This is a genomic window from Nonomuraea longicatena (assembly GCF_039525605.1).
Taxonomy (GTDB): domain Bacteria; phylum Actinomycetota; class Actinomycetes; order Streptosporangiales; family Streptosporangiaceae; genus Nonomuraea; species Nonomuraea longicatena.
Window position 1 is genome coordinate 1 of record NZ_BAAAHQ010000040.1, and the last position, 57265, is coordinate 57265.

Annotated in this window: 50 protein-coding genes and 1 riboswitch (1 of these 51 cut by a window edge); of the genes, 26 read left to right on the plus strand and 24 right to left on the minus strand. The window is 69.5% G+C overall.

What is annotated here, in order from left to right:
• The first annotated feature begins 1375 nt into the window (after positions 1 to 1375).
• Positions 1376 to 1756: a cell division protein SepF gene (locus ABD120_RS30685; RefSeq protein ID WP_343953670.1), complete on the plus strand. Its 381-nt coding sequence runs from the start codon at positions 1376 to 1378 to the stop codon at positions 1754 to 1756.
• An 8-nt stretch (positions 1757 to 1764) separates the two neighbouring features.
• Here the strand turns inward: ABD120_RS30685 and ABD120_RS30690 are convergent, their stop codons facing one another.
• From ABD120_RS30690 to ABD120_RS30700, 3 genes are all read right to left on the minus strand, one after another.
• Positions 1765 to 3033 carry a hypothetical protein gene (locus ABD120_RS30690; protein WP_343953671.1) on the minus strand — a complete coding sequence of 423 codons (1269 nt, stop codon included), beginning with the start codon at positions 3031 to 3033 and terminating at the stop codon, positions 1765 to 1767.
• 163 nt (positions 3034 to 3196) lie between these two features.
• The gene (gene argS / locus ABD120_RS30695; RefSeq protein WP_343953672.1) at positions 3197 to 4924 is read right to left on the minus strand and encodes an arginine--tRNA ligase; all 1728 of its coding nucleotides are present in this window, start codon (positions 4922 to 4924) and stop codon (positions 3197 to 3199) included.
• On the minus strand, positions 4921 to 7200 hold the full coding sequence (locus tag ABD120_RS30700; RefSeq protein ID WP_343953673.1) for an HAD-IC family P-type ATPase: 2280 nt from the start codon (positions 7198 to 7200) through the stop codon (positions 4921 to 4923). Before ABD120_RS30700 ends, argS begins: the two co-directional genes overlap by 4 nt.
• Before the next feature lie 108 nt (positions 7201 to 7308).
• Between ABD120_RS30700 and ABD120_RS30705 the strand changes: the two genes are divergently transcribed.
• Positions 7309 to 7434 (plus strand): hypothetical protein, encoded by a 126-nt coding sequence (locus ABD120_RS30705; RefSeq protein WP_343953675.1) that lies wholly within the window; start codon positions 7309 to 7311, stop codon positions 7432 to 7434.
• Positions 7435 to 7736: 302 nt separating this feature from the next.
• On the opposite strand, the gene plsX is transcribed toward ABD120_RS30705, so the two are convergent.
• Complete coding sequence (gene plsX / locus ABD120_RS30710; RefSeq protein WP_343953676.1) at positions 7737 to 8753, minus strand: phosphate acyltransferase PlsX; 1017 nt, start codon at positions 8751 to 8753, stop codon at positions 7737 to 7739.
• Between the two features lie 725 nt (positions 8754 to 9478).
• On the minus strand, positions 9479 to 10024 hold the full coding sequence (locus ABD120_RS30715; RefSeq protein ID WP_343953677.1) for a DUF1707 SHOCT-like domain-containing protein: 546 nt from the start codon (positions 10022 to 10024) through the stop codon (positions 9479 to 9481).
• A 176-nt stretch (positions 10025 to 10200) separates the two neighbouring features.
• On the opposite strand from ABD120_RS30715, the gene ABD120_RS30720 reads away from it, so the two are divergent.
• On the plus strand, positions 10201 to 11523 hold the full coding sequence (locus ABD120_RS30720) for a KamA family radical SAM protein (RefSeq protein WP_343953679.1): 1323 nt from the start codon (positions 10201 to 10203) through the stop codon (positions 11521 to 11523).
• Between the two features lie 52 nt (positions 11524 to 11575).
• On the opposite strand, the gene ABD120_RS30725 is transcribed toward ABD120_RS30720, so the two are convergent.
• From ABD120_RS30725 to ABD120_RS30740, 4 genes are all read right to left on the minus strand, one after another.
• A complete protein-coding gene (locus ABD120_RS30725; RefSeq protein WP_343953680.1) occupies positions 11576 to 11731 on the minus strand; it encodes a hypothetical protein in 156 nt (51 codons plus the stop codon).
• 109 nt (positions 11732 to 11840) lie between these two features.
• Positions 11841 to 12362 (minus strand): YbhB/YbcL family Raf kinase inhibitor-like protein, encoded by a 522-nt coding sequence (locus ABD120_RS30730; RefSeq protein ID WP_343953681.1) that lies wholly within the window; start codon positions 12360 to 12362, stop codon positions 11841 to 11843.
• Between the two features lie 50 nt (positions 12363 to 12412).
• Positions 12413 to 13273: an ABC transporter ATP-binding protein gene (locus ABD120_RS30735; RefSeq protein WP_343953682.1), complete on the minus strand. Its 861-nt coding sequence runs from the start codon at positions 13271 to 13273 to the stop codon at positions 12413 to 12415.
• The gene (locus ABD120_RS30740) at positions 13266 to 14180 is read right to left on the minus strand and encodes an ABC transporter permease (RefSeq protein WP_343953683.1); all 915 of its coding nucleotides are present in this window, start codon (positions 14178 to 14180) and stop codon (positions 13266 to 13268) included. Before ABD120_RS30740 ends, ABD120_RS30735 begins: the two co-directional genes overlap by 8 nt.
• 474 nt (positions 14181 to 14654) lie before the next feature.
• Here ABD120_RS30740 and ABD120_RS30745 point away from each other — a divergent pair, with 474 nt between their 5' ends.
• From ABD120_RS30745 to ABD120_RS30765, 5 genes are all read left to right on the plus strand, one after another.
• Positions 14655 to 16295: a peptide ABC transporter substrate-binding protein gene (locus tag ABD120_RS30745; protein WP_343953684.1), complete on the plus strand. Its 1641-nt coding sequence runs from the start codon at positions 14655 to 14657 to the stop codon at positions 16293 to 16295.
• A 124-nt stretch (positions 16296 to 16419) separates the two neighbouring features.
• Positions 16420 to 17364: an ABC transporter permease gene (locus tag ABD120_RS30750; protein WP_343953685.1), complete on the plus strand. Its 945-nt coding sequence runs from the start codon at positions 16420 to 16422 to the stop codon at positions 17362 to 17364.
• Positions 17357 to 18301 carry an ABC transporter permease gene (locus ABD120_RS30755; protein WP_343953687.1) on the plus strand — a complete coding sequence of 315 codons (945 nt, stop codon included), beginning with the start codon at positions 17357 to 17359 and terminating at the stop codon, positions 18299 to 18301. The genes ABD120_RS30750 and ABD120_RS30755 overlap by 8 nt, the downstream gene beginning before the upstream one ends.
• 9 nt (positions 18302 to 18310) lie before the next feature.
• A complete protein-coding gene (locus ABD120_RS30760; protein WP_343953688.1) occupies positions 18311 to 19348 on the plus strand; it encodes an ABC transporter ATP-binding protein in 1038 nt (345 codons plus the stop codon).
• Positions 19332 to 20345, plus strand: coding sequence for an ABC transporter ATP-binding protein (locus ABD120_RS30765; RefSeq protein ID WP_343953689.1), 1014 nt, complete (start codon positions 19332 to 19334; stop codon positions 20343 to 20345). The genes ABD120_RS30760 and ABD120_RS30765 overlap by 17 nt, the downstream gene beginning before the upstream one ends.
• Positions 20346 to 20407: 62 nt before the next feature.
• Here ABD120_RS30765 and ABD120_RS30770 read toward each other — a convergent pair whose 3' ends face one another.
• The 4 genes from ABD120_RS30770 to ABD120_RS30785 form a co-directional block, all read right to left on the minus strand.
• Entirely contained in the window at positions 20408 to 21592 is a 1185-nt protein-coding gene (locus ABD120_RS30770; RefSeq protein ID WP_343953690.1) for a lipid-transfer protein, read from the minus strand.
• Complete coding sequence (locus ABD120_RS30775) at positions 21589 to 21993, minus strand: Zn-ribbon domain-containing OB-fold protein (protein ID WP_343953691.1); 405 nt, start codon at positions 21991 to 21993, stop codon at positions 21589 to 21591. Before ABD120_RS30775 ends, ABD120_RS30770 begins: the two co-directional genes overlap by 4 nt.
• A gap of 10 nt (positions 21994 to 22003) precedes the next feature.
• Positions 22004 to 23098 (minus strand): S8 family serine peptidase, encoded by a 1095-nt coding sequence (locus ABD120_RS30780; protein ID WP_343953692.1) that lies wholly within the window; start codon positions 23096 to 23098, stop codon positions 22004 to 22006.
• A gap of 200 nt (positions 23099 to 23298) precedes the next feature.
• Positions 23299 to 24105, minus strand: a complete 807-nt coding sequence (locus tag ABD120_RS30785; RefSeq protein WP_343953693.1) for an SAM hydrolase/SAM-dependent halogenase family protein — start codon at positions 24103 to 24105, stop codon at positions 23299 to 23301.
• A gap of 90 nt (positions 24106 to 24195) precedes the next feature.
• Between ABD120_RS30785 and ABD120_RS30790 the strand changes: the two genes are divergently transcribed.
• Together ABD120_RS30790 and otsB are read left to right on the plus strand one after the other, a co-directional pair.
• On the plus strand, positions 24196 to 24507 hold the full coding sequence (locus ABD120_RS30790) for a DUF3263 domain-containing protein (RefSeq protein ID WP_343953694.1): 312 nt from the start codon (positions 24196 to 24198) through the stop codon (positions 24505 to 24507).
• An 18-nt stretch (positions 24508 to 24525) separates the two neighbouring features.
• Entirely contained in the window at positions 24526 to 25311 is a 786-nt protein-coding gene (gene otsB, locus ABD120_RS30795) for a trehalose-phosphatase (protein WP_343953695.1), read from the plus strand.
• A gap of 68 nt (positions 25312 to 25379) precedes the next feature.
• On the opposite strand, the gene ABD120_RS30800 is transcribed toward otsB, so the two are convergent.
• Together ABD120_RS30800 and ABD120_RS30805 are read right to left on the minus strand one after the other, a co-directional pair.
• Positions 25380 to 26576 (minus strand): MFS transporter, encoded by a 1197-nt coding sequence (locus tag ABD120_RS30800; protein ID WP_343953696.1) that lies wholly within the window; start codon positions 26574 to 26576, stop codon positions 25380 to 25382.
• A gap of 8 nt (positions 26577 to 26584) precedes the next feature.
• Complete coding sequence (locus ABD120_RS30805) at positions 26585 to 27994, minus strand: alpha,alpha-trehalose-phosphate synthase (UDP-forming) (RefSeq protein ID WP_343953697.1); 1410 nt, start codon at positions 27992 to 27994, stop codon at positions 26585 to 26587.
• A 30-nt stretch (positions 27995 to 28024) separates the two neighbouring features.
• Here ABD120_RS30805 and ABD120_RS30810 point away from each other — a divergent pair, with 30 nt between their 5' ends.
• The 5 genes from ABD120_RS30810 (at position 28025) to groL (ending at position 32711) form a co-directional block, all read left to right on the plus strand.
• Positions 28025 to 28579 carry an RNA polymerase sigma factor gene (locus tag ABD120_RS30810; RefSeq protein WP_343953698.1) on the plus strand — a complete coding sequence of 185 codons (555 nt, stop codon included), beginning with the start codon at positions 28025 to 28027 and terminating at the stop codon, positions 28577 to 28579.
• Positions 28580 to 28658: 79 nt separating this feature from the next.
• A riboswitch (SAM riboswitch) is annotated at positions 28659 to 28800 on the plus strand.
• Between the two features lie 13 nt (positions 28801 to 28813).
• Positions 28814 to 30043: a threonine synthase gene (gene thrC / locus ABD120_RS30815; RefSeq protein WP_343953699.1), complete on the plus strand. Its 1230-nt coding sequence runs from the start codon at positions 28814 to 28816 to the stop codon at positions 30041 to 30043.
• 22 nt (positions 30044 to 30065) lie between these two features.
• Positions 30066 to 30341, plus strand: coding sequence for a MoaD/ThiS family protein (locus ABD120_RS30820; RefSeq protein ID WP_343953700.1), 276 nt, complete (start codon positions 30066 to 30068; stop codon positions 30339 to 30341).
• Positions 30342 to 30575: 234 nt separating this feature from the next.
• Positions 30576 to 30776 (plus strand): cold-shock protein, encoded by a 201-nt coding sequence (locus ABD120_RS30825; protein ID WP_043633553.1) that lies wholly within the window; start codon positions 30576 to 30578, stop codon positions 30774 to 30776.
• A gap of 306 nt (positions 30777 to 31082) precedes the next feature.
• Entirely contained in the window at positions 31083 to 32711 is a 1629-nt protein-coding gene (groL, locus tag ABD120_RS30830; protein WP_343953701.1) for a chaperonin GroEL, read from the plus strand.
• A gap of 60 nt (positions 32712 to 32771) precedes the next feature.
• Here groL and ABD120_RS30835 read toward each other — a convergent pair whose 3' ends face one another.
• Positions 32772 to 34778: a HelD family protein gene (locus tag ABD120_RS30835; RefSeq protein ID WP_343953702.1), complete on the minus strand. Its 2007-nt coding sequence runs from the start codon at positions 34776 to 34778 to the stop codon at positions 32772 to 32774.
• A 112-nt stretch (positions 34779 to 34890) separates the two neighbouring features.
• Here ABD120_RS30835 and ABD120_RS30840 point away from each other — a divergent pair, with 112 nt between their 5' ends.
• Positions 34891 to 35220: a hypothetical protein gene (locus ABD120_RS30840; RefSeq protein WP_343953703.1), complete on the plus strand. Its 330-nt coding sequence runs from the start codon at positions 34891 to 34893 to the stop codon at positions 35218 to 35220.
• A 183-nt stretch (positions 35221 to 35403) separates the two neighbouring features.
• Here ABD120_RS30840 and ABD120_RS30845 read toward each other — a convergent pair whose 3' ends face one another.
• Positions 35404 to 37041 (minus strand): DNA repair helicase XPB, encoded by a 1638-nt coding sequence (locus tag ABD120_RS30845; RefSeq protein ID WP_343953704.1) that lies wholly within the window; start codon positions 37039 to 37041, stop codon positions 35404 to 35406.
• 28 nt (positions 37042 to 37069) lie between these two features.
• On the opposite strand from ABD120_RS30845, the gene ABD120_RS30850 reads away from it, so the two are divergent.
• The 5 genes from ABD120_RS30850 (at position 37070) to ABD120_RS30870 (ending at position 42631) form a co-directional block, all read left to right on the plus strand.
• Positions 37070 to 38749, plus strand: a complete 1680-nt coding sequence (locus tag ABD120_RS30850; RefSeq protein ID WP_343953705.1) for a recombinase family protein — start codon at positions 37070 to 37072, stop codon at positions 38747 to 38749.
• Positions 38750 to 39566: 817 nt separating this feature from the next.
• The gene (locus ABD120_RS30855) at positions 39567 to 40418 is read left to right on the plus strand and encodes a major capsid protein (protein WP_343953706.1); all 852 of its coding nucleotides are present in this window, start codon (positions 39567 to 39569) and stop codon (positions 40416 to 40418) included.
• Positions 40419 to 40825: 407 nt separating this feature from the next.
• Entirely contained in the window at positions 40826 to 41353 is a 528-nt protein-coding gene (locus ABD120_RS30860) for a DUF6879 family protein (RefSeq protein WP_343953707.1), read from the plus strand.
• Between the two features lie 38 nt (positions 41354 to 41391).
• On the plus strand, positions 41392 to 42186 hold the full coding sequence (locus tag ABD120_RS30865) for a helix-turn-helix domain-containing protein (RefSeq protein ID WP_343953708.1): 795 nt from the start codon (positions 41392 to 41394) through the stop codon (positions 42184 to 42186).
• 292 nt (positions 42187 to 42478) lie between these two features.
• The gene (locus tag ABD120_RS30870; RefSeq protein ID WP_343953709.1) at positions 42479 to 42631 is read left to right on the plus strand and encodes a hypothetical protein; all 153 of its coding nucleotides are present in this window, start codon (positions 42479 to 42481) and stop codon (positions 42629 to 42631) included.
• Positions 42632 to 43490: 859 nt separating this feature from the next.
• On the opposite strand, the gene ABD120_RS30875 is transcribed toward ABD120_RS30870, so the two are convergent.
• Genes ABD120_RS30875 through ABD120_RS30895 form a run of 5 tightly spaced genes read right to left on the minus strand, consistent with a single transcriptional unit; the run spans position 43491 to position 48764 of the window.
• A complete protein-coding gene (locus ABD120_RS30875) occupies positions 43491 to 43838 on the minus strand; it encodes a hypothetical protein (protein ID WP_343953710.1) in 348 nt (115 codons plus the stop codon).
• Positions 43839 to 43868: 30 nt separating this feature from the next.
• Positions 43869 to 45320 (minus strand): class I adenylate-forming enzyme family protein, encoded by a 1452-nt coding sequence (locus tag ABD120_RS30880; protein WP_343953711.1) that lies wholly within the window; start codon positions 45318 to 45320, stop codon positions 43869 to 43871.
• Between the two features lie 31 nt (positions 45321 to 45351).
• On the minus strand, positions 45352 to 47694 hold the full coding sequence (locus ABD120_RS30885; RefSeq protein WP_343953712.1) for a helicase-associated domain-containing protein: 2343 nt from the start codon (positions 47692 to 47694) through the stop codon (positions 45352 to 45354).
• Between the two features lie 43 nt (positions 47695 to 47737).
• Positions 47738 to 48355: a TetR/AcrR family transcriptional regulator gene (locus ABD120_RS30890; protein WP_343953713.1), complete on the minus strand. Its 618-nt coding sequence runs from the start codon at positions 48353 to 48355 to the stop codon at positions 47738 to 47740.
• A gap of 34 nt (positions 48356 to 48389) precedes the next feature.
• Positions 48390 to 48764 (minus strand): hypothetical protein, encoded by a 375-nt coding sequence (locus ABD120_RS30895; RefSeq protein ID WP_343953714.1) that lies wholly within the window; start codon positions 48762 to 48764, stop codon positions 48390 to 48392.
• Positions 48765 to 48867: 103 nt separating this feature from the next.
• Here ABD120_RS30895 and ABD120_RS30900 point away from each other — a divergent pair, with 103 nt between their 5' ends.
• Together ABD120_RS30900 and ABD120_RS30905 are read left to right on the plus strand one after the other, a co-directional pair.
• Entirely contained in the window at positions 48868 to 49464 is a 597-nt protein-coding gene (locus ABD120_RS30900) for an HAD family hydrolase (protein WP_343953841.1), read from the plus strand.
• Positions 49465 to 49553: 89 nt separating this feature from the next.
• Positions 49554 to 49949 carry a cold-shock protein gene (locus ABD120_RS30905; protein WP_343953715.1) on the plus strand — a complete coding sequence of 132 codons (396 nt, stop codon included), beginning with the start codon at positions 49554 to 49556 and terminating at the stop codon, positions 49947 to 49949.
• 4 nt (positions 49950 to 49953) lie between these two features.
• Here the strand turns inward: ABD120_RS30905 and ABD120_RS30910 are convergent, their stop codons facing one another.
• Positions 49954 to 51471 (minus strand): MFS transporter, encoded by a 1518-nt coding sequence (locus ABD120_RS30910; protein WP_343953716.1) that lies wholly within the window; start codon positions 51469 to 51471, stop codon positions 49954 to 49956.
• A gap of 169 nt (positions 51472 to 51640) precedes the next feature.
• On the opposite strand from ABD120_RS30910, the gene ABD120_RS30915 reads away from it, so the two are divergent.
• Complete coding sequence (locus ABD120_RS30915) at positions 51641 to 52456, plus strand: DUF3027 domain-containing protein (RefSeq protein ID WP_343953717.1); 816 nt, start codon at positions 51641 to 51643, stop codon at positions 52454 to 52456.
• A 44-nt stretch (positions 52457 to 52500) separates the two neighbouring features.
• Positions 52501 to 55515, plus strand: a complete 3015-nt coding sequence (locus tag ABD120_RS30920) for a sacsin N-terminal ATP-binding-like domain-containing protein (protein WP_425564073.1) — start codon at positions 52501 to 52503, stop codon at positions 55513 to 55515.
• A gap of 27 nt (positions 55516 to 55542) precedes the next feature.
• On the opposite strand, the gene ABD120_RS30925 is transcribed toward ABD120_RS30920, so the two are convergent.
• The gene (locus ABD120_RS30925; RefSeq protein WP_343953719.1) at positions 55543 to 55764 is read right to left on the minus strand and encodes a DUF2530 domain-containing protein; all 222 of its coding nucleotides are present in this window, start codon (positions 55762 to 55764) and stop codon (positions 55543 to 55545) included.
• A gap of 58 nt (positions 55765 to 55822) precedes the next feature.
• On the opposite strand from ABD120_RS30925, the gene ABD120_RS30930 reads away from it, so the two are divergent.
• A protein-coding gene (locus ABD120_RS30930) for an NCS2 family permease (RefSeq protein ID WP_425564070.1) crosses the window boundary here: on the plus strand, positions 55823 to 57265 show its 5' portion. It continues 30 nt past the right edge of the window; the window shows 1443 of its 1473 coding nt (coding positions 1-1443); the start codon lies at positions 55823 to 55825; the stop codon falls past the right edge of the window.

A 57265-nucleotide genomic window follows, 5' to 3' on the forward strand; every position in this document is an offset into this window, starting at 1 on the left:
TGTGTGGGGTTCGTTGTTGGGGGCTTGGGCTTGGGCTTGGGCTTGGGCTTGGGCTTGGGCTGTGCGGTCGGTTTGGGGGGTGTGTTGGGGGCCGCCTGTGCGGATCGGTGGTTGCTGGAGGCCGCTGGTGTGGGGCAGCGGTTAACTTCTTGGTGGCTCATAGGGTGTTTCATCTTCATGGCCCCTCGTGATGAGGGCTTTCATACGAGGTGTGGGGCTCTCTCACATGCATCGAATGCGGCCACTCTCCTGTTGGAGGCCGCTTCCGGTAGTCGGCTGAGGCCACTCCCTGCTGAGGGGTGGCCTTGTTCGCTTTAAGGGGTGGGTATCGGGCTTCGGGTGTCGCCGACATTCGCGGAGAGGGGTCTTCGACGGCTTGTGTCGGTCGGGTGCTGCGATGAGGGCTTCAGGCTTTGAGCGAGGGCTTCAGGCGGAGGCTTTAGGGGTTGAGGTCGGCTGAGGCGGGAGGGCTTCTGGCGTTGTGTGGGCTGTCGTGGAGCAGCTCGTCCTTTGTAGGGGAGGGGTGGGCGCGTTTTTCTCTATGCGCAGGGTGCGGATGGGTATTCCTCAGCGGATATGTCAGTGGTGGCTCGTAGTGTTGTCTCGGTGCCTGGGCCTTTGTGGGTTCCCTTCCCAGGGGCTAGGGAGGAGTCGTTGAGATGGGTGCGGGGTGTGGGGAGGGGCGTGATGGAGGCCGACGGCATGGGTCGGCGGGTGGCGGTGGGGGCGGCTTCGCCGTAACGGGTGGGTGGGCACTTCTGCCTTCATCGGGGACGTGGGTCCTTCCATGTTCATCGGGTGGGCTGGGGCCCTCCGCGCTCATCGGGCGGCTGGGGCCCTCCGCGTTCGCGATGGGTTCGGTGGGTTCCACGGCGGCTGTCGATTGGAAGGTTCGCCGGAGGAGGGGGCTCCGCAGGAAGGGCGTCTCCGGCGGGAGAGGGATCTTGGGATTCGAGGGTGGGAGCGGATGCCCCCTTCGGAGGAAAGCGCATTGTGATCTTGATATCTGTGATGCGATGCACATTGCGGAATCCGTCGGCCGGCTTGAATTGCGGAGACCTGAGGCCGGTTGCGGGTGGTGGGGTGGCGAGGGAGGTCGCGGGGTGAGGGCAGTGAAATGACCTGCGGGAATGCGGTCTTCAGTGGGCTGACCTGGGCCGTTGCCGGCCCCTCTGCCGGGGCGCCGAAGGCGGTCGTAGACAGAGTTGGTTTGGATGCTATAGACCGCGCGTAAATCCAGCTGCAACCAGGATGCTAGCCGCACAAAATGGAATATGTGCTGGGCGTGTCGCATGGCGAACCGGGAATCGTCGGTTACCGTCCAATGTGTAGGGACGTGCCGATTGCGGTGAGTTCCTGAGGAAAGGACATACCGATGGGGGCAGTGCGCAAGGTGGTGAGCTACCTTGGCCTGGGCGGAGTCGAGCCTTACGACGAGCCCTTCGACGACGAGCACTACGAGGACGAGTACCTTCCCGCGGCCGAGCGGGCGGCGAAGCGGTGGCGTGCCACCGTCGAGTCGTCGCGGATCGTGATGGTGCAGCCGCTGAAGTACAACGACGCACCGATGATCGGCCAGCACTTCCGTGAAGGGCAGACCGTCATCATGGACGTCACGGGCATGCCCATGCCCGAGGCGACGCGGATGGTCGACTTCGCCGCTGGCCTCGCCTACGGGTGTGAGGGGCGGATCGAGCGGATCGCCGACCGCGTGTTCCTGCTCGCACCGGCGCATGTGGAGATCGAGACCACGTAAGAGCCGCCCTAGGCGGCTCTGGGTCCGCGGCGGATCAGCCGGTTGAGGTCGGCTGAGTCTTCCGCGGCCTGGGTGGCGCGGGCCTCCGCTTCACGCGCGTACGCGTGGAGCGCCCAGACCGCGCCGTCGGCGAGCTCACGCAGCTCGCTCACCTGTGCGGTGATGTAGCGATTGTCCGCTTCGAGAGCCCTGCGGCGCTGCCAGAGCAGCCAGCCACTGAGGCCGAGCCCGGCCACGCCCAGCACGGCGAGCCAACCTGTGACAAGGAACGCGCAGACCACCGCGACGACACCGACTAGCAGCAGCAGGCCGGCGACGACGGGCATCCGGCGGGCCTTGGCGCCCGTGGCCGCGATCTGATGTTCGGCCGCCGCCAGCGACTCGGTGTCCGGCCCCTCCGGGTGAAGCACGATGCGATGCCCGAGCAGCGCCACGTCCACGGTTCCCGGCGGCATGAGGCGGGTGTCGGCTTCGAGCTCATCGGCGTACGCGCGCAGGATCGGGGCCGCGACGTGCAAGGCGATCGCGGCGAGATGCGGGTCGGCGCCGGGGCGCAGATCGTCGAGCAGATGCGCCGTCAACGAGCCCCTGGGTCCTTCAGGACCGCCGAGACCGATCTGGGTGCGAAGTACGGCGATGGGCTCGTCCTCCGCCCACGTGGCGGCGGGCGTGGCGGACTGGTTGGTGAGCGGTGCGGAGGACTCCTGATCGGCCTGCCGCGCCGAGGTGATCTCGGCGCACCGGGCGCGCAGCCGGGTCATGCGAGCGGCGGCCTGAGCGGGGCGGGCGAGTTCGGGGATCTCGGCCATCTCGGGGAAGTCGACGAGCGAGGCCGGCACGACCACGGACGGTTCGCCCGGCGCCAGCGCCTGCACCCACTCACGCGGGTCGGCGTGCGCGGGTACTGCGGGTGCGTCGAGCTTGCGCAGTACGAAGATCTTGCCGGCGGGGCCGAAGGCGCCTCGGGCGGCGGCCAGCCACAGGGCGCGCTGCCCGTGTGCGACAGGCTGTTCGAGGGACAGGTCGCCAAACGCGGTGCCGAGCCAGGACGCGTGGATGCGGTCGCCGTGGCCGGCGACGGCCAGGGCGAGGCAGAGGAACAACGCGGTCTTCTGCTGGTCGCGTCCTGCGGCGAGGCTGAGATGCTCCATCGGGTCGTCGCCGGAGAGGATCGCCACCAGCGCGAGGACGGCGGGCGGCAGCCAGTAGCCGGAGATGTCGCCGAACTCGGGCGGGGTCGGCGGCGCCGAGCCGTCGGCTGCCAGGTGAGCCAGCAACGCTTCGGCGTAGCGGTGAAGCTCATCCGAGGTAGGGGGGCTTGCGGTCAGATCCGTGCTCAAGGCAGAGAACTCCCCCAATATCCGCCGCTGATTCATGACCGCGTAAAGCCTAGCCGGGGGGCGCGCCAACCGGGCGGAGGCGCGCCCTATCAGACATGTCTTACATGCGGTCAGGCACTGGGACACCGAGGAGGTCGAGCCCGGTTTCCAGTACCCGCAGGGTGAGCGCGCACAATGCCAGCCGGGAGGCGCGGGTCTCCGCGGCGACGCCGTCCTTCAGCACCGGGCACTGCTCGTAGAAGGTGCTGAACAGGCTGGCGGTCTCAAACAGGTAGGCGCACAGCCGGTGCGGTTCGACCTGCTCGGCGACCAGTTCGACCAGAGTGCCGAAGCTCAGCAGGTGGAGGGCCAGGGCGCGTTCGGCGTCGGCGCCGAGCGTGATGGACCCGCTCACGTCTGCGGCGTCGATGCCACCCTTGCGGAAGATCGAGCGAATCCGCGCCGTGGCGTACTGCATGTACGGGCCGGTATTGCCGGTGAAGCCGAGCATACGGTCGAAGTCGAAGACGTACTCGCTGTCGTGGCTGACCGACAGGTCGGCGTACTTGACCGCGCCCATGCCGACGGCGTGGGCGATCTCCGACCTGGTGGTCTCGTCGTAGCCCCGGTCCTCGATGACGGCCGAGGAGCGGTCGACGGCCTCCTGGAGGAGGTCCATCAGCTTGACGGACTCGCCGGAGCGGGTCTTGAAGCGCTTGCCGTCCTTGCCGAGCATCATGCCGATCTGGACGTGCTCGGCGGAGACGGACTCCGGCAGCCAGCCGGCCTGCTTGGCGGCCGCGAAGACCATGCGGAAGTGCAGGGCCTGGTCGGCGCCCACGACGTACAGCATGCGGTCGGCCTTGAGGTCCTCGACCCGGTAGCGGACGGCGGCCATATCGGTGGAGGCGTAGCCGTAGCCGCCGTCGCTCTTCCTGATGATGAGCGGCAGCGGCTTGTCGTCGGAGCCGGTGAAACCGGGCGGGAAGACGCACAGCGCGCCCTCGCTCAGGACGGCGACGCCCAGGTTCTCCAGGTCGTCGCAGGTCTTTTCGAGCAGCGGGTTGTACATGCTCTCGCCCGCGATGTCGGTGTCGGTGAGGGTGACGCCGAGCATGTCGTAGATCTTGTTGAAGTAGCGCACGGTGGCGTCCATGAAGACGTGCCACAGCCGCAGTGTCTCGGCGTCGCCGGACTGAAGGGTCCGCACCCGGGCGCGCGAGCGGGTCTTGAACGTCTCGTCGCCGTCGAACTTCCGTCGCGCATCCTGGTAGTACTCGGTGCCCTCGCCGGCTTCGAGCTGTGCGACTGCGGCGTCCTCGCCGATGTCGAGCAGGTGCTCGATGAGCATGCCGAACGGGGTGCCCCAGTCGCCGAGGTGGTTCTGCCGGATGACCGTGTTGCCGAGGTGTTCGAGCGTGCGGGCCATGGCGTCGCCCACGATCGTGGTGCGCAGATGGCCGACGTGCATCTCCTTGGCCGCGTTGGGTGCGGAGTAGTCGATCACCACGCGTTGCGGCGGCGTGGTGTGGCCGACGCCGACGCGCGGGTCGGCGAGCAGCCCGGACGCCTCTCCCGCGATCCACCCGGAGTCGAGTGCGATGTTGAGGAAGCCGGGGCCGCTGACCTCGACCGTGCCCGGGAAGTCGGACAGTTCGGCGGCGATGGCTTCCGCGACCTCCCTCGGGGCCCGTCGCAGGCGCTTGCTCAGGCTCATCGCGACGTTCGCCTGGAAGTCGGCGAACTGGGAGGGCCGGATCAGCGGGTCTGCGTCGGTGTACTCAGGCCCGAACGCGTTGCCCAGCGCCTGCTGGACGCGCTCGGTGAGCACTTTCTGCGGGTCGGTCATGTCCTTAGGGTACCGGTGACCTTGACCGCCAGGCTGATGAGCGCGGCGGCCGCGACGGAGACCCCGAGGGCGACCAGGTCGTTGCCCGGATCACCTGGTTCGAGGGCGAAGAACCACCTGGTCAGCGGGAGGGCGAAGGTGAGCGTGAACAGTCCGAGCATGGTGGCGACGAGCACGGTCTTCCACCACAGCAGGGGCCTGGCGACCAGGACCAGCACCCACCAGGTCGTGAGGAAGAGCGTGATCACGGCGGTGGTGCGGTCCTGGACGAGCGTGGAACTGCCGGTGCGCGCCGCCCAGAACGAGAGGAACACCGCTGCCGCGCAGATCACCCCAGCCGGTACGGCGAAGCGCAGCACCCTCGGCACGAACCCCGGCCTGGACCGCTCGTCGGTCGGCGCGAGCGCCAGGAAGAAGGCCGGGATGCCGATGGTGAGGGCGTTGACCAGCGTCGAGTGCCGGGGCTCGAACGGGAACGTCAGCCCGAGCACGCCGACGAGCAGCGACAGCACGATCGCGTAGAAGGTCTTGGTGAGGAAGAGGTTGGAGACCCGCTCGATGTTGGCGAGCACCCTGCGGCCTTCGGCGACGACGGTGGGCATGGTGGCGAACCGGTTGTCGAGCAGCACCACCTGGGCGACGGCCTTGGTGGCCGGACTGCCCGCGCCCATGGCGATGCCCAGGTCGGCGTCCTTGAGCGCGAGGACGTCGTTGACGCCGTCTCCGGTCATGGCGACGGTGTGCCCGCGTGCTTGGAGGGCGCCGACGAATGCGCGCTTCTGCGCGGGGGTGACGCGGCCGAAGACCGTGTGGCCGTCGAGGATCTCGCCCAGCTCTGCCGGGTCCTCCGGCAGGGTGCGCGCGTCGATGGCGCGGTCGCCGCCGGGGATGCCGAGGCTGAGGGCGATGGCGGAGACGGCGGTCGGGTTGTCGCCGGAGATGACCTTGACGGTGACGTTCTGCCTGGCGAAGTAGGCGAGGGTCTCCTTGGCGTCCGGGCGCAGGCGCTGCTTCAGCGTGACCAGCGCGACGGGGTCGGGGCGGGGGTCGTCGAAGCCGTCGGCGCGGCACAGCGCGAGGACGCGGGCGCCCGTCGTGGCGAGGGCGGCCGAGCGCGCGTAGCCGTCGGCTTCCGGCGGCAGCAGGACGTCGGGGGCGCCGAGGACCCACGTTCCGTGGTCGCCGAACGCCGCGCCGCTCCATTTCCTGGCTGAGGAGAACGGCACCGTGTCGGTGGCGGTCCAGTCGTCGGGCGGATGGGGGTGGCGGGCCTTGATGGCCTGGGCGGTCGGGTTGGGCCGGGAGTCGCTGCCGGCGAGGGCGGCGAGCGCGTCGCCCACGGGTTCGCCGTCGCGGAGCGGGATGACCTCGTCGAGGTCCATGCCGCCCGCCGTCAGAGTGCCGGTCTTGTCGAGGCAGAGAACGTCGACGCGGGCCAGGCCCTCGATGGCGGGCAGCTCCTGGACGAGGACCTTGCGGCGGCCGAGCCGTACGACGCCGACGGCGAAGGCGATCGAGGTCATCAGCACCAGGCCCTCGGGGATCATGGTGACGATGCCCGCGACCGCGCCGGTGATCGCGGTGCCGAAGTCGTTCTGGGTGCGGATCTGGCTCCAGGTGAGCAGCGCGCCGACGGGGATGACCAGGAGTGTGATGTAGCGGATGAACCGGGTGATGCCGTCGCGGAGTTCGGAGCGGGCGAGGCCGAACTTGCTGGCCTCCTCGGTGAGGCGGGCGGCGTAGGCGTCGGCGCCGACTGCCGTGGCGGTGAACGCACCGGACCCGGCGACGACGAAGCTGCCGGACAGGACCTTGTCGCCGGGCTGCTTGTGGACCGGGTCGGCTTCGCCGGTCAGGAGTGACTCGTCGATCTCCAGGCTCTCTGAGGCGACGACCTCGCCGTCGACCAGCAGTCGGTCGCCGGGGCCGAGGAGGATGAGGTCGCCCAGCACTACCTCGCGCGGGGGTATCTCCTGATCTGCGCCGTCTCTGCGAACGCGTACGGGAGCCTCGTTGACCACGGCGAGTTTGTCGAGTGTGGTCTTCGCGCGGAGCTCCTGGACGATGCCGATGAGGGCGTTGAAGACGATGACAAGGCCGAACAGGCCGTTCTGCCATTCGCCGAAGATCATGATCAGTGCCCATAGGACGGCGATGACCAGGTTGAACAGGGTGAAGACGTTGGCCCGCACGATGGCCCACAACGATCTGCTGGTGCGGCGCGGGGCGAGGTTGCGCGGTGCGGCGGCGACCTGCGCCGAGGTGAGCCCTTCCACGCGACCCTCCGATGTTCGTGGACCCGGGCTCAACATTAGGGGCCGGGGCCTTCGCCGGGTGGGAGGTGGCGGAGGCTGTGGAAAACCTGGGCGGGAGGTGTGGCCGTTGTGGATGACGTCGGGTCGGCGCAGGCCGGGGTGACCCTGGTCAGCGGCCGGGTGTCACAAGGGCGATGGGCGGAGTTCGTCGTCAAGGGGGTGGGGGCGGTGGACGGCTCTGGGTGTGACCTTTGACTGGTGGGCGTGGTAGGGGAGTGCGTTGCCGCAGGTGGGTGGGTGCGGTGGGTGGATTCCGGGTTTCACCACGGGTGGAGGGTTGGGTCGGGCGCGTGGTGAGTGAGGTTCGTTTGCTGTGGGGTGGTTCCGGGTGTCGCCTCGGGTGGGGGTGGTTCGTCACCACGGGTGGTGGGTGTGGAGGGTTGGTTCGGGCGCGTGATGGGTGAGGTTCGTTTGCTGTGGGGGTGGGTTTCGGGTGTCGCCTCGGGTGGGGGTGGTTCGTCATCACAGGTGGTGGGTGCGGAGGGTGGTTCCGGGTGTCACCACAGGCGGTGGGTGCGGTGGGTGGAGGCCACGCGTTCGCCGATTCTGGTCACCACGCCGCCCTTCTCAAGGTCGGCGGCGAGCTGGCAGGCCGCGCTGATGCCCGCCGCCCTGGAGGAGCCGTGGGCGATGACGACCGTGCCGGTGAGCCCGAGAAGCACGGCTCCGCCGTGGGCCTCGGAGTCGAGGCGGCGCTGGAGGTCGCGCAGGGCGCCGCGCTGCATGAGGGCGCCGAGGCGGGCGGCGCGGTGCGCGTTGACGGTGTTCCTGAGTTCGGTGAAGGCGTACTGGACCGCGCCCTCCATCGTCTTCAGCGCCACGTTGCCGGTGAAGCCGTCGGTGACGATCACGTCAGCGAGGCCGGTCAGCAGGTCGTGGCCTTCGACGTTGCCGACGAAGTGCAGGGCGGGGGAGGCGGTCAGGAGTTCGTGGGCGCGGCGGGTGAGCTTGTTGCCCTTCTCCGCCTCGCCGCCGATGGTGAGCAGGCCGACGCGGGGTTTGCCGATGCTGAAGGCGGTCTCGGCGTAGGCGGCACCGAGGTGGGCGAACTGCACAAGCATTTCGGGTTTTGCGTCGGCGTTGGCTCCGGCGTCCAGGAGCAGGGTGGGCTTGGGGAGCGTGGGCAGCGCCACGGCGATGGCCGGACGGAGCACGCCGGGCAGCCCCTTGAGCCGGAGGCGGCCGGTGGCCACGATGCCGGCCGTGGAGCCTGCGGAGACGGCGGCCGAGGCGTTGCCCTGCCGTACCAGGTGGCAGGCGATCGCGATGCTGGAGCGGGGGCGGCGCAGGCTCGCCAGCGCGCCCTCGTCCATCGCCAGGGCCTCGTCGGCCCGGACGATCGGGACCTCCTTGGTGGCCCGGTGGTCCTCCAGGGCCTCGTACAGCACCCTTGGCGGGCCGACGAGGACCACGGACAGTCCACGCTCGCGGACGGCGTGCACCGCGCCCGCCACGACCTCGTGCGGCGCGTGGTCGCCACCCATGGCGTCCAGTGCGATCGGCTTGTCGGACAACTCTCACCCCAACTCGCATCGTAGAGAGGTGCGGACACTGCCCTGTACGCGAGGCCCGTTCGGTCCCTGTCTCACCGACTGATGGCAGACACCCGGCGGTCACACGGTGTGAGCGCGATCGGCCGCCCCGGGCTACATGGTGTGAGCACGGCCGGATTTCGGGGCTACGCGGTGTGAGGGCAGGCGGGGTGAGGGCGGGCGGGGTTTCAGGCTGCGCAATGTGAGGCGGGCGGGGTGTCGGAGCTACGCGGAGTGAGAGCGGCAAGGGGCGCGTCCACGGGAGTGGTGTACGAGTTCGACCTGTTCACAAGCACGGCGGCCGTGAAATGAGGACGGGCGGGGTTTCGGAACTGCGCGGTGTGAGGGTGGCTGGGGGTCGGGGGTGTGCGGTGTGAGGGTGGCTGGAGGGTCGGGGGTGTGCAGAGTGAGTGCGGGCGGGGGTTTCGGGAGCGCCCTGTGAAGCGTGGCCGGCGTCCGGGGCGGGTCACGTCCGTGGACGCAACCCTCGGGGCTGTGGCGGGCGCACGGAGGGCCACGGCTCAGGAACCCCGGGCGGGGCGCTGAGCCGTACACCTGGACTCTGAGGCGTCCCCAACGCGAGGCGTCCCCAACACGCGAGGTGTCCCCAACGCGAGGCGTCCCCAACACGCGAGGTGTCCCCAACGCGAGGCGTCCCCAACACGCGAGGTGTCCCAACACGGGGGTTCCCTGCGTGAGGGGCGTCCCTACGTGGGGTCGCCTCGGGCGACGATCACCTTGCCGAAGGCGACCCTGCCGGTCACGCGGATGACGGGGCCGTCGTCACCTGAGCCGCCGGACACCTGGCGTTTGGCGAACATCGCGCCGACCTCGTCGATCACCCGGGCGTTGTCCGGCACCCTGATGAGCAGTTTGCTGAAGTGCGCGGTGACGTCGAGGGTGATCTCGCGGCCGGGCAGTACGGCCTGCGACAGGTCGATGATCAGGGCCCCGCACATCGCGGACAGGGTGGTGTGCCGGGAGGCGATCCACCGGCCCCTTTTGATGACTTTGCTGAACGGGGCGGTCACGCGTTGGGTTTCGACCGGATTCGGGAGATTAGTGATGTCCGTATCGGGCAGGTCGTGCGTCAAGGGGACGAGTTCGCCGACCGTCTTGGCGGTATACGCGGCTTCCAGCCGGTCGGCGTGCTCGACGCTGGTGAGTCTTCCTGTTGCCAACGCCTCTGCCAGTACCGCGGCGGTCCTGTCACGGTCGGCGTCGGAGGCGCGCAGAACGGGATCGTCGTTCACGGATTGGAGTGTATGTCTATTCGCGATATGTCGCGAGAGGCCACCAGGCGGCAGAGAAACTTGGGCCCCAGTGGAACCAGAAGCGGCCTGCTACGCGTCCGGGTATAAGAAACCTAGACGCACGACTAGGTCGAGAGGTTTACACCCGATCGAACAAAAAAGATGGGAAAGGCCTAGTGATCTTGAACCAGGCAGGAACGCGACGCTTCCGGGCGTACACGTCCAAGCACCTCGACGAGCTGCTGCAACGAGCAGGGCTCGACGAGCAGGAGCGTCTCAGGGTGCGAGCCGTGGCCACGGTGCTGCCCTTCCGGACCAACGCCTATGTGGTGGATGAACTCATCGACTGGTCGGCCGCGCCCGACGATCCCATATACCGCCTCGTCTTCCCGCAGCAGGACATGCTTCCGGCAACGGACGTGGCCAGGCTGGCCGACCTGCTCAAGGCCGAGGCACCGACCGCAGAGATCAACGTGGAGGCCAACAAGGTCCGCGCACGTCTCAATCCGCACCCCGCGGGCCAGATGGAGCTCAACGTGCCCCGCATCGGGCGAGAGCCCGTGCCCGGCATGCAACACAAGTATCCCGAGACCGTGCTGTTCTTCCCCAAACAGGGGCAGACCTGTCACGCCTACTGCACGTACTGCTTCCGCTGGGCCCAGTTCGTCGGCGACGCCGACCTGAAGTTCGCCTCGGACGACATCGATCAACTGGTGTCCTACCTGGGCCAGCACCCGGAGGTCACGAGCGTCCTGGTGACCGGCGGCGACCCCATGATCATGGGTGAGCCGGTGCTCAAGCGCTACATCGAGCCGCTGCTGGAGGTCGAGCAGCTGGAGTCGATCCGCATCGGCACCAAGTCGCTGGCCTACTGGCCGCAGCGCTTCACCACCGACCCCGACGCCGAGGACACACTGCGGTTGTTCGAGCGCGCCGTGGCGGCCGGCAAGAACCTCGCCTTCATGGCCCACTTCTCACACCCGCGCGAGTTGGAGCCCGCGCTCGTGGAGACGGCGGTCGAACGGATCCTCGCCACCGGAGTGACGATCCGGACCCAGGCACCCCTGATCCGGTCGATCAACGACGACCCCGAGATCTGGTCAGGGATGTGGCGCCGTCAGCTGCGGATGGGGATGATCCCGTACTACATGTTCGTCGAGCGGGACACCGGGCCGCAGGACTACTTCGCGGTGCCGCTGGGCGAGGCCTACGAGATCTTCCGCGACGCCTATGCCACCGTTTCCGGGCTCTGCCGCACCGTGCGCGGGCCCTCCATGTCGGCCACCCCCGGCAAGGTCTGCGTGGACGGTGTCACCGAGATCGCGGGGCAGCGGGTGTTCGTGCTGCACCTGATCCAGGCTCGCGAACCCGCGCTCGTCGGCAGGCCGTTCTTCGCGCACTACGATCCGGACGCCGTGTGGCTGACGGACCTGCGGCCGGCCTTCGCCGACAGGTTCCCGTTCGAGAGTGTGGTCACAGACGCCAGATTGTCGGCTTGAGGCCACGCGAGGGCGGAGCCCCCTTGGATGAGGGGGCTCACTGCGCGCGGCCTCAGAACACGCGTACGGCGGTGCGGCGGGCTATCTGAGCCTGGAGCCTCGCCATCTGCCAGTGCAGTTCGATGAGTTGCTCGGCCAGCTGGGCTCGGGGGACCTCGGCCGGGTCTTCGACGGCCAGATGGTCGATCGCGGTCGACAGCTCTCGCATCGCGAGCCCCCATTCGATCAGTCGCTCTCGGAGATTCGAAAGGATCGAATCTGTGTTCGGATTCTATCGGAATCCGGAAGGCGGTGTCAGCTGATCGGGGCCGGTGGGGTCAGGTTTCGTAGACGGGTGCGATGAAGCCTCTGGCCAGCGTGTTCGCGGTGATGTTGAAGCCCACGACGGCCGCGGAGGTGTCGGGGCCGAGGCCCAGCGACTCGACGCCGAGCGCGTGCACGGCGAACAGGTAGCGGTGCGGCCGGCCGGGAGGCGGGGCGGCGCCGCCGTAGGCGAGTGAGCCGAAGTCGTTGCGGGCGTGCGTGCCCAGCTTGGCGTCGGCGCTTCCGGCGTCCGCCGGAAGTTCCGTGAGGTCGGAGGGCAGGTCGTACAGCAGCCAGTGCCAGAAGCCGCTGCCCGTGGGGGCGTCGGGGTCGAAGCACGTGACCGCGAAGCTGCGGGTGCCCTCGGGGGCGCCGGACCAGCGCAGGTGGGGGGAGATGTTGCCGCCCGTCATGCCCCAGTCGTCGAACACCTGGGCCTCGGGCAGCCGCTCACCGTCGCGTACGTCGTCGCTCTCGACGGCGAGCGCGGGAACCTCGGGCAGGAAGTCGTAGGGGATGGGTGGCCACGCCGGCATGGTCTACCTCCGATGGGATGGGTTCGTACGGTCCCCATCCTTATCGGAGATCAGCCCTTGTGGTACGCGGGCATGACCTCTTTGGGGTCGCCGTCCATCTTGATCTTGCCCTTGTGCAGCCAGATGACCCGGTTGCAGGTCTCCTCGATGACCTTGTGGTCGTGGGAGACCAGGAAGACGGTGCCGGCCGACTGGCGGATCTGCTTGATGCGCTCCTGGCTCTTCTTGCGGAACTCGCGGTCGCCCGTCGCCAGGGCCTCGTCGATGAGAAGCACGTCGTGGGTCTTGGCGGAGGAGATGGCGAAGCGCAGGCGGGCGCCCATGCCGGAGGAGTAGGTGGACATCGGCAGCTGCACGAACTCGTCGATGCCGGAGAAGTCGACGATCTCCTCGTACTTCGCCTTGACCTCCGCCGGGGTCATGCCCATGGCGTAGCAGCCGAGGATGATGTTGCGCTCGCCGGTGAGCTCACGCATGAGCGCGGCGTTGACGCCCAGCAGCGAGGGCTGGCCGTCGGTGTAGACGGCGCCGGCGTGCGGCGGCAGCAGTCCGGCGATGGCGCGCAGCAGCGTGGACTTGCCCGAGCCGTTGCGGCCCACGATGCCGATGGCGTCGCCGTGGTAGGCGACGAAGGAGACGCCCTTGACGGCGTGGACCTCCTTCATCTGCGGCCGGCCCTGGCGCTTGAGCATGCGCATCAGCGCGCTGACCGCGTTGCCCTTCTCGTGGTCGGAGGCGGCCGCGTAGACGCGGTAGACGATGTGCAGGTCGTCGACCACGACGGTCGGAGTGCCCGTGGGGGCGTCCATCGGCTTGTGGCCGGTGGGCTCCGGGTTGGGGTGCACCCTGACGTCTCTGACGCCGGGCTCCTCGCCCTTCACCTGTGACAACTCCTCCGTCAGCTCAGCCACGCCCGTACCTCTCCTCGGCCCGCCAGAAGTACCAGAAGCCGAAACCGAGTGCGAACACTGCCCAGAATACGCAACTCGCCATCGCCCACGTCGGGGGAGTGTGGCCCGCTATGAGGATGTCGCGCATCACCTCGATGAACGAGGCCGCCGGGTTGAGGTACATCACCTGCGCCACCCACTCTGGCATGTCGGCGCCGTCGACGACCTTGCCCTGGATGGAGAAGAAGACGCCGGAGGCGTACAGCCAGGTGCGCATGATGAACGGCAGGAGCTGGTTCATGTCGCGCATGGAGGCGCCGACACGGGCCATCACCAGGCTGGCGCCGACGTTGAACATCGTCTGGAGCACGAGGACCACGGGGATGAGCAGCCACATGAGGGTGGGGGGCTCGCTCCAGACGACGATCAGCAGGAGCACGCCCATCGAGATCGCCAGCTGCTGGAGTTCCTGGATCGTGTAGGCCAGGGGCAGCGCCGCGCGCGGGAAGTGCAACGCGCGGATCAGCGAGAGGTTGCCCGAGATCGACTTGGCGCCCGCCGTCACCGACCGCTGGGTGTAGGTGAAGACGAACATCCCGGTGAGCAGGAAGACCGGGTAGTTGTCGATGCCGTTGGCGCCGCCGAGGATGAGGCCGAACATCACGAAGTAGATGCCGGCGTTGAGCAGCGGGGTCAGCACCTGCCAGAGCTGACCCAGGGCGGAACTCGAGTACTTCGAGACGTTGCGCGAGGTCGCGTACGTCATCATGAAGTGGCGCCGCTCCCAGAGCTGACGCAGGTAGACATGGAACCTCGGCCGTGCGATGGCACGGCGAAGCCCGTATCTCTGGGCGAGCTTGGCCAGCGGCTCCTGCCCGCTTCGGCCGCCCGCCTGGGCGTCCGCGACCGCGGATTCCGGCTGGCTCATGGCAAGGACTCTATTGGATCCGGCTCGTTCGGGTACCTGTCACGGCACTTCGCCGCGTGCGGTTGGACGGGTTTCCCGGGCTTCCCGGTTCCCGTACCGCCCCAAGAGTGGATCAAATACTGATCTTCCGGCGGAACACCCCAGCTGGCGGGATTGAGCACACCTGCTGGAGGGGTATTTTTACTCAACTGTTCACGTCTGGGCGTGTCCTGTTGTGCGTGCTTTATGGTGGCTTGCGTGCTATATGGCATATGTCTGTGACGTGGGATAGGCGCACGTGTGACCGAACTGCAACGCGCCAGAGACTCGCTGGTGGCAAGTAGTGAGGGATAGTCGCGATCGACTGGCAGGGCGTCGGATGGGTTGACCGTGTCGGCCGAACCCGGGGGTGGACCACAAAGCCCCCGTCGGGCTGCTCTCCATGGCGCGGGTCGACACCAACGCCCACCTGGTAGAGGGAGGAAAGTTCTTACAATGCGTGTTACTAAGGGCGCACAGATCGTCGCCGGTACCGCGCTGCTGGCCCTCGCGGTTGCCGCGTGTGGCGGCGGTGCCACGGAGCAAAGTGGCGGCAACGCCGCGGGTGGCGGCGACACGCCGGTCCGCATGGAAGTCGGTGAGCCGCAGAAGGGGCTGATCTCCACCGACACCACCGAGACCGAGGGCTCCGAGGTGCTCGCTGCCCTCTTCGAGCCGCTCGTCAACTACGACGAGAGCAAGAAGCCGGTCGAGGCGGCCGCGCAGTCGATCGAGAGCACCGACAACACGGTGTGGACGATCAAGCTGAAGCCGGGCTACACCTGGCACAACGGCGAGCCTGTGACGGCCCAGAACTATGTGGACGCGTGGAACTACGCGGCCAACCAGGACAACGCGCAGGGCGCGGGCTACTTCTTCGGCCGCATCGACGGCTACAAGGACCTGGCCCCGGGCGAGGGCAAGACGGTCGCCACCAAGGCCATGAAGGGGCTTGAGGTCGTCGACGACACGACCTTCAAGGTCACGCTGGCGGCGCCGTTCTCGCAGTTCAAGACCATGCTGGGCTACACGGCCTTCTACCCGATGCCCAAGGCCGCCTTCGGCGCCGACGGCAAGGTCACCGCCGAGTTCGGTGAGAACCCGATCGGTCAGGGTCTGTTCAAGATGGACAAGCCCTACAAGAAGGGCACCGACCAGGTCATCGACATGTCGGTGTACGACAAGTACCCCGGCACCAAGCCGAAGAACTGGACCAAGCTGCAGTTCAAGATCTACACCAGCTCGGAGACCGCCTTCCAGGACCTTCAGGCCGACAACCTGGACATCCACGACTCCCTGCCCGCCTCGGCGATCGCGACCGCCAAGGCCAGCCTCGGCGAGCGGTACCAGGACCAGCCGGACGCCGGTATCGGCTACATCGGCTACCCCCTGAAGTACAACCCCGAGTTCCAGAACGCGGACGTCCGCAAGGCCATCTCGATGGCGATCGACCGCAAGACCATCGCGGAGACGGTCTTCTCCGGCACCCGTGCCCCGGCCGACGACTTCATCAACCCGGCCATCGACGGTTACCGCCAGGGCGCCTGCACCGCGTGCGCCTACAACCCGGCTGAGGCCAAGAGCCTCTACGAGAAGGCCGGCGGCCCGAAGACGATCGAGCTCGGCTACAACGCCGACGGCGGCCACAAGGAGTGGATCGAGGCCGTCGCCAACAACTTGCGCGCCAACCTCGGTGTCGAGGTCACGCCCAAGCCGTTCGAGAAGTTCGCCAACATCCTCGACGACCTGGACGCCAAGAAGTACAAGGGTCTGTTCCGCCTGGGCTGGGCGATCGACTACCCGGCCGCCGAGAACTACCTGACCCCGATCTTCCACACGGACGCTGCCAAGACGGGCTCCAACTACGGCGGTTACAGCAACAAGGAGTTCGACGACCTGCTCGCCAAGGGCGACCAGGCCCCCACTCCCGAGGAGGGCCTGAAGCGCTACCAGGAGGCCGTCGACATCCTGATCAAGGACATGCCGTACATCCCGGTGTACTTCTACCGGAACAACTCCGCCGCCTCCACCAAGGTCAAGAACGTCAAGATCAACCTGCTGAACCAGGTTGAGTGGGCTTCGGTCGAGAAGGCCTGACGTTGATGCAAGGGACGGGCGCCACGCCGTCCGTCCCTTGATGGCCAGCCTCGGAGGCAGTTCACTTGGGCCAGTACCTTCACGGTTCGAGGGACTGCCTTCTTGGCATGTACGGGAGGCTTAAATGGGCCGATATGTCATCAGGCGTCTTCTCCAGTCGATACCCGTTCTCCTCGGCTCGACTCTGCTCATCTTCGCCATCGTGTTCGCGCTGCCTGGAGACCCCATCGCGGCGCTGGCGGGCGAGAAGCGGCAAGACCCTGCGATCATTGGCATCCTTCGCGAGCAATACCATCTGAACGATCCCCTGCTGGTGCAGTACTGGTACTACATCAGCGGTGTGTTCTTCCGGGGCGACTTCGGCGTCACGTTCGCCAACGTCCCTGTCAGCCAGATCATGGCCGGCAAGTTCCAGGTGACGCTGAACCTGGCGCTCACCGCACTGGTCTTCGAGGCCATCATCGGCGTCGGCCTCGGCATGTGGGCGGCGCTGCGTCGTGGCAAGGCCGCGGACACCGCGATCCTGGCCTCGACCCTGCTGCTGATCTCGGTGCCCACCCTGGTCACCGGCTTCGTGCTGCAGTTGGTCCTCGGCGTGAAGATCAAACAATGGACGGGCCTGGACATCTTCCCCATCGCGGGCATCACCAACGGCTTCCGCAGCTACCTGCTGCCGGGATTCGTGCTCGCCGGGGTCTCGATCGCCTATCTCACCCGGTTGACCAGGACCAGCCTGGTGGAGACCATGAGAGCGGACTTCATCCGTACGGCGACCGCCAAGGGCCTGCCCAGAAGCCGGGTCATCGGCAGGCACGCACTGCGCAACGCGCTGATCCCGCTCGTCACCTATCTCGGCGCCGACCTCGGCAACCTCATGGGCGGAGCGGTGATCACCGAGACGATCTTCAACCTGCCCGGCATCGGGGAACAGCTCTTCAAGTCCGTGTATCTGCGAGAACAGCCGGTTGTCGTGGGTATCGTGACCGTTCTTGTGCTGATCTACATCCTGGCCAACTTGGTCGTGGACCTGATGTACGCAGTGCTCGACCCGAGGATCCGCTATGAGTGAAACGCCGACACCCACCATCCCGGCCGAGCGGCCGAGCCCGCCTCCGGCGACCCAGGGGAAGCCGAAGGAGTCGAAGCCCGCCAGTCTCTGGACGGACGCCTGGCGCGACCTTCGGCGCAGGCCGATCTTCATCATCTCGGCGATCATCATCACCGTGCTGGTGGTCATGGCGCTGTGGCCGTCGTTGTTCACCTCGATCGACCCGATGGACGCGCGCACCTGCGAACTGGCCACCGCCAGGCAGGGACCGAGCGCGAGCCATCCGTTCGGCCGCGACAACCTCGGCTGCGACCTGTACGCCAGGTCGATCTACGGTGCCAAGAACTCGCTGCTGATCGGCATCACGACCTCGCTGGCCACCGCGTTGATCGGCGGTCTGCTGGGGCTGATCGCCGGTTACTTCGGCGGCTGGACCGACACGATCTCCTCGCGGTTCACCGAGATCTTCTTCGCGATCCCCAGCATCCTGGGCGCCCTGCTGATCTCGGCCACCTTCCGCGGCGGAGCGCTCAGCAGCATCACCCTGGTCATCATCGCACTCACGGTGCTCGGTTGGCCAATGGCTTTCCGCATCATGAGAGCGGCGGTCATCACGGCCAAGTCGCAGGACTTCGTGGTGGCGGCCAAGGCACTGGGCGCGAGCTCCTCGCGGATCATGTTCAGGCACCTGCTGCCGAACGCGCTGGCCCCCGTGATCGTCATCGCGACGATCAACCTCGGCGTGTTCATCGCGGCGGAGGCCGCGTTGTCGTTCCTCGGCGTCGGTGTGACCTCGCCGGACATCTCCTGGGGACTGATGATCTCCGACGCGCGCAACAGGTTCCTCGATGCGCCGTTGCCGCTCTTCTTCCCCGCGGTGTTCCTGTGTGTCACCGTGCTCGCCTTCATCATGCTGGGCGACGCCGTACGCGACGCGCTCGACCCGAAGCTCAGGTAAGGGGGACCTGTGAAGAAGACAACCGCCGACGTGTTGCCTGCCGAGGGAGGGCTGGGCGACACACCGCTGCTGGCGGTCGAGGACCTGCACGTCGAGTTCCACACCAGAGCCGGCGTGGTCCGCGCCGTCAACGGCGTGAACTACACGCTCAACCCCGGCGAGACCCTCGCCGTGCTGGGCGAGTCCGGCTCCGGCAAGTCCGTGACCGCGCAGGCGATCATGGGCATCCTGGACATGCCGCCCGCGGTCATCCCCGAGGGCCGGATCCGGTTCCGGGGCACCGACCTGCTCAAGCTGTCCGACCACGACCGGTCGAAGGTGCGCGGCCAGCGCATCGCGATGGTCTTCCAGGACGCGCTGTCCGCGCTCAACCCGGTCTTCACCGTGGGCTGGCAGATCAGCGAGATGTTCCAGGTGCACCGGGGCATGTCCAAGCGCGACGCGATGGCCAAGGCCGTCGAGCTGATGGACCGGGTCCGCATCCCGGCCGCCAAGCAGCGCGTCAACGACTACCCCCACCAGTTCTCCGGGGGCATGCGCCAGCGCATCATGATCGCGATGTCGATCGCGCTGGACCCCGAGGTGCTGATCGCCGACGAGCCGACCACCGCGCTCGACGTGACCGTCCAGGCCCAGATCATGGAACTGCTCGGCGAACTCCAGCGCGAGAGCAACATGGGACTGATCCTGATCACCCATGACCTCGGCGTCGTCGCCGACGTCGCGGACAAGATCTCGGTCATGTACGGCGGCCGCATCGTCGAGAACGCCCCCGTTCACGAGATCTACCGGAACCCGGCCCACCCCTACACCAAGGGGCTGCTGGAGTCGATCCCCCGGGTCGACCTCAAGGGCCAGGAGCTGTACGCGATCAAGGGGATGCCGCCCAACCTGCTCGACATGCCGAGCGGGTGTGCGTTCCATCCCCGGTGCCCGTACCGGCAGGACGACTGCGTGAGCGACTCCCCCCAGCTGCACGTCATCGGCGGCGCGCGCAGCAGCGCGTGCCACTACTGGAGGGAGGTCCTCGATGGCGGGAACGAGTGAGCGGATCCTCGAAGTACGTGACCTGGTCAAGCACTTCCCTCTGACCCAGGGCATCGTCATCAAGAAGCAGATCGGCGCCATCAAGGCGGTCGACGGGGTCTCCTTCGACCTGCACAGAGGCGAGACGCTCGGCATCGTGGGCGAGTCCGGCTGCGGCAAGTCCACGCTGGCGAAGGTGCTCATGGCGCTGGAGCGGCCGACCTCCGGCTCGGTGAAGATCAAGGGGCGGGAGATCGCGCAGGCCAGGGGCGGCGAGCTCAAGCGGATGCGCCGCAACATCCAGATGGTGATGCAGGACCCCTACACCTCGCTGAACCCCCGGATGACCGTCGGCGACATCATCGGCGAGCCGTACGACATCCACACCGACGTCGCCCCGAAGGGGGACCGGCGCAAGAAGGTGCAGGAGCTGCTGGAGGTGGTGGGTCTCAACCCCGACCACATCAACAGGTATCCGCACCAGTTCTCCGGCGGCCAGCGCCAGCGCATCGGCATCGCCAGGGGCCTGGCGCTGCAGCCGGAGATCATCGTCTGCGACGAGCCGGTGTCCGCGCTCGACGTGTCGATCCAGGCGCAGGTCATCAACCTGCTGGAGCGGCTGCAGAACGAGTTCGACCTGGCCTACATCTTCATCGCGCACGACCTGTCGGTGGTCCGCCACATCTCCGACCGGGTCGGCGTGATGTACCTGGGCAAGATGGTGGAACTCGGCAAGGACACCGAGATCTACGACCGGCCCGCGCACCCGTACACGCAGGCGCTGCTGTCGGCGGTGCCGGTTCCCGACCCCGAGGGCCGGGAACTGCGTGAGCGGATCATCCTGCAGGGCGACCCGCCCTCGCCGGCGAACCCGCCGTCGGGCTGCCGCTTCCGCACTCGGTGCTGGAAGGCGCAGCCGATCTGCTCGGAGGAGGAGCCGCTGCTGCAGGTCAGGGAAGGCGTCGATCACGCCAGCGCGTGCCACTTCGCCGAGGCGCACGACGTCGTCCACGTCTGAGAACACGTCTGAGAACACGTCTGAGGACGAGATCAGGGCCCCCGCTCTTCGGGGGTCCTGATTCATTTCACGGCGATGACGGCCGAGCCGTGGCCGAACAGGCCCTGGTTGGCCGCGAGGCCGACGCGGGCGCCTTCGACCTGGCGCTCGCCCGCCGTGCCGCGTAATTGCCAGGTCAGCTCGCACACCTGGGCGATGGCCTGGGCGGGGACGGCCTCGCCGAAGGAGGCCAGGCCGCCGGACGGGTTGACCGGGATCCGGCCGCCGAGCGCGGTCTCGCCGGCCCGCAGGAGCCCGGCCGCCTCGCCGGGCGGGCACAGGCCGAGGTCCTCGGTCCAGTCCAGTTCCAGTGCCGTGGACAGGTCGTAGACCTCGGCCAGCGACAGGTCGGCGGGCCCCAGGCCCGCCTCCTCGTAGGCGGCGTGCGCGATGGCGGCCCGGAAGGGGCGCTCGGGCACAGGCGCGGTGAGCGTGGAGTCGGTGGCGAAGTCGGGCAGCTCCAGGACGGCGTTCGGGTAGACGGGGGTCACAGTCGAGACGGCCGTGATCCGCACCGGGCGGGTGACGCCCAGGCGCCGCGCGTACGTCTCGGAGGCCAGCACGAGGGCGGCGCCGCCGTCGGAGGTGGCGCAGACGTCCATCAGGCGCAGCGGGTCGGCGACCATGGGCGAGGCCAGCACTTCGGCGGCCGTGACGGCCCTGCGGTAGCGGGCCATCGGGTTGAGCGCGCCCGCGGCCGCGTTCTTGACCTTCACGGCGGCGAAGTCGGCGGGACTCTCGCCGTGCAGCGCCATGCGCCTGCGTGCGTAGAGCGCGAAGTAGGCGGGGTTGGTGGCGCCGAGCAGGCGGAAGCGCAGCCAGTCCGGGTCGTCGGCGCGCTCGCCGCCGAGGGGGCTGAAGAAGCCCTTGGGGGTCGTGTCGGCGCCGACGACCAGGGCCAGCTCGCTCAGCCCCGCGAGGATCCTGGTGCGGGCCAGGTCGATGGCGTGGGCGCCGGAGGCGCAGGCGGCGTAGCAGGAAGCGACGCGGGCGCCGCTCCAGCCGAGCGCCCGTGCGAACGCGGCGCCGGCGACGAAGCCCGGGTAGCCGTTCCTGATCGTGTCCGCGCCGGCCACGTAGTCGACGTCGGTCCAGGCGACCCCGGCGTCGGCGAGGGCGTCGCGGGCGGCGGCGACGCCGTACTCGATGAAGGGTCTGCCCCATTTGCCCCACGGGTGCATGCCCGCTCCGAGCACCACGACGCTCATCGTACGGCCCGCCACATCCACACGAGCGGCCCGTCGGCGAGGGGGCCGTGGGTGAGTTCGAGTTCCATGCCGACGTGCAGGTCGGCGGTGCCGAGGCCCTGGACCTGGCCGAGGACGACCAGGCCCGCCTCCGCCAGTTCGACGGCCGCGAGCGTCACCGGTGTGTACGGCTCGGCCGCCACGTACGGCGCGGGCGGCGGATACCGGGCGTCGGTGTAGGACCACACCCGGCCTCGTCGCGGCAGCCGTACCCGCTCCTGGGCCTCGCTCGGGCAGCGCGGGTCGGCGCAGGGGCCGGGCAGCGGGGGGAAGGCCATCGTGCCGCAGCCCGCGCAGCGGCTGCCGAGCAGATGGGTGCCGTCGTCGTCGATGGTGAACCAGCCCTCGATCGCCAGCTTCATGCACCGAGTATTACACAAGCGCTTGGTAGGGGCGCCGTCGCTTCACGAGCACCCGCATCGACATCACCACGACCAGCCCGATCAGCCCCAGCACCACTGTGAGCCGCAGCCCGGAGCGACGCGGCCCGGCTGCGGCGGGCGCCGGCCTGGCCAGGCGTGCGGCCTCGCGCAGCGCCAGGGCCGCGTCGACCACCCCGTGCCCGTAGGCGCGGCTGTGGCCGTCGGCGGGCCGGTGTCTGGTGCCGCTCTCGATCGCCGCCCGCACCTGTGACGGCGGCAGCCCCGGATGGGCCGACCTGATCAGCGCCGCGACCCCCGCGACGATGGCGGCGGCCGAACTGGTGCCGTCGCCGATCACGTACGCCTCCGGCCCGTCGGCGCCGACGATCCCGGTGCCGGGCGCCACCACCGACAGGTAGTCCTGGCGGCTGGAGAAGCGGGGCACGTTCAGCCGCCGGTCGACCGCGCCCACCGCGATCACCCCGGGATAGGCGGCGGGGAAGTGCCTGGTCTCGACGTCGTCGCCGTCGTTGCCCACCGAGGCCACCAGCACCGCGCCCTTGCCGATCGCATAACGCACCGCCGCCGCCTCGGCGGCGGAGCCCTTCCACGAGCCCGCGCCCAGCGACATGCTGATGACGTCCGCGCCCTGGTCGGCGGCGTACCTGATGCCCTTGGCCAGCGCGTCGCGCCCGCCCGTGCGGGGCCGGGTGCGCCGGGGGTCGTCGCTCTCCAGCGTGACCCGGACCGACAGCACGCGGGCGGCGGGCGCCACACCGACCACACCGTGGCGTCCGCCGTGGCCGCGCCCGGCGATGAGGCTGGCCATCGCGGTGCCGTGGCGGCCCTTCGGACCCGGCACGCCGGTCAGGTCGGGCCCGCCGATCACGGCGCCGAGAAGGTCGGGATGGCGGGCGTCGACCCCGGTGTCGAGCACCGCGACCAGCGCGCTCTCGCCCCGGCTGTGTTTCCACGCCTCGGGCGCGCGCAGCGCCGTGAGCTGCCAGTGGCGCCCGCGCGCGAGCGCGCCGGCCTTCTCGCAGCCTCCGGCGGGGACGGTGACGATGAGTACGGCGGCGGCGCACACGGCCAGCAGCCCGGACACGCACCGCCTCACCGGGTGTACACCCGGGACGGGACGGCCTGGCGGAGCCCGCCGGGCGACGACGAAATCACGGACAGTATGGGCACGTCAGCCTCGGAGGGGGAGGAGGGACGCCGATCTGCCGTGAATTCTGGCACGCGGGTGCCCGAAGATTCAGACGCTTCGGTAAACAGGCCGACACGTGCGGTGACGCCCCCTGGTCAGGGCGACGGAGTGAGCCGTACCAGCGCCCCCGGCGGCAGCCCCAGCCGCTGCGAGGCGTCGCCCGAGTTCACGGCGATGGCGATCAGCCCGGCGGAGTCCGCGAAGGCCACCAGCTCGCCGGGCGGCACCGCCGCGTAGGTCTCCCGGTACGGCAGCGCGAGCTGCCGCCGCCCCAGCCAGACGCCCAGCGTGTCGCCCACCCGCACACCCAGCGAGGCCAGGTCCTCGGCCGAGACGGACAACTGGGTGTTGCCGTACCTGTCGACGGAGATCACCTCGCCCTCGACCGAGCCCTCGCGCAGCACCGAGGTCGGCGGGGGCAGCGACACCAGCCGGTCGAGCGGCAGTTCCGGCCCCAGCTCCGCGAGCTCCGTGCCGGTGGACAGCCGCCCGGCGACCGGGGCGAAGACGTCGCGCCCGTGGAAGGTCGGCGACACCGGCCGCAGGAACAGGTGCTGGTTGGTGATCTCGTAGGCCGCCTGCGCGCCGCCGCAGGCGTGCACCGCCCACGACAGCAGCCCGTTGTCGGGGCCGATGAAGGTGCGCCCGCCCGCCGAGATCGCCACGGCCCGCCTGGCGCCCCCGGCGCCGGGGTCCACGGCGCCGACGTGGACGCCGGGCGGGAGGTAGGGGACCGTCTGGGCGAAGATGGCGGCGCCGCGCCGTACGTCGCCGGACGGCACCAGATGGCACAGGTCGATCACCCGCGCCTGCGGCGCGATACCGGCGATCACGCCGTGACAGGCCGCGACGTACCCGTCTTCGAGGCCGTAGTCGGTCAGGAGCGAGATGACTGGGGTCACTCGGCGACTGTACGTCTGCCGATCCGCCCGAACAACGACCTTTGGCGCATTACGATGGCGTCGGGCCGCGCACCCTGAGGAGGAACCACCATGGACACTGCGCCGTTCAGCGGTGACAGTGCTGCCGAGGAACCGACCCGACACACCCACCCCACCCTCACCTCCCGTGAACTCGAGCTCCTCGCCTTCGAACGCCAGTGGTGGCGGCACGCAGGCGCCAAGGAGCAGGCCATCAAGGAGACCTTCGGGTTCTCCGCAACCCGCTATTACCAGTTGCTCGGTGAGCTCATCGAGCGGCCGGAAGCACTGGAGCAGGATCCGATGCTGGTCAAACGGCTGCGACGGCTGCGGGCCACCCGCCGGCGCGATCGAGCCGCACGCCGGTTGGGTATCCGTCCGTAAGGTGGGTACGGCAGCCGCGTGAGAAATCTCCACGCCATGCAGACGATCATGAAAGACCCGTCCGGGGCCGTGATCGGACTCGACTTCGACGGCACACTCTCGCCGATCGTGTCCGATCCGGCCAAGGCCGCGATCCATCCGGCCGCCCCGCCGGTGCTCGCCGAACTCGCCCGCAGGGTCCGGGCCGTCGCCATCGTGACCGGCCGCCCGGTCGAGACCGTGCTCGGGCTCGGACCCGCACTGGCCGACGTGCCCGGACTGGTGATCCTCGGCCACTACGGGTTCGAGCGCTGGGAGGGCGGCACGGTGAGCGCCCCGCCGCCTCCCGCCGGGGTGCCGAGGGCCCAGGCCGAGCTGCCGCTGCTGCTCGACCGGCTCGGCATGGAGCGGGTGGGCGTCGAGGACAAGGGGCGGGCCGTCGCCGTGCACACGCGGAACGCCCCCGACCCGCAGGGGGCGTTCGACACGCTGCGCGGGCCGCTCGCCGACCTGGCCGAGCGTGCCGGGCTGGTCGTCGAGCCCGGCCGGTTCGTGATCGAGCTGCGGCCGCCCGGAATGGACAAGGGACACGCGCTGTCGCTGTTCCTGGCCGAGCGGGCCGCCCGGTCGGTGCTGTTCGCCGGTGACGATCTCGGCGACCTCGCCGCGTTCGCGGCCGTACGGTCCTCCGGGCTGCCGGGGGTGACGGTGTGCAGCGGCTCGGCCGAGGTCACCGAACTGGCCGAGAGCGCCGACGTGGTGGTCGACGGGCCGGACGGGGTGGTGGAACTGCTGAGGGAACTGCTCGCCGGGATGGACGGGTAGGCCATGGGGAACTGCTCGCCGGGGATGGGGGAGTAAGCCGGAATCGAGATTCGGCCGCACCGCGTGGATCAGCCTGCCGGTGCGGGATTCGGAGATCGGGCGGGCCGCGCTGCGAGGAAGCCGCCGACGGCCAGCGCGATCAGGACCGGGACCAGCAGGAACGCGGTCCTGGTGCCGAGCCCGTCCGACAGGGCGCCCAGTGCGAACGGTCCCGCGCCCATGGCCAGCCCGCCGTAGACGGGGGCGACGGAGGGGGCGCGGACCGGGTCGATCGCCATCACCCCGGCCAGGCCCAGAGGGAAGTGCAGTGACACGCCGATGCCGCTGATCACGAGGCCCGTGTAGGCGAGCAGCGGTTCGCCGCTCTGCCAGAACACCAGCCAGCCGACGCCGGTCACGCCGAGCGCGCCGACGAGCAGGGTGGTGGTGGACAGGCGCAGCGCGAGTGGCGCGCCCGCGAAGCGTCCCACGGCCACACCGGCCGTGAACGCGGTGAGGCCGGTCGCGGCGGCGGCCGCGCCCATCCCGGTGTTGTCGGCGAACAGCCGCGCGGCCCACAGATTGTAGCAGAACTCCAGCGCCCCCACGCAGAAGAACGCCCAGCAGGCGACGTGGAAGCGCCAGCCCGGCGGCGGGCCGGCAACCGGGCCGGTCGCTGGGCTGGTGGCTGGGCCGGTCGCCGGGTGCCTCTTCCGGCCGCCCATGTGGACGCGGCCGAGGGTGAGGGCGAGGACCACGGTGAGGATCGGGGTGGACAACATCGCCGCCCGCCAGCCGAACGCCGACTGCCCCACCACGCTCAGCAGGTACGAGCCGCCCATGCCGAACAGCACGGCGACCGCGTTGGCCTCGCTGATCGCGGCGGGTCCCGCCGGGCCGTGGTGGCGGTGGAGGGCCGCCATCATGGCGTACAGGGCCACGGAGCCGAAGAGGCTGGCCGTGGCGTAGCCGAGCAGGGTCGCGGGCAGCCAGGAGGTCAGGAAGACCGGCAGCAGGCCGGCGTTGACGCCCGCGAGCCCGATCCACACGACGGCCCGTCCGCTGTACCTGCGGGCCAGCCAGGGCAGGAGCGGGCCGGCGAGGAGGGTGCCCGCCGCCATCGCGGTGCCGTGGAGGGCCACGACCGAGTCGGAGACCCCCTGCTCCTCGCGGAGGAGGGGGAGGGCGGCGCTCAGGGTGTAGAGGTAAGTGGCGAAAGTGCCCAGTTGAAGGTAGATCAGCCAGGTGGGGAGGTCCCGGGTCAGCCGGATCCGGACTGTGGTCACTTAGCGTATTAAGTCAGGGCGGTGAGCTGCGCGGCAAGCCATCGTCTCGGCGGCAGGCTCGTCGCCGCCGTGGCCAGCCGGGCGCCGCGCCGCAGCCGCTCGTCCTCCGGCATCTCCAGGGCCATGCGCAGCGCCCGCGCGGTCTCCAGCACGTCGTACGGATTGACCACCAGCGCGTCCGCGCCCAGCTCGGCGGCGGCCCCCGCCTCGCGCGAGAGCACGAGCGCGCAGCGGCGCGACAGCACCGGGCCCTCCTTGGCCACCAGGTTCATGCCGTCGCGGACCGGGTTGACCACCAGCACGTCGGCCAGCCGGTAGGCGGCCAGGCTGCGGGGGTAGTCGTCCGCCAGGTCGAGGACCAGGGGGTCCCAGTCGGCGGTGCCGTACTCGTGCCTGATCTCCTCGGCGGCCTGCCGCACGGCGGCCGTGTAGGCGCGGTACCCGGGCAGGTCGTGGCGGGAGGGGTAGGCGAAGACCAGGTGGACCACCCGGCCGTGCCACTCGGGGTGGGCGGCGAGGAACTCGCGGTAGGCGGCCAGGCCGCGCACGATGTTCTTCGACAGCTCGGCGCGGTCGATGCGGACGATCAGCCGCCGGTCGCCGACCTGCTCCCTGAGGGCCGCGAGGCAGGTCTCCACGTCGGGTTCGTGGGCGCGGCGCCACAGCGCCTCGCCGTCCACGCCCAGGCTGTGGACGCCGAGACGGGTGGTCCTGCCGCCGAGGGTGACGCCTCTGCCGTCGGTCTGCGCGCCGAGCAGGTTCGCGCAGCAGTCGGTGAAGGCCCGCGCCCAGCGCGCGGTGAGGAAACCCGCGTGCTCGGCGCCCAGGATGCCGCCCAGCACCTGCGCGGCGACGTCGTCCGGCAGCAGCGAGAAGTACTCGGGCGGGGCCCACGGCGTGTGGCTGAAGTGGGCGACGCGCAGGTCGGGCCGGGCGGACCTGAGCATGGCGGGGACCAGCGTGAGGTGGTAGTCCTGCACCAGAACCCGGGCCTCCGGTGCCGCCTCCTCGGCCAGGGCCGAGGCGAACGCCTCGTTGTAGTCGCGGTAGGCGGCCCACTCGCGCCGGAAGGCCGCGTCGAAGCGCGGGCTCACGGGTGTGTCGTAGAGCAGGTGGTGGACGAACCACAGGGTGGAGTTGGCCACGCCGTTGTAGGCGCGATCGAAGGTCGCGGGCGGCAGGTCCAGCATGCGCAGCCGGCCGTGGCCCGCCGGGTCGAGGCGGCCCTTCCGGGCGCCGCGCGCGGCCTGCCGGTCGGCCTCCGACATCGCCGCGCACACCCACAGCAGGTCGTCGCCGCTGGTGTCCGACAGGCCGGAAACCAGACCGCCGCTGCCCCGTCTCACGGTGAGTTCGCCCTGCTCGGAGCATGTGTAGGAGACAGGACCCCGGTTGGAGGCGACCAGGATGTTGTTCATTGAGCTTCCCTCCGCTCATAGGATCCCGCTATGGCGCTTGATGAGCTGACCGAGGAACTCGCCCGCTCCGCGGCCGGTGGAGACCACCGCGCGCTCGGCGAGCTCCTGAGACGGATCGAACCGGACGTGCTGCGGCACTGTGCCCGGATCCTGCCCTACCACCAGGACGCCGAGGAGGCCTGCCAGGACACGCTCCTCGCCGTGGCGCGCAACATCGGCCGCTTCGAGGGGAGGGCGAGATTCAGCACGTGGCTGCACATCGTGACGGCCAACTGCGCGCGCACGACGTACCGGTCGCTGAAGCGCCGGGCGGCCGAGCAGACCTCCGACGAACTGCCGATGCAGCGGCCGGACGTGCGCAGGGTGAGCGTGATCGCCGGGTCGCGGCTCGACCTGCTCGACGCGATGGAGTCGCTGGAGGCCGCCAAGCCGGACCTGGCGCAGGCGCTGGTGCTGCGTGACATCGTCCAACTCGACTACAACGAAGTGGCCGAACAGCTAGGTATCCCGCTCGGCACCGCGAAATCACGCATCCACCAGGCTCGGAAGCACGTGCAGGGACTCCTCGGCGAGGATTATCGGTGAGACGGTAGGTCTCATCTGGCGAGACAGGTGGTTAGCTGTCCGTCTTGACCAGGTAGAGTCCATTTCAACAACTCCATATTGCTCATCCAGAGGGGTGGAGGGACCGGCCCTGCGAAGCCCCGGCAACCCTCCCGGCTTGTGACTCGCGACAGGGCGAGGCCGACCGGGACAAGGTGCCAATTCCGGTCTGTGGTCAAGGTGGCCGCAGACGAAGATGAGGGAAGGCCTCGCTTCGTGTCGCTTGAATTCGGTCCCGCTGTCGCTCTGTCCTGCCGCGAGTGCGGCGCCCGCTACGACCTCGGCCCCAGCTTCGCGTGTCTGGAGTGTTTCGGGCCACTGGAAGTGGCCTACGACTTCGGTACGGTCACCCGCGAGCAGATCGCGGCCGGACCCACCAGCATCTGGCGTTACCGGGCGCTGCTCCCGGTGCCCGCCGACGTGGCGGCCAAACGGAACATGAACCCCGGCTGGACCAACCTGGTCAGGGCCGACAACCTCGGGCGCGCACTCGGACTGCGCTCGCTGCACGTCAAGGACGACTCGGGCAACCCCACCCACTCCTTCAAGGACCGGGTGGTGGCCATCGCCGTCGAGGCGGCCCGCACCTTCGGCTTCCACACGCTTTCCTGCTCCTCCACCGGCAACCTGGCCGGGGCCGTCACCGCGGCGGCCGCCCGCGCCGGGCTCGACGCCTGCGTGTTCATCCCCGCCGACCTCGAACAGGCCAAGATCGCGATGGCCCGGGTGTTCGGCGGCAGGCTGATCGGCATCGAGGGAACCTACGACGAGGTCAACCGGTTCTGCTCGGAGCTCATCGGCGACCCGCTCGGCGACAAGTGGGGCTTCGTCAACGTGAACCTGCGGCCCTACTACGCGGAGGGGTCCAAGACGCTGGCGTACGAGATCGCCGAGCAACTCGGCTGGCGGCTGCCCGAGCAGATCGTCATCCCGGTGGCCTCCGGGTCGCAGCTCACCAAGATCGACAAGGGCTTCAAGGAGCTCGTGGCGCTCGGGCTGGTCGAGGACACCCCCTACAAGATCTTCGGGGCGCAGGCGCAGGGGTGCTCGCCGGTGTCGGCGGCCTACAAGGCGGGGCACGAGGTGGTGCAGCCGGTCAAGCCGGACACCATCGCCAAGTCGCTGGCCATCGGCAACCCGGCGGACGGGCCGTACGTGCTGGACATCGCGCGCCGTACCGGCGGGGGCGTCGAGGACGTCACCGACGCCGAGATCGTGGATGCGGTGAAGCTGTTGGCCGCGACGGAGGGCATCTTCGCCGAGACCGCGGGCGGGGTGACCGTGGGCGTGCTGAAGAAGCTCGTCGAAGCGGGCACGCTCGACCCGGAGGCCGAGACCGTCGTGCTCAACACCGGTGACGGCCTCAAGACCCTTGACGCGGTGTCGTCGATCGCCGCACCCAGCGCGGTCATCCGCCCCTCCCTCGACGCGTTCCGCGCGATCTGAGCACCTGAAAGGAAGTTTTAGCATGAGCGTTTCTGTGCGGATTCCCACCATTCTGCGCACGTACACTGGGGGTAACGCGGAAGTCAGCGGCGAGGGCTCGACGCTTCGCGAGGTCCTTCAGAAGCTGGACGCGGACTACCCCGGGATCGGCGCCCGCATTCTGGATGAATCGGGCAAGATTCGACGTTTCGTCAACGTTTACGTTGGGCAAGAGGACGTCCGATTCGCCGACGGACTCGACACGGCGGCCCCTGAGGGCGCCGAGATCTCGATCATACCGGCGGTCGCGGGCGGCTGACCCCCCAACCCCCTGTCGATGGGGCACTCCCGAACGGGAGTGCCCCTTGTCATTTCTGGAAAATTCAACTCTTCAAAGGATGAAATCTGCAGTTTGCCGATTGACTCTGTTGCCCAACGGCATGCCACAGGTATGGTCGAGGGCGATCGTCTGCCAGTTTTCCGGAAAAGGCGGGCGCTCGTGGATCTCACAAAGGAATGGGTGGGGTCCTGAACCCAGTAAGAGGAGTCGGAAGTGGCGCAGGGCACCGTCAAGTGGTTCAACGCGGACAAGGGCTACGGCTTCATCGCGGTCGACGGTGGAAAGGATGTATTCGTCCATTACTCCGCGATCCTGATGGACGGGTATCGTTCTCTCGAGCAAGGCCAGCGGGTTGAGTTCGAGATCACGCAGGGCCAGAAGGGGCCGCAGGCGGAGTCAGTCCGTACTGTCTGAACCGCGTAGCTGGTACCAACCGGCAGCACGTACGGCAGCGCAGTCCGTACGGAACTGCCACACACCTTTCCTCGACTCACAGGGCAGGTCCGATCTCCCCGGAGGTCGGGCCTGACCTGCGGCAGGGTGGCTCTCGCTTGCACTCGACCAGGTAGAGTGCTAAACAGTTCGTTGGCACTCCCCGCAGGTGAGTGCCAACCGGATCGAGACGATCGGGGCCTGCCGCACGGAGATGCAGGCCCGGTGCCGTCGCGGGCATCGGCTCGGTCCTTGAGAAGCCACCCTGCATCTGGGAGGTCTAGCCTTATGGCAGCCAAGATGATCGCGTTTGACGAGGACGCCCGGCGCGGTCTCGAGCGCGGCATGAACCAGCTCGCCGACGCCGTCAAGGTGACCTTGGGTCCCAAGGGCCGCAACGTCGTGCTGGAGAAGAAGTGGGGCGCTCCCACCATCACCAACGACGGTGTCTCGATCGCCAAGGAGATCGAGCTCGAGGACCCGTGGGAGAAGATCGGCGCCGAGCTGGTCAAGGAAGTCGCCAAGAAGACCGACGACGTGGCCGGCGACGGCACGACGACGGCGACGGTGCTCGCCCAGGCGCTGGTGCGCGAGGGTCTGCGCAACGTGGCCGCCGGCGCCAACCCGATGGCGCTGAAGAAGGGCATCGAGGCCGCGGTCGAGCGGGTCAGCGAGGAGCTGTCCAAGCTCGCCAAGGACGTCGAGACGAAGGAGCAGATCGCTTCGTCCGCTTCCATCTCGGCCTCCGACACCGAGATCGGCACGCTCATCGCCGAGGCGATGGACAAGGTCGGCAAGGAAGGCGTCATCACGGTCGAGGAGAGCAACACCTTCGGCCTGGAGCTTGAGCTCACCGAGGGTATGCGCTTCGACAAGGGCATGACCTCGATGTACTTCGTGACGGACCCCGACCGCATGGAGGCCGTCCTCGAAGACCCGTACATCCTCATCGTCAACAGCAAGGTCTCCGCCAACAAGGACCTGCTGCCCCTGCTCGACAAGGTCGTGCAGTCCGGCAAGCCGCTGCTGATCATCGCCGAGGACATCGAGGGCGAGGCCCTGGCGACCCTGGTCGTCAACAAGATCCGCGGCCTGTTCAAGTCCGTCGCCGTCAAGGCCCCGGGCTTCGGCGACCGCCGCAAGGCAATGCTCAACGACATCGCCGTGCTGACCGGCGGCCAGGTCATCGCCGAGGAGGTCGGTCTCAAGCTTGAGAACGCCACCCTCGACCTGCTCGGCCGCGCCCGCAAGGTCGTCGTGACCAAGGACGAGACCACGATCGTCGACGGCGCCGGTGACGCCGACCAGATCTCCGGCCGGGTCAACGAGATCCGTGCGGAGATCGACCGCACCGACTCCGACTACGACCGTGAGAAGCTGCAGGAGCGCCTGGCCAAGCTGGCCGGTGGCGTGGCCGTCATCAAGGCGGGCGCGGCGACCGAGGTCGAGCTGAAGGAGCGCAAGCACCGCATCGAGGACGCCGTTCGCAACGCGAAGGCGGCCGTCGAGGAGGGCCTGGTCGCCGGTGGTGGCGTGGCTCTGCTCCAGGCGGGCACCAAGGCGTTCGACAAGCTTGAGCTGTCGGGCGACGAGGCGACCGGTGCGGCGATCGTCCGCAAGGCGCTGGAGGAGCCGCTGAAGCAGATCGCGGTCAACGCCGGTCTTGAGGGCGGCGTCGTCGTCGAGCGGGTCCGCAACCTGACCCCGGGCGAGGGCCTCAACGCGGCCACGGGCGACTACGTCAACATGTTCGAGGCGGGCATTCTCGACCCGACCAAGGTGACGCGCTCGGCACTGCAGAACGCCGCCTCCATCGCGGCGCTGTTCCTGACCACCGAGGCTGTCATCGCCGAGAAGCCGGAGAAGACCCCGGCCGCTCCGGCGGGTGGCATGCCCGGCGGTGACATGGACTTCTAAGTCCTTCACAGAAAACGGGCGGCCCGGCAGGGTCCGCCCGTTTTCTGTGTTCCGGGCCCGTCAGCCGAGCTGGGCGGGCAGCGGTTTGGCGTGCAGGACGGTCAGCGAGCTGACCGCCCGGGTCAGCACCACGTAGAGGCGGGCCAGGCCCCGCAGCTCGGCCGCCACGATGTCGGCGGGCTCCACGACGACGACGTGGTCGTACTCCAGGCCCTTGGCCAGCGTCGCGGGCACGACGAGCAGGCGCTGCTCCTCGCCGGTGCTGTCCGGTGTGAGCACCGCGTGCGGCAGTCCGGACAACTCCGCCGAGATCTCGCCCACCCGGGCGTCGGGGACGATCAGCCCGATCGAGCCGTCCCTGGTCAGGAGGTCGCGGACGGTGTCGGCCAGCGGGGCGTCCTGCCGTACGGACAGGGAGCCCGTGCCGGGACGCAGCGAGCGCGGCGGGGCGAGGCCGGGAGCGACGGAGGGCAGCAGCCGGGCGGCGTAGTCGAGCACCTCGCGCGGCACGCGGAAGCCCAGCGTCAGCTCCGTGACCGAGCCGCTGTCCTGGCCCAGATGGGTGAGCACGGCCTCCCAGGACGTCGTGGACCACGGAGTGGTGCCCTGGGCGAGGTCGCCGAGGACGGTGGCCGAGCCGTTGCGGCAGCGGCGCCCGAGCGCCCGGAGCTGCATCTCCGACAGGTCCTGCGCCTCGTCCACCACGAGGTGGCCGAGGGAGGGGGTGCGCTCGATGAGGTCGGCCAGCTCGTCCAGCAGCGCGGCGTCCGCGGCGCTCCAACGCGCCGACTTCCACCCCCGGTACGGCTTGGCCCACAACAGCGCGGCCTGCTCCTCGGCGGTGACGGCGCTCTTGTGGCAGGCACGGGCCAGGAACTCGGAGTCGGACAGCAGCCGGAACAGCACCTGCGCCGGGGTCAGCTTCGGCCACACCGCGTCGACCAGCGCCTTGACCGGCTTGGAGCGGGCGACGGCATCCTGCACCCGGTCGTCGGGCGAGTCGCCGCGCTGTTCCATGCGCACCAGCACCTGGTGGGCCAGCCGCTGGGCCATGGCCACCCGGCCGGGCCCGTAGCGGGTGGTGCCGCGCAGCGAGGCCACGATCTCGCGCACTTCATGGTCGGCCACCCGGAACCGGTGCGCGCCCCGCGTGTAGACCAGCCCCTCCTCGGGCTTGGCGATGTGCAGCCACAGTGCCCGCTCCAGGACCTCCGCCATCCTGGCGTCGCCCTTGAGCGCGGCCACGCGGGGGTCCTCCGGGTGGTCGGAGGCGCCGAGCAGGTCGGCGACGGTCGTCTGGTCGACCTTGACCTCGCCGAGCGCGGGCAGTACCGAGGAGATGTAGGACAGGAAGGCCCGGTTCGGCCCGACGATCATCACTCCGGAGCGGGCGAGCCGATCGCGATGGGTGAACAGCAGGTAGGCGGCGCGGTGCAGGCCGACGGCGGTCTTCCCGGTGCCCGGCGCCCCCTGGACGCACACGGTGTGGCCGAGCCCGGAGCGGACGATCTCGTCCTGGTCGGGCTGGATGGTGGCGACGATGTCGCGCATCGGGCCGGTGCGCGGCCGCTCGATCTCCTCGGTGAGGATCTTCGACGGGCCCAGCTCGGCGCCCTGGTCGAGGTGCTCGTCCTCGAAGGCGGTGAGGGCGCCGCCGTGGTAGCCGAAGCGGCGGCGCCGTACGACGCCCAGCGGCTCGGTGGGGCTGGCCTGGTAGAACGCGCGGGAGACCGGGGCCCGCCAGTCGATGACGAGTGCGCGGCTGTTGCCGTCGTGGACGTGGCGGCGGCCGACGTAGATCGTGCCGGGCAGGTCGTCGCCGCCCTCGCGGTCGAGGCGGCCGAAGAACAGCGGGGTGTCCGGGTGGTCGGCGAGCGCCGCCACCCGCTGGTCGAGCAGCGACTGCAGGACCTGCTGCGACACCCAGTCGCCCGCCGCGTCGGCGGACAGGGACTGCGCGTGCTCGCGCATCGCCTGGAGTGCGGCCCTGGACTGCGCCAGATGGCTCTGCTCGGCACTGAGTACGGCGTTGGCGGGTATGTCGGGTGCCAGCTGGTGTGCGGGCATGCGGAAGCGCCTCCTGTCGGAATCGGAAGGGTGGTAACCGGTAGCGAATCGGCCAGTTTAACGGCCGCACCGACAGGCTTCCAAAGCGATTTCCGGGGGTACGGGTAAGGTCGTGCGGCTGCGTGTCTCCCCTGTCGTCCCGACCGTCGCGAGCGTCCTGCTGGCGGCGCTGTGGGCGTTGTCGGTGTTCGCGGGCTGGAGCGCGGCGGCGTTCTGCCCGGCGGGCCCGCCGGAGTGCACGCAGCAGCTTGAGGGGATCGCGGGGTTTTCGGCCTTCTTCGCGGTCCTCGCCACAGTGTGTACGGCCGCCGCCTGGCTGATGCCCGCCCCTCGGCGCGACCAGCGGACGTTCTCGCTGTACATGGGTTCTGCGGTGGCCACCTGGATCGTCGCCGAGAGCGTGCTCTTCCTGGGGGGTCATCTGATCACCCCCGCCCCGTGAGCGAAAATGCCCAAAGAAACGGGCATTTAAGGTGCAAATAGGGGATCATCGGGTATGTCGCTGCTGGCGTGTGATTGAGGGGGGTGGTTCGATTGTCGACAGCCCGCGGGGTCTCGTGGACCTGATCGCGTTTCGTGGACCTGAACGCCAGGTGGAGCCCGGCCGCGCGAACGCGGCCGGGTTTCAGACCTCCAGGACGTCGTCCGCGTCGATGATCTGATAGGCGTACCCCTGCTCGGCCAGGAACCGCTGCCGGTGCGCGGCGAACTCCTGGTCGACCGTGTCGCGGCTGACCACCGTGTAGAAGCGGGCGCCGCCGCCGTCGGCCTTGGGGCGCAGCACCCGGCCCAGCCGCTGGGCCTCCTCCTGACGCGAGCCGAACGTGCCGGACACCTGAATGGCCACCGCGGCCTCCGGCAGGTCGATGGAGAAGTTGGCCACCTTCGACACCACCAGGACCTGGATCTCCTTGTCGCGGAAAGCCTGGTAGAGCCGCTCGCGCTCCTTCACCCGGGTCTCACCCTTGATCACCGGCGCGTTGAGGTGCTCGCCGAGCTCGTCGAGCTGGTCGATGTACTGGCCGATGACCAGCACCTGCTCGCCCAGATGCCGCCGGACCAGCGCCTCGGTCACCGCCGTCTTGGACGGCGTGGTGGCGCAGAACCGGTACTTCTCGTCGGACTCGGCCATCGCGTACGCCAGCCGCTCGGCGTCGGAGAGGGTGACCCGGACCTCGACGCAGTCGGCGGGCGCGATCCAGCCCTGGTTCTCCATCTCCTTCCAGGGCGCGTCGTAGCGCTTGGGGCCGATCAGGGAGAACACGTCGCCCTCGCGGCCGTCCTCGCGCACCAGCGTGGCCGTCAGGCCCACCCGGCGCCTGGCCTGGAGGTCGGCGGTCATGCGGAAGATGGGCGCGGGCAGCAGGTGCACCTCGTCGTAGACGATCAGGCCCCAGTCGCGGGCGTCGAACAGCTCCAGGTGCGCGTAGGAGCCCTTCCGCTTGGTCGTCATCACCTGATAGGTGGCGATCGTGACCGGGCGGATCTCCTTCTTGGTGCCTGAGTACTCGCCGATCTCGTGCTCGGTCAGCGACGTGCGCCGGATCAGCTCGCTCTTCCACTGGTGGGCGCTGACCGTGTTCGTGACCAGGATCAGCGTGGTCGCCTGGGCCTGGGCCATCGCGGCGGCGCCCACGATGGTCTTGCCGGCGCCGCACGGCAGCACCACGACGCCGGAGCCGCCGTGCCAGAACGCCTCGGCGGCGTCACGCTGGTAGGTGCGCAGCTCCCAGCCGTCCTCCAGCAGGCGGATCGGGTGGGCCTCGCCGTCCACGTAGCCCGCGAGGTCTTCGGCGGGCCAGCCCAGCTTGAGCAGCGCCTGCTTGACGTTGCCCCGGTCGCTCGGGTGCACGGCCACCGAGTCGGGGCCGAGCCGGTCGCCGAGCATCGGCTGGATCTTCTTCGAGCGCAGCACCTCTTCGAGGACGGCCCGGTCGGTCGAGGTCAGCACCAGGCCGTGCGCCGGGTCCTTCTCCAGCCTGAGCCTGCCGTACCTCGCCATCGTCTCGGCGATGTCGACCAGCAGCGCGTGGGGCACCGGGTAACGGCTGTGGCCGATGAGGGCGTCGACGACCTGCTCGGCGTCGTGGCCGGCGGCCCGCGCGTTCCACAGGGCGAGCGGGGTGATGCGGTAGGTGTGGACGTGCTCGGGCGCGCGTTCGAGCTCGGCGAACGGCGCGATCGCCTTGCGGCAGACGTCGGCGCCGGCATGGTCGACCTCAAGCAGCAGGGTCTTGTCCGACTGGACGATCAAGCAGGACACGCACACCTCCAGTTAGGATGCCCAAGACATGAACGAAGCTACCCCCCAAGCTCATTCCGCGCTGCCGGAACACCCTGTCCGCGCGCTCCCTCGTGTGCGTCGTAAGGCCGCCAGCACGGGAACCGCTCGTGACCTGCGAGCCGCCATCTATGTACGACTCTCGCGGGAGACCGACGAATCAACCTCGCCCGAGCGTCAGCTTGCCGACTGCCGCGCGTACTGCAAGCGGAACGGTTGGGAGGTCGTGATGGTCGAAGAGGACATCGACGTGTCCGGCTTCTCCGGCGGGCTGGACCGCAAAGGGCTCAAGCGAATCATGGATCGCTTCGCCGAGATCGACGTGGTGGTCTTCTTCAAGATCGACCGGTTGTCCCGATCGCTCGTGGACTTCGCCGAGATCATGAAGCAAAGCAAGGAGCAGGGTGTTGCCCTCGCGTCCGCGACGGAACCACTCGACCTGACCAACCCGGTGAGTGAAGCGATGGCGAAGGTCATCGCCATCTTCGCGGAGTTGGAAGCGGTGACCATCGGTCTTCGCGTCGCGAGCGCCCACGAACATCTCCGCCGTGAGGGGCGCTGGACCGGGGGACGGGTGCCGTATGGCTACCGCTCCGTCCCGAACCCGAACGGTTCCGGCCGGGTGCTGGAGATCAACCCGGATGAAGTCGAGATCCTCCGTGAGATCGCCTCGCGTGTGCTCGCGAAGGAATCCTTGATCGCCATCGCGCGGGATCTCACCGATCGCCGGGTGCCGTCACCCGGACATCCGTCGCGATCCACAGGGACAGGGAAGCGCCCCAGTCGTGGCAAGTCGGATGGGTGGTACTCGACTACTACCCGGAGTGTCCTGTCCTCCCCGCACTTGCTTGGGCACATCATCGAAGACGGCGAAGTGATCAAGGGCACGGATGGTTTGCCGTTCGTCGGCCGACCACCTGTAATGGGCCTCGACACGTGGCAGGCTGTACAGGATGAGTTGGCGAGACGAAAGCTTCCCGACGACCGACGCCGGGCCGGTACCACCCTCCTTCGAGGCATCATCGTCTGTGCTGTGTGCGTCAACAGGATGTACGCGTACGTCTCCGGTGGGCGCATTCGGTATCGGTGCATCGGGGCGTTGAAGAAGCGTCAGCGCGCTGGGGCTATCCCCTGCGTTGGCCCGTCGATCGCAGCCAAGGCCGTAGAGGATCACGTCATCGAGCGCTTCCAGAAGGAGTTCGGAGGCATCGAGATCGTGGAGGAACGGACATATGCAGGCGAGGACTACCGCGCTGAGATCCGGCAGGCTGAGGAAGCGTTGAGCGAGTTGGAGAGAGACCGTTACGAGCGCGGAGTGTTCTCCGGGCAGGATGGGGCGACTCGCTTCGCAAAGCTCTACTCGGAGATGGAAGGGCGTCTCGCCAACCTTCGTGACATGCAGGCCAACGCCAAGCCTGGCGGGGTGGAGCATGTCCACACGGGGCAGACGTTCGGAGAGGTGTGGGCGCGTTCGGGCGTGGAGGGTAAGCGCGATCTCCTGCTGAGCGCGGGGGCTTTCGTAGAGGTCGCTCCGGCAGCCACAAGCGGGAAAACGGTGGACCCTCGACGGTTCTCCGTGTGGTTCGGCGAAGAAGGGCGTCTACGCCGTGCCGCGTCGCGCGGTGATGACGCCGAACTGACGGCGGTCTTGGAAGACATCACGGCTGAGATGGCCGACAGCGACATTTGACCCGTTGTACGCAACACAAGGGCCGCGCTCCCCGTTTCGGGGGCGCGGCCCTTGCGTCGTTCTGGGAGCCTCTCGATGCCGTGTCGAAGGGGTACGGGCGGGATGTGTGGACGGGCGCTTGCCCCCGTCGCGGTCTCGACTCGTCCCCCTACGCGCCCTCGGGGCTGAGTCCGTCTGGCGGACTGTGATCGTGTTGTGAGCAACCTTCGGCTAACACTCAACGCTGTGTGTTCGCGGGGGTTCAGTGTGTGATCTATCTATGACGGTATGACGGTAGAGCACATACATTCCGGTCTGCATCTACACATATAGGACGTAATGCCGAATGAGGGTTACGAACCGTCATACCGTCATAGTGCTTCGCCTCGCGTGCGCTCACCTCCGAGAGGTGTGGCAATGCCTCGCTATCGCGACACCCCCACCCCTGCCCGGAACACGCGCATGTACCCAGGGCACGCGCATATGTAGCGTGGGCGTCCACGTTCGCCGTGCCGACCGGCAACGAGACGAGGGCAACGGGCCTTGCGAGGCTCCGGCCAGCGGGTATCCCCGGGGTCACTCGCACTCATTCGCCGCGCAAGGGGTGGGGGAGGTCCCCCCGTCCGGGGGATTCCGTACCGGCAGCGATAGCAGATCTGCCCGTGTACGGGTCTGGGGCTCCGGCGTGTGTGGTGCATCTGCCCGTGACCAGTAGAAGGGCGGATCCTCGCGCGTGCGCTGAAGCTCGCCGCCGCCCTTCTCAAGCGCCGCCACGCGGATTGAGCCCAACCCTCGCCCCGCCGACGCGGGGTCTCCCGACCCGGAAGGACACGCCGTCTTGGCGAACACTCTTCAGATTGATTCCGTCGTCGCTCTCACGCTCGCGTTGCTGGAGCGTCAGACCATTCTCGGCCGTCTCGTCCACAGGGACTCTCAGACGTCCTTTCGCGGCGGGGTCGGGGACACCGTCCGTGTCCGCGTTCCCAAGCGGCTGGACGTGAAGGAGTTCATCAAGGGGACTCCCATCACGACGACGGAGATCAACGAACTCGGTGTGCCCGTCAAGCTGACGAAGCGGCTCTATACCGCCGTCGAGCTGTCCGACGACGATCTCACGCTGTCTCTGGCCGATTTCGGGGCGCAGGTGCTCGCCCCGCAGTCCTCCGGTGTCGCGTCCGGGGTCGAGCAGGCCGTCGCGGCCACGATGAACGAGGCCACCGCGGCGAGCACTGTCACGATCTCCAAGGCCAAGCCGCTGGCCGCAGTCGCCAAGGCCGCCGCGACGTTCACGACCCGGGAGGTCCCCACCAGTGGTCGTGTGCTGGTCGTCGGGCCGGAGTTGGAGGAGATCCTCCTTCAGATGCCCGAGGTGATGAACACCGCCGCCGCAGGGTCGCCCGAGGTGATCAAGGACGGCATGCTCACGCGGCTGTACGGCTTCAACGTGTATGTGTCTCCGTACATCACGGGCGCGGTCGCCTTCACGCGCGACGCCTTCGCGCTGGCTGTGGTCGCGCCCGCCCCGATGGTCGGCGCGGAGTCGGAGACCTCCGCGCACAACGGCTACGCGCTCCGGTACACGCGGGCGGCGAAGATCGACACGCTGTCGAGCGTCTCCGTGGTGCACGCCTACGTGGGTGCGACCCAGCTCGACGTTCGTCAGTCCATTCCGATGAAGGTCGTCGCGTAGGCGACGCCGACGCGGCGGGTCTCTCGCTGTGGACCTGCTCTCCTGGTCGGGTACGGGTCACGGACTTGTGTCCTGTCGCTGCCCCGGTCCTCCCACGCGGAGGGCCGGGGCTTTCGTCGTTTACGGGCGTGGAGGGGGTTGACGGTTCGGCCGAGTCGTTTCACCATCACATCGTTGGGCAACAGTCGGCAACACGGATGGCGGAGGCAGGATCATGGCTCTACGCTTGCTCGGTGGCCCTTCAGGAGTGAACGGGTCGCCGCGACTGTACGAAGATGGCACCGACTACATCGTTCAGGGGTATCCCGTCGAAGACGGAGCGCTACTGGAGGAGCTGGCTGTACCAGACGGTGAGATCGTTGTCCGCATCCCCAAGACCCTCGCGAAGTTTTTCCCGGAGGCCCGCAGTGGAGGAACTGACACGTGATGACTGGATAGCCATGTTCAGGGATACCCAGGACGCGGCCGTTCACCTCGAACTCCGAGACGTCTATTCGGTCCCAGAGGAAGAGCAACAGATCATTCAATGGCGGGCAGGGGAGTACGACCCGGCGTCAGACGAGCGAGACCGCGAGTGGTGGCTAGATCTCATGCGAGAGACCACCAGTCGCGGCGTGAGGGTCCGGCGTGCCCGAATCGTGTCGGAGCCGGTTACCGAATACATTCGGTACGAGTACGCGGGTACGCCGTTCAATATCAGAGCGGGTGAAGAAGTCCGCTGGTTGCCGCGTCGCCAGGCGTCGCGTCTTACGCTTCCGGGTAACGACTTCTGGTTGTTCGACAAGTCCATGGTGGTCTTTAACCACTTCACCGGAGATGGAGAGTGGGCGAGTACGGAGACGACTCGTGACTCGGATGCGATATCGCTGTGTCTCGCGGCGTTTGAGGCGGTCTGGGCGGTTGGTATCCCGCATGGCGAGTACAAGCCCGGGTAGACGTGTCCAGTTCGTCCGTACGTCAAGCTCGTGAAGCCTTGGGGCTCAGGCTCAGGGAAATCAGGCGAGATGCCGGTCTGTCGGGGCGCACGCTCGCAGCCCTGGCAGGCTGGCATTTCACGCGAATTTCCAAGATCGAGCATGGTCGTACCGTGCTCACCAAGGCGGACCTGGAGCTGTGGTGCTTCCACTGCCAGGCTCAATCGGAGTTGCCGGACCTTTTGGCGAGTATCCGTAGTATTGAGCGGATGTATCTGGAGCTGCGAAGGCTCCATCGATCGGGGACGGCTCGGTATCAGCGGGAGTTGCTGGAAGGCGAGCGGCAGACGCATCGGTTCCGATCATTCACAACCTCCCTGATTCCGGGTGTGCTCCAGACGAGGGAGTATGCCACGGCCCTACTGGTGGACATTGCCGAGATGATGGGTCACCCTGCCGACGTGGAACCTACCGTGGATCTTCGGATGGAACGCGGCCAACTTCTCAGATCGGGGAAGTTGTTCCACTTCGTGATCATGCAGAGCGCTCTAGCTCCGGGTGTGGTCCCGGCGGACGTGATGCGATCTCAGCTCGAATATCTGTTGGAGGCTCAAGCTCTCCCCGGAGTACGGCTAGGGATCTTGCCTTCGAGGGTCCGGCATTACATGGCTCTGTGTGAATTCTGGATCACGGATGACGCCTGCGTTGAAGTCGAGACGTTCTCCGCGATCTTGAAGATTGAGCGCCCCGGAGAGATTGCCGTCTACGCGAAGGTGTTCGATCACTACGCCCAGCAAGCCGTGTATGGCGAGTCGTCTCGGGATGTGATCCATGAGATGTTGCGCGATTTGTAGCAACAACTAGCAACTTTGTGGACCTGTGAGGCTCGGGTTTCTACCGTCGCCCTATGACCTCCGCGCGTGCGACATCACTTCACGAAGCCCCTGCTAGCCCGCCGGTGGCCGACAAGTCATCGGGTGCAGTCGCATGACCTGCTACCCGTCAGCGGGCACACTCGCGGGCTTCTCGCGCCCGCTAACGGCCGTTGACGAGCTAACGCGGGAAGAACTCGAAGCGCTTGGCCCGAGCGCGGACCGTCCGCCCGCTCCCCGGCCCGCGTGGACGCGGGAGGAGTACCGCGCCTGGATGATCGCGCGCGGGATCGCCGACTACGACGGGCCAGACGGGACCGGCATCGACGCGTTCTTGGAGTTGGCCGAGGAGTTCGGGGTTCTGGAGAAGCGGCCCAACACCCTGCACCTCGACCAGGTGCCGACGCAGCGGGAGGGGGCGGGATGACGTACCGGCGGTTCGGGAGCACTCGCGTCAACACGGAGAGGCGGTGACTCGGCAATGGCGGTGTGGGACCTGCCTCAACCCTGCCGGATCAGCGGCTGGACTGTGATGGATGCGGCCGGTGGGGGCTTCATCGCGTTCCGGCGAGCGCCCGGAGGCAACACGGACAACGTGGTGGGTGGCCCGAATCTGGACGTGTTGCGCCGGGAAGTCGCCCGCGCTGAGGGGATCACGGTGACGCAGTTGGACGCACGCGAGTCATGCAGGCGCGAGCTTCTCAAAGGGGATGGGCTGCGGTGACGTGGGACGAGCTGAAGGCCGAGTACGGGTCGCAGTGGGAGATCTTCCCCGATCTGGCGATAGGCGTCGCTGCGGCCCGCAGGAAGGCCCTGACGCCCGGGGAGTACGCGCGCGGCCTACTCCCCGTGCTCGTCGCGGACGACCTGAACGACCTGTTAGCGGCCCTGGGCAAGCAAGCGCCTTCCCGGAAACCCCCTCCCAGCGGCTCCGCCGCTAGTCGTGCGGTTGGCCGGACGCCCACCTTCCTCGGGCAAGCTCCCGCACGGCCGACCACGCCGCTCCACGGTCCACCGCCCGGCCCTCGGCGACAGGCGCGGCAAAGCGAAAGCGCCATCGGGACCTCTTCCGTGACCGGACCAGGAGCGACGGCCCCCGCCACGACGGACCCTCGTGGCGGGGCATCTGACGTTGCAGGTGGGGGCGCTGAGAGCCATTTGCCATGAGGTGTGCGTTTATGTACCGTTCGACTGGACTATGAGCGGACCGTCGTTCACTGGCTCCCCCCTTCGATGGCTGACCCTTATCCAACACAAACGAGCGCCGGAACAGTCCCGGAACCCGGCTACTCGTCGAATGCGCCGTTCACGCCGAGGACGATGATGGTGCCGATCGAGAGCACCAGGCCGCCGCCGAACAGCACCCACGACCAGACGTTGAGCAGCTTGGCGCGCTCCGGGGCGGCGTGGGCGCGGCCCAGTGCGAGGCCCGACAGGATCGCGCCGCCGATGCCGAAGATATTGCAGCACGCGACCAGCGACAGCAGGTTGAGGATCAGCGAGACGATCGCGTTCGTCCGCTGGCCGTCCGGGGTGGGGCCCGGCGGGCGCTGCCCGTGACCCGGGTATCCCGGTCCGTATGAGGGCGGGGGTTGGTGTGGATTGTTGCCGTACGGCTGGTTCGGGTCGTACATGACGGTACAGAGTACCCAGTGCCCCGTCCGTCACAGTTGTGCGCGCAGGCTCCTGCGGTCGAGCTTGAGCGCGCCCGTAACCGGGATCGAGTCCACGACGCGTACCTCGCGGGGGTACCTCACCCGGCCGAGCCGCTCGCGCGCCCAGCCGACCAGGTCCTCGGCGCTCACCTCGGCTCCCGGGCGCAACTGCACGAAGGCGACGACCTCCTCACCGAGCTTCGGGTCAGCCCGGCCGACCACGCCGGACATGACGACGTCCGGATGGCGGTCGAGCGCGTCCTCGACGTCGCGGGGGAAGACGTTGAAGCCGCCCCTGATGATCAGATCCTTCTTCCTGTCGACGACGTACAGGTAGCCGTCGTCGTCGAGCAGGCCCAGGTCGCCGGTGCGCAGTTCGCCGCCGTCCACGTCCTGCTCGCCCCAGTAGCCCAGCATCAGCGACCGGCCGCGCACGCAGATCTCGCCGACGTCGCCGGTCTCCGCCTCGCCGCCGTCCTGGTCGCGGATCGTCAGGGAGTAGCCGGGCAGCGGCAGGCCCACGCTGCCGACCCGGCGCCGGCCGGGCGGGTTGAAGGTCGCGACCGCGCTCGTCTCGGTCATTCCGTAGCCTTCGAGGATCTGCGTGCCGGGCATCCGCCGTTCGAACTCCAGCAGCGTGTCGCGGCCGAGCGGGGCGGCGCCGCACGTGAGATAGGCCAGGTCGGGCAGCGGGTGCTCCTCCAGCGGCTCGGCCAGCAGCAGCCGCAGCATCGTCGGCACCACCGTGCCGAAACGGACGCGGTGCGCGGCGGCGAGGGCCAGGAACTCCCCGGGGTCGAACCACCGCATGAGCACCGCCTGCTGGGGCTCGGTGGCGTGCATCTCGGCGACGGTGACGATCAGTCCGTACGCGTGCGACAGCGGGACGGGCACGATGCCCAGGTTCAGTCCCTCCTGGTGGGACGTCGTGAAGACGGCGCGGCCGACGTGCCAGAGCCCGGCGTGGCTGAGCCGTACGCCCTTGGCCCGGCCGGTGGTGCCGCCCGTGTACATCACGGCGGCCAGGTCGCCCGGATCGCGCTCGACGAGGCCGTGCTCGGCCCCGGCCGCGAGTTCCCCGGTGCCGACGAAGACCCGGACGCCGCCGGGGACGGCCGCGCGCACGGTCTCGGCCAGCTCCGGCGAGGTCACGACGGCCGTGGCCGCGCTGTCGGCCAGCATGTGGCGCACCTCGTCCGGACCGGCCAGGGCGATCACCGGCAGCACGGCCGCGCCCGCCGCCCACACCGCCTGGTAGACCACCGCCACTTCGGGCGAGGTGGCCATCATGACCGCGACCCGGTCACCGGGGCGTACCCCCGCCTCGACCAGCCCGCCGCAGACCCGCCTGGCCCGCTCGGCGAGCGTGTGCCTGCGGTGCCAGGCGTCGTCGTAGAACACGGCGTCGTGGTCGCCGAACCGGTCCCAGGACTCCTCCGCCAGCCGCCCGAGCGTGGTCATGCTCCCAACCTTTCGCGATCATGAGGTGGCGTCAAGACACGTCGGCGACGCCGGTGATGCGGTGGAGGGCGAAGCGGTGGACGGCCGCTCTGGTCTCGTCGTAGGCGGTGAGGTAGCCGCCCTCCATGCGGGCGGGTTCGAGGATGCGCGAGGTCGCGTTGCCCTGCGAGTCGAGGTAGCCGATCCACACCCGCGTGCCGGACCTGATCGCCTCCTGCAGCGCCGCGACGGTCGCCGTGGCGGGCCCGCGCGGCACGCTGCCCTCCGGCGCCGCCACGGGCTCGCGGCGGGCCTGGTGGGCGGCCTCGCCCGCGCGGAGCGCGCGTACGGCGGCGGCGGCCAGTTCCGGGTCGATCCCGGTGGGTCCGGCCGGCCGGGGCTGCGCGGTCGCCTCCGACCGCTTGCTCTCGCGCCGGCTGAGCAGCACGTCGCCGTCGAGGGACTCGGCCACCGGCGCGTAGCCCATCGCCCGCAGCGAGTCGACGAGCACCGTGCGCGACGAGCGCGAGGCGATCACCGTGGGCGCCAGGCGGCGCAGCAGCAGCGCGGCGGCCCTGCGGTCGGCGGTGACCTGGTCGAGCAGCGCCGGGTCGTCGCAGCGGATGTAGGCGCTCGCGGTGCCGACCCGCATGCGCCCGTGGCGCCTGGCCACGTCGGCCACCAGGTACGACAACGCCTGCGGCACGGGCGTGGCCGAGTGGCGGGCCAGCATCGCGGTCAGCTCCTCGGCGCCGTGACCGGCGTCGAGGGCCCGCCGGATCGAGCTCTCGCCGAAGCGGTAGACGGTGGCGCCGCCCTTGGACTCGATGTCGGCGCACAGCGTCATCCAGCGGTTGAGGTCGCTGGTGAGCGGGCCGGGCGCGACGGCGGTCAGGTCGGCCTGGAGGAGTACGTGGTCGACGGGCTCGGGCAGCAGCGGCGCCAGCAGACGGGCCGGGTCGCCCGCTGCGAGCAGCGCGCGGCCGTGGCCGGACAGGGCGCCGAGCCCGGTGACGCCGACCTGCTCGGCCTCGCGCAGGGTGAAGCCGACCAGTTGCTCGCGCAGCGGGCCCCTGCGGCGCGGCTGCTCCCAGACCAGCCGTTCGAGGATCGCCTCCTGGGACGGCGCGCGGCCGGGCGCGGTGGCGAGCATGCCGAGCGCCGCCTCCCTGACGACCGGCGCGGCGGTGCGCCGCAGGTCGGCGTGGAGGGCGTTCAACGGCCGGTCGCGGTCCTGGCCGTGGCCGACGCGGGAGCCGACCAGGCCGGGCACCCGGTCCATGTGCAGCCAGGCGGCGGCCAGGGCGGCCCAGCGTTCGGCGGTCGGCCGGATCCGCCACAGGTCGTAGGAGCCGGTGGGCAGCCACTCGCTCTCCGCGCTGCCGCCGGTGTCGACCAGCGCGGCGGCGTGGGCCACCTCGACGACCAGCGCCGCCGCCCACTCGGGCAGGTCGAGGTCGGTGGCGGCGCGGCGCAGGTCGCGCACGCCGAGACCGCCGGTGCGCAGCACGCCGGGCGGCTCGGCGCTCCACCGCTCGCACAGTTCCTCGACCGAGCGGGTGAACGCGAACGCCTGACCGGCGGCCGTCCGGTCGGACAGGGCCGGGTCGCGGGCGGTGCCGTCGAGGCCGGGCGGGCTCGCGTGAAGTTCGCGGTGGACACGGCCGTCGCGAAGGTGCAGGCCGACCTCGCGGGGCAGGGTGACCGTCTCCTCGCCGACGGCCGCGATCAGGCCCCTGGCCAGAAGTTCCTCGATGGGGGAGCGGGCGGAGGCCAGGCGCACCTCGCGGCGGGCGTTGGGCACGCGCCCGGTCGGCGGACCCCAGGCGAGCTGTTCGAGGGCGGTACGCGCCTCGGGGGAGATCTCCTCGATGAGCTTGCCCGGCTCGGCGAGCGCGGCGGCCAGCCGTTCCTTGCCAGAACCCGAGGTGCCGGGCGCGATCTCGTCGGCCAGGTCGGCGAGTTGCTCCGGCGGATGGTGCCGGAAGGCGTCGGCGACCGGCGGGCCGAGCCCCGCAGGGTCTTCGAGCACCTTGCGTACGCCGGGGGCGAGGTCGAGCGCGTTGTCAGGGCCGTAGACCAGGGCCAGTTCGGAGAGGCGGTCGAGCGCCCGGCTCAGTTCGGGCTCCGGCTTGCCCTCGGCGAGCGCGCGGCCCAGCAGCCTGCGCAGCCGCGCCTTCGAGACCGGCCCGGCCTGGACGGCCAGCGTCTCGACGACCGCGAGGGTGAACCGGTCGAGCCGGTCGAGGACCCGGCCGATGGCGGAAGGGCTGCCCGCGCGCGAGGCCAGCCCGTCGAGATGGGCGGGCACCGGGGTGATCAGCTCGGGCCGCGCGCAGACGAGCGCCCTGAGCTGTGCGTCGGTGCGCCCCCTGATCCACTCGGTGAACTCCATCGTTGCCATGGTATGCCGCGCCGGCCTGCGGCAGGAGGCGGTCCTACCGGGTGGCGGGCAGCGGGCTGGGCAGCAGGCCCGCGGCCAGGCGCACCCAGGCGGCCACGAACTGCTCCTTCTCGGTGTGGCCCGGCGACTCGCCCACGATCTCCTGGAAGAGCCGGAAATGGACGACCGCGCCGCCGAGCACGGCGGAGACGCCGCTCCAGTCGGCGTCCGCGCCGATGTACTCGGGCTGGGCGCGGAACCACGTGACGATCGCGTCGAGCATGGGTTGCAGCAGCCCCTCGCGCACCACGGCGACGAGTTCGGGGAACTGGCTGAGGTCGCGGAAGAAGACCCGGGTCAGCTCGTTCTCCTCGCGGACCTTGGCGAGGCCCGCGCGGCATAGGTGGGCCAGGCGGGTCTCCAGGTCGGCCCCGGCGAGGTCGTCGAGCCTGGAGAGGCTCTCCGCGATCTGGGTGCGGGTGCGGGCGGCGTGCTCGTTGAGCGCGGCGGCGAGCACCTCGTACTTCGACTTGAAGTGCCGGTAGAGCCCTCCGGCGCCGGGCGACAGTCCGGCCGCGGCCTCGATCTCGGCCACGGAGGTGGCCGCGTAGCCCCGTTCGGCGAACAGTCGCAGGGACTCGTCGATGATCCGCCCGCGTGTGGATCTGGTCATGTCTTTCCTGATACCTCCGCGACGAGCGTAGTCGTCAGGGCGCGGCCCGCCGGACCAGGCTCGCCACCATGGAGCCGAGGACCAGCCAGACGAGGGCCGCCAGGCCGTAATCGACCAGGGCCTCCCAGCGCGGGTCCGCGAGCCGGAACAGGCCCTCGAAGCCCAGGGACAGCAGGCCCGCCAGACCCTCGACGAAGCGGTGCCAGACGTTGTCCGGGTTGGCGCCGAACACCGTGAACAGCGCGTACAGGGTCATGACGAGGGCGGCCAGCCGCGAGGCCGCCCGCACCGCCCACACGAGCAGGCCGACCACCTGCCGGCGCACGCCCGCCTCGGCGCCCGGTTCCGGCCGCGCGGGCCGGTGGGGACGGGATCGGGCCACCAGCCGGTCTCCTGGGTGCTCGGACATGAGGGCTCCTTGGCGATGGGTAATTCCTTTCTTCCCCACTGGGTGGTCCCTCAATTACCTTCCGCGAGCTTCCTTTGGCATCCTGCACAGCGTGGATGCTTCTGTGGGGTTCGACCTTGATATGACACTTGCGGATACTCGTACGGGTATCGCCGCCGTGTACGACGAGGTGGCCAGCCGGCTCGGCGTGGTCATCGACAGCCAGGTCGCGATCTCGCGCCTGGGCCCGCCGCTGGACCGCGAACTCGCCCACTGGCTGCCTCCCGAGGAGATCCCCGCCGCCGTGGCGCTGTTCCGCGAGATCTACCCCGAGGTGGCCGTGCCCGCGCACACCGTGATGGCGGGCGCGCACGAGGCCATCGCCGCCGTCCGCGCGGCGAGCGGCCGGGTCATCGTGGTCACCGGCAAGAACGTCCACGACGCCGAGCGCACGATCGCCTGGCTCGGCCTGGAGGTCGACGAGGTCGCCGGTTCGGTCTTCGGTTCCGAGAAGGGCTCGGCTCTCGCACGCTTCGGTGCCGCCGCCTATGTTGGAGATCATGTGGCCGACATCGAGGCGGCCAGGGCGGGCGGAGCGGTGGCCGTGACGGTGGCCACCGGCCCGTACACGGTGGCCGAGCTGCGAGATCATGGAGCTGACGTGGCACTGGGTGATCTGACCGAGTTCGCCGGGTGGTTCGGGGGCTGGCGAGCGGCGTAATTCACCGGCAAATACCCGGTCGCCCTGGGGCTCCACGGGGCATAACCTACTTCCATTCGACAATTTCGACGGTTAACGAGGTCCTTCCTGTGCCGAGTGGCAAGGTCAAGTGGTATGACGCCGACAAGGGTTTCGGCTTCCTCACCCGCGACGACGGCGGTGAGGTTTTCGTTCATTCCTCCGCGCTTCCCACCGGTGCCGCGCCACTGAAGCCCGGCCAGAAGGTCGAGTTCGGAGTGGCGGAAGGACGGCGCGGGCAGCAGGCGCTGTCGGTGCGCATCCTCGACCAGCCGCCGACGCTCGCCAAGCCCAAGCCGAAGGGCAAGCGCAAGAAGCCGGACGAGATGGTGGTCATCGTCGAGGACCTGATCAAACTGCTCGACGACGTCTCGACGTCCTACCAGCGGGGCAAGCAGCCGGAGGCGGCGCACGCCAAGAAGGTGGCCCAGGTGCTGCGCGCGGTGGCGGACGACTTCGACGTCTGAGCCCTCAGCCGTGGGGGTTGGTGAGCGGCTTGGTGCGATCGACCTTGCCCGGCGGGTCGCCGGGCAGGGGGTGGTCGACCACGGTGGTGGCGTTGGCCGCCGCGTGCTCGCGGGCCTTCGCCGTGTTCCTGCCGACCCTGGTGCGGCGGCGGATCAGCAGCCAGGCCAGCCAGAGTGTGGTGAGGGCCGCGAACGTGATGAATCCGGCGGCGGGGTCGACCAGGGAGAACAGCAGCCCCACGAGCCCGCCGAACACCCACGCGAGCTGCAGCATCGCCTCGACGACGCCGAACGTGGACGAGCGCACCTCCTCGCCGATCTCACGCTGCACGATCGCGTCGAGGGCGAGTTTGCCGAGTTCCTGGGAGAACGCCGCCACCAGTGAGACGGCGACGGCCGTCCAGATGCCGAACAGCGCCGCGGAGACGATCGCCGTCACGCCGACGAGCCCGAGCGTGAACAGGACGGTCAGCTGGGGAGAGCGGTCGCGCGTCCAGTTGGCGACGGCCGCGCCGACCAGTCCGCCGAGCCCGGCCGCGAGCGCGAGCAGCCCGATGGTCTTCGGCACGTCGAAGAAGGTGTTCTTGTCGGCCATCCACGGCACGCTCTGGTCCTGGACCAGGAACAGCAGGAAGAACAGCAGGAACCCGGAGAACAGCCGGACGGCCACGTTGGCCAGGAGGGCCTCGGCGACCGCGGGGCCGACGTTCAGGAGTGTGCGCCAGCGGGGCGGGCGCCCCTCCTGCTCCTCGTCCTCAAGTTCGGGGGAGTCGACGTGCCTGGGCAGCCGCACCGCGAAGACGCCCACCAGCAGGAAGGCCACCATCGCGACGCGCAGCATGACCGCGCTGCCGAGCCAGGCGGTGAGCCCGGCGGAGATGGGGACCGCGATGCCCGCCGTGACCAGTGAGAACAGGGCGACGCGGGCGTTGGCGGAGACGAGGGAGATGCCGGCGGGCAGCACGTTCGGCATGATCGCCGCCCGCGACACGTTGAACGCCTTGGACAGCACGAGTACGCCGAGGGCCCCGGCGAACAGGGTCACCAGGTCGCCGGGGCCGACCGCGGCCGCCATGGCGAAACACAGCAGCCCCCGGCCGAACAGGGTGCCCGCCATCACGTAGCGGCGGCCGGAGCGCAGCTTGTCGAGGATCGGCCCGACGAACGGGGCGACCAGCGCGAACGGGATCATCGTGATGACGAGGTAGAGGGCCACCGGCCCTCGGGCCTCGCCGACCGGCACGCCGAAGAAGACCGTGCTCGCCATGGCCACGGTGACCAGCGCGTCGGCCGCGCTGTTGCCGATGGACAACTCGATCAGGCGGCCGAGGCCGGTGCGGCCGGCGCCACCCGCGTGGGTGAGGCGCCGGGTGGCCAGGCCCACGCGCTGCGCGCCCCGCGCGGTCGCCGAACCGGCGCGCCTGGTGCCGATGGCGGTGACCCGGGAGGCGCGCACAGAGGCGCGGCCGGCGTTGGCCAGCCCTTTACCGACGCGTTGCGAGAACGTCCGTGCTCGCTTCATCCCCTCCGCCACGCCTACCAGTCTTACCCGATTCGGTGCGACCTTTGAGAATACCCCCCGCTTCGACGCGGCCTCGGGCTGACGGGATCGGCGCAGAAGGCTCCGTCCGGTCCCTTCATGGGTGAGAATGAGGTGTGAGCGAACAGCACTTTCCGGCGGAGGCGGTCCGATGACCCGCACCAGGACCCGTGTCTCCGCGCCCGACCAGGCCTGTGCGGCCGCGGTCGATCTGGCGCGCGACGCCGCGCTCGCTCTCGCCCGGCCCGGTGAGCCCGGCGAGCACCTCGGCTTCGAGAACGAGGGCGACCGGACCGTCACCCACTTCTTCGCCTGCCAGGACCGCGCCTACCGGGGCTGGCGCTGGGCCGTCACCGTGACACGCGCCTCGCGCGCCAAGAAGGTCACGGTGAGCGAGGTCGTGCTGCTGCCCGGCGCGGGCGCGCTGCTCGCCCCCGAATGGCTGCCCTGGAGCGAGCGGCTGCGGCCCGGCGACCTGGGTGTCGGAGACCTGCTGCCGACCTCCGACGACGACGATCGTCTCGAACCCGGCTTCACGGGCACCGACGACGAGATCGACCATCAGATGATTTTCGAGTACGGCCTGGGCCGGGCCCGTGTGCTCTCGGCCATCGGCAGGGACCGGGCCGCCAGACGCTGGCACTCGGGCGAGCACGGGCCCCACACGCCGATCGCACACGCCGCGCCCGCGCAGTGCTCCACCTGTGGCTTCTACTGGCAACTCGCGGGTGGCCTCCGGCGGGAGTTCGGGGTGTGCGCCAATGAGTTCGCCCCCGACGACGGCAAGGTGGTCTCCGCCGACCACGGGTGCGGCGCGCACTCCGAGGCCGCCGTCATGCCGCCGCCCGCCGAGCCGACCTCGCCGATCCTCGACGACCTCGGCTTCGACCTGATCGACGACGAGAGCGCCGCAGGGCCGGCCGACGAGGCAGAGGCCGGGCGAGAAGACGAGTCCGGCCACTCCTGACGGTGGCCCCCGCTACTCTTTCGGGGCCCCTACGTCATTGGAGGATCGTGGACATCTTCGGTACCGACCGGATGCGCGCGGCCGTCCTCACGGCCTGGACCGCCTCGCCCGCCCGCTTCCGCGAGGACGCCAACGCCGAGGAGGACTTCGCGCTCGGCGGCTACCGTGACCGGTTGATCGTCGAACTCGCGCAGAACGCCGCCGACGCGGCGCTGCGCGGGGGCGTGCCCGGTGTGCTGCGCCTGAGACTCGACGGCGACGTGCTCACGGCCGCCAACACCGGCGCCCCGCTCGACGCCATCGGCGTGGAGGGACTGTCCACACTGCGCGTGTCCGGCAAACGCGACGAGGCCGGCGCGGCCGGGCGCTTCGGCGTCGGGTTCGCCGCCGTCGTGTCGGTCACCGACGAGCCCGCCATCTGCTCGCGGGACTCCGGCGCGGTGCGCTGGTCGCGCGAGGAGACCGCCGCGCTGGTCGCCTCCGTGCCCGCTCTCGCGGGCCAGCTGTCCGACCGTGACGGCCACGTGCCGCTGCTGCGGCTGCCGTACGCCGCGGAGCCGATGGAGGTGCCAGAGGGGTTCGACACGGTCGTCCGCCTCCCGCTGCGCGACAAGGCCGCCACGGAGGCCGTCAGGGGCATGCTCGCGGAGGCGGGTCCGGCGCTGCTGCTCGGGCTGCCCGCGCTGGGCGCGATCGAGATCGTGGCCGACGACAACGTCCGCACGATCACCGCCGAGGGGTGGCGGCTGGTCGCCGATTCGGGCGAGTTCACCGCCGAGCAGGTGGCCGAGTTGTTCTCCGACCGGCCGACGGAGGAGCGGGCGCGGCCGTACTGGAGTGTGCGCTGGGCCGTACGGCTCGGCGACGACGGCGAGCCGCGCGCGCTGCCGTCCGGCGTGCCGGCCGTGGTCCACGCGCCGACGCCCAGCGACGAGGCGCTCGATCTGCCGGCACTGCTGATCGCCTCCTTCCCGATGGCGACCGACCGCCGCCACGTGGCCAAGGGGCCGCTCACCGACTTCCTGGTGGCCAAGGCCGCCGATTCCTACGTCGAGCTGCTGCGCGGGCTGCCGCGCAGGCCCCGGCTGCTCGACCTGGTGCCCGCGCTGATGGGCAAGGGCGAACTCGACGCGCGCATCCGTGAGGCGGTGCTGCGGCGGCTGCCGGGTACGCCGCTGCTGCCCGCGCTGTCGGCTCCCGCGCCCGCCGTCGAGACCGCCTCGTTCGCCGACTCGGCCGTCTACGAGCCGGACGCCGAGTGGCAGTCCGAGCAGCCGGTGGCCGAGAAGGGCTCGGACGGCTGGCTGGTGCGCGGCCGCGAGGCCGCCGTGCTGTCCGGCTCCGCCGACCTGCTCGCGGCCGTGGCCGGGTTCGTGCCCGGCCTGCTGCCCGCCGGGTGGCCGGCCAGGCATCCGGCGATGAGCACGCTCGGCGTGCGCAGGGTCGAGCTGTCCGACGTGGTCGACGGGCTGTCCGGCGAGGCCGTCGAGGGCCGCGACGCGACCTGGTGGCACTCCCTCTACGACGTGCTGCCGCACGACGACCCCGAGTCGCTGGGCGCGCTGCCGGTGCCGCTGGCCGACGGCCGGCTGGTGCGCGGCCCGCGCGGCACCCTGATCCTCACCGGGGCCGCGCTCCACCTGGAGGCCCTCGGGCTGCGCATCGTGCACCCGGACGCCGCCCACCCGCTGCTGCTGCGCCTCGGCGCGGCGGAGGCGACCCCGCGCACGGTCCTGGAGGACACGCTCACGCGGACGGCGATCTCCGAGTCCCTCGACAGCGCCGACTCCGACCCGGTCGCGCGGGCGGTGCTGTCGCTGGTGGACGCGGCGGCGCTGGCGCCGGGCGAGGCGCCGTGGCTGGCCGAGCTGGCGCTGCGGGGCGCCGACGGCGAGCTGTACGCGGCGGGCGAACTCCTGCTGCCGGGCGGCGCGCTCGCGGGCATCCTGGAGGAGGGACCGCTCGCCGCCCAGGACCTCGTCGACACCTACGGCGCGCGGGTGCTGACCGCCGTGGGGGTGCTCGACGGGTTCGCCATGGTCCACGACGCCGACGTGCTGCTCGATCCCGACGAGTGCGAGCACGACCTCGACGGCGAGGCCGAGTGGCTCGACCACGTGCACGACCTGCTGCCCGACCTCGACGTGCCGCCGGTGGTGGCCGAGTTCACCGCCGTGCGCGACCTGGAGCTGGTGGCCGACTGGTCGGCCGCGCTCGCGCTGCTGACCCGGCCGCCGCTGCGGGGGGCGCTGCACCCGCTGCGCGTCGAGGGCGTCGAGGTGCCGTCCTACACCGCCTGGTGGCTGGCCCGCCACCCGGTGCTGGACGGCCGCAGCCCGCGCGAGCTGCGCCTGCCGGGCGCCGACCCGTTGCTGCAGGGCCTGTTCGCCGACGCCCCGAGCGGGTTCGATCCGGGCGCGCTGTCGATGCTGGGCGTGCGCACCACGCTGAGCGACCTGCTGGCCTCGCACGGCGGCCCGGAAGAGCTGCTGGAGCTGATGGCCGACGACGCGGTCGAGGTCGACCGGGCGCAGCTGCGGGCCCTGTGGATCGCGCTGGCCGGGGTCGAGCCCGCGCGGGTGGCGCCGCCCGCGCGGGTGCGGGCGGTGCTCGACGGGGAGATCGTGGTGGCCGCCGCCGACGACGCGGTCGTGGTCGAGGCGCCCGACCTGCTGCAGCTCGTGAGCGCGCGGCCGCTGGTCCTGGCCTCGTACGATCTGGCCGAGTCGCTGTCGGAGCTGCTCGACCTGCCGCTGGCGGGCGAGCTGGTGACGGGCGAGGTCACCTCGTCGGGCGCGCGGCGGGAGGTGCCGCCGCAGGTGCGCTCGCTGCTGCCGACCGCCCCCACCTCGTACGTCGAGCACGAGCGGCTGCTGGTCGACGGTGTGGAGTGCGCGTGGCGCTTCACCGACGGCACGATTCACTGCACCGGTGTCGACGGGCTGGCCAGAGGTCTGGCGTGGGCGGCCGGGCAGTGGACCGACCGGCTGGCGGTGGCGGCCCTGCTGCGCGACCCGGCTGCGGTGCCGCTGTTGCTCGCGGAGGCCGACCTGGCCTGAGCGCGGGCCGCCCGGCTCGTTGTCGTTTCAGTCGTCCGCGCGGGCGGCGCGGCGTTTGACGAACCAGATGCCGAACAGGCCGAATCCGGCCCCCGTGACACAGGTCCAGATCCACCAGGTGTTCTCGGGGGCGGGGCGGAAGACGAGCAGGACGACCAGCGCGAGCGCCCACAGCGCGGTGCCGACCGCGATGGCCGCGGGATCGTTGGTCCTGATCGGCTCCGGGTCGGGGTGCCATTCGCGTTTCACAGGTCCAGGCTAGCTTCCGAATCGGTCTCGATACGGTCACCGACGCTATCCATACGCGGTGGCGGGCTGTCACCCTTCGCCGGTGAATGTCAGAAATGACCGTTTCTATAAGGTTGACCGATTCTTCAGCATCAGCGAACGGGGTTCGACGATCTCCCGTGAAGTGCGCGGTGGCCTGGCCACCTTCTTCACGATGGCCTACATCGTCGTGCTCAACCCGCTGATCATCGCCACCAAGCCCGACGCCGAGGGCCAGTTCATCGGCGACGGCGCCACGCCGGACATCCCGCTCGTCGCGGCGGGCACGGCGCTCGTGGCCGGAGTCCTGACCATCCTCATGGGCGTCGTCGGCAAAGTGCCCTTCGCCATGGCCACGGGACTCGGCCTGAACGCCTTCGTCACCTTCGGCATCGCCACCCAGATGAGCTGGGAGGCCGCGATGGGCCTGGTGTTCGTCGAGGGTGTGATCATCGGGATCCTGGTGCTGACCGGCTTCCGGGTGGCGGTCTTCAACGCGATCCCGAGCCAGCTCAAGACCGCGATCAGCGTCGGCATCGGCCTGTTCATCGCACTGATCGGCTTCGTGGACGCCGGGTTCGTGCGCGGCAACGCGGCGCCGCCGCTGACGATGGGCATCGCCGGCGGCCTGACCTCGTGGCCGATCCTGGTCTTCGTCGTCGGCCTGCTGCTGACCGCCGCCCTGGTCGCGCGCAAGGTCAAGGGCGCGATTCTGATCGGCATCGTCGGCACCACCGTGCTCGCGGCCGTCGTGGAGCTGGTCTTCCGGCCCGGTGCCGCATCCAAGGACAACCCGGGCGGCTGGCAGCTCAACACCCCGACGCTCTCCTCCGACGTGTTCGGGCTGAGCAACCCGTTCGGCCTGTTCACCGAGTTCGACCCGATCGCCGGGTTCACCAGCGTCTCGCTGCTGCTGGCCGTGCTGCTGGTGTTCACGCTGCTCGTGACCGACTTCTTCGACACGATGGGCACCATCGTCGGCGTCGGCCGCCAAGCCGGGCTGGTCGGCGCCGACGGGCACCTGCCGAGGACCAAGCAGATCCTGCTGGTCGACTCCATCGGAGCCGCGGCGGGCGGCGCGGGCTCGGTCTCCTCCAACACCACGTACGTGGAGTCGGCCTCCGGCGTGGCCGAAGGCGCCCGCACCGGTCTGGCCAGCGTGGTCACCGGCCTGCTGTTCCTGCTCGCGGTGCTGTTCGCGCCGATCGTGAAGGTCGTGCCGTACGAGGCGGCGGCGCCCGCGCTGGTCATCGTGGGCTTCCTGATGATGTCGGCGATCAAGGACATCGACTGGAGCGACTACGAGCTGTCCATCCCCGCCTTCCTGACGGTCGTGCTCATGCCGTTCACGTACTCGGTCTCCAACGGCATCGGCGCCGGTTTCGTGAGCTTCGTGCTGATCAAGCTGGTCAAGGGCAAGGCGCGGGCGGTGCACCCGCTGATGTGGGTGGTGGCGCTGCTGTTCGTCGTCTACTTCTCGCTC

What these genes read in the sequence shown, in the direction of transcription:
- ABD120_RS30765 (WP_343953689.1), top strand. Translation starts at nt 19,332, where the DNA reads ATGGCGGGAACGAGTGAGCGGATCCTCGAAGTACGTGACCTGGTCAAG.
- groL (WP_343953701.1), top strand. Translation starts at nt 31,083, where the DNA reads ATGGCAGCCAAGATGATCGCGTTTGACGAGGACGCCCGGCGCGGTCTC.
- ABD120_RS30745 (WP_343953684.1), top strand. Translation starts at nt 14,655, where the DNA reads ATGCGTGTTACTAAGGGCGCACAGATCGTCGCCGGTACCGCGCTGCTG.
- ABD120_RS30810 (WP_343953698.1), top strand. Translation starts at nt 28,025, where the DNA reads ATGGCGCTTGATGAGCTGACCGAGGAACTCGCCCGCTCCGCGGCCGGT.
- ABD120_RS30770 (WP_343953690.1), bottom strand. Translation starts at nt 21,592, where the DNA reads ATGAGCGTCGTGGTGCTCGGAGCGGGCATGCACCCGTGGGGCAAATGG.
- ABD120_RS30820 (WP_343953700.1), top strand. Translation starts at nt 30,066, where the DNA reads ATGAGCGTTTCTGTGCGGATTCCCACCATTCTGCGCACGTACACTGGG.
- ABD120_RS30685 (WP_343953670.1), top strand. Translation starts at nt 1,376, where the DNA reads ATGGGGGCAGTGCGCAAGGTGGTGAGCTACCTTGGCCTGGGCGGAGTC.
- ABD120_RS30915 (WP_343953717.1), top strand. Translation starts at nt 51,641, where the DNA reads ATGACCCGCACCAGGACCCGTGTCTCCGCGCCCGACCAGGCCTGTGCG.
- ABD120_RS30885 (WP_343953712.1), bottom strand. Translation starts at nt 47,694, where the DNA reads ATGGAGTTCACCGAGTGGATCAGGGGGCGCACCGACGCACAGCTCAGG.
- ABD120_RS30730 (WP_343953681.1), bottom strand. Translation starts at nt 12,362, where the DNA reads ATGCCGGCGTGGCCACCCATCCCCTACGACTTCCTGCCCGAGGTTCCC.
- ABD120_RS30790 (WP_343953694.1), top strand. Translation starts at nt 24,196, where the DNA reads ATGGACACTGCGCCGTTCAGCGGTGACAGTGCTGCCGAGGAACCGACC.
- ABD120_RS30740 (WP_343953683.1), bottom strand. Translation starts at nt 14,180, where the DNA reads ATGAGCCAGCCGGAATCCGCGGTCGCGGACGCCCAGGCGGGCGGCCGA.
- ABD120_RS30805 (WP_343953697.1), bottom strand. Translation starts at nt 27,994, where the DNA reads ATGAACAACATCCTGGTCGCCTCCAACCGGGGTCCTGTCTCCTACACA.
- ABD120_RS30910 (WP_343953716.1), bottom strand. Translation starts at nt 51,471, where the DNA reads ATGAAGCGAGCACGGACGTTCTCGCAACGCGTCGGTAAAGGGCTGGCC.
- ABD120_RS30775 (WP_343953691.1), bottom strand. Translation starts at nt 21,993, where the DNA reads ATGAAGCTGGCGATCGAGGGCTGGTTCACCATCGACGACGACGGCACC.
- ABD120_RS30895 (WP_343953714.1), bottom strand. Translation starts at nt 48,764, where the DNA reads ATGTCCGAGCACCCAGGAGACCGGCTGGTGGCCCGATCCCGTCCCCAC.
- ABD120_RS30725 (WP_343953680.1), bottom strand. Translation starts at nt 11,731, where the DNA reads ATGCGAGAGCTGTCGACCGCGATCGACCATCTGGCCGTCGAAGACCCG.
- ABD120_RS30880 (WP_343953711.1), bottom strand. Translation starts at nt 45,320, where the DNA reads ATGACCACGCTCGGGCGGCTGGCGGAGGAGTCCTGGGACCGGTTCGGC.
- ABD120_RS30890 (WP_343953713.1), bottom strand. Translation starts at nt 48,355, where the DNA reads ATGACCAGATCCACACGCGGGCGGATCATCGACGAGTCCCTGCGACTG.
- ABD120_RS30850 (WP_343953705.1), top strand. Translation starts at nt 37,070, where the DNA reads ATGAACGAAGCTACCCCCCAAGCTCATTCCGCGCTGCCGGAACACCCT.
- ABD120_RS30870 (WP_343953709.1), top strand. Translation starts at nt 42,479, where the DNA reads ATGATCGCGCGCGGGATCGCCGACTACGACGGGCCAGACGGGACCGGC.
- ABD120_RS30755 (WP_343953687.1), top strand. Translation starts at nt 17,357, where the DNA reads ATGAGTGAAACGCCGACACCCACCATCCCGGCCGAGCGGCCGAGCCCG.
- ABD120_RS30750 (WP_343953685.1), top strand. Translation starts at nt 16,420, where the DNA reads ATGGGCCGATATGTCATCAGGCGTCTTCTCCAGTCGATACCCGTTCTC.
- argS (WP_343953672.1), bottom strand. Translation starts at nt 4,924, where the DNA reads ATGACCGACCCGCAGAAAGTGCTCACCGAGCGCGTCCAGCAGGCGCTG.
- ABD120_RS30835 (WP_343953702.1), bottom strand. Translation starts at nt 34,778, where the DNA reads ATGCCCGCACACCAGCTGGCACCCGACATACCCGCCAACGCCGTACTC.
- ABD120_RS30875 (WP_343953710.1), bottom strand. Translation starts at nt 43,838, where the DNA reads ATGTACGACCCGAACCAGCCGTACGGCAACAATCCACACCAACCCCCG.